The sequence below is a fragment of the Burkholderia sp. AU16741 genome, from assembly GCF_002223345.1.
Taxonomy (GTDB): domain Bacteria; phylum Pseudomonadota; class Gammaproteobacteria; order Burkholderiales; family Burkholderiaceae; genus Burkholderia; species Burkholderia sola.
In genome coordinates, this window is record NZ_NKEZ01000005.1 from 622512 (window position 1) to 680182 (window position 57671).

General features: G+C 66.3%; 44 protein-coding genes. 23 read left to right on the forward strand and 21 right to left on the reverse strand.

The window, feature by feature from the left end; genetic code table 11:
- Positions 1 to 226: 226 nt before the first annotated feature.
- Positions 227 to 1114, forward strand: a complete 888-nt coding sequence (locus tag CFB89_RS16145; RefSeq protein ID WP_089468807.1) for a DMT family transporter — start codon at positions 227 to 229, stop codon at positions 1112 to 1114.
- Between the two features lie 351 nt (positions 1115 to 1465).
- A complete protein-coding gene (locus CFB89_RS16150; protein ID WP_006482800.1) occupies positions 1466 to 1651 on the forward strand; it encodes a hypothetical protein in 186 nt (61 codons plus the stop codon).
- Between the two features lie 106 nt (positions 1652 to 1757).
- Here CFB89_RS16150 and mgrA read toward each other — a convergent pair whose 3' ends face one another.
- A complete protein-coding gene (gene mgrA / locus CFB89_RS16155) occupies positions 1758 to 2801 on the reverse strand; it encodes an L-glyceraldehyde 3-phosphate reductase (protein ID WP_089468714.1) in 1044 nt (347 codons plus the stop codon).
- Positions 2802 to 2994: 193 nt separating this feature from the next.
- Between mgrA and CFB89_RS16160 the strand changes: the two genes are divergently transcribed.
- The gene (locus CFB89_RS16160) at positions 2995 to 3201 is read left to right on the forward strand and encodes a DUF3185 family protein (protein ID WP_006477510.1); all 207 of its coding nucleotides are present in this window, start codon (positions 2995 to 2997) and stop codon (positions 3199 to 3201) included.
- A gap of 198 nt (positions 3202 to 3399) precedes the next feature.
- On the opposite strand, the gene CFB89_RS16165 is transcribed toward CFB89_RS16160, so the two are convergent.
- Complete coding sequence (locus CFB89_RS16165) at positions 3400 to 4173, reverse strand: phytanoyl-CoA dioxygenase family protein (RefSeq protein WP_089468715.1); 774 nt, start codon at positions 4171 to 4173, stop codon at positions 3400 to 3402.
- Positions 4174 to 4525: 352 nt separating this feature from the next.
- On the opposite strand from CFB89_RS16165, the gene CFB89_RS16170 reads away from it, so the two are divergent.
- On the forward strand, positions 4526 to 4867 hold the full coding sequence (locus CFB89_RS16170) for a hypothetical protein (protein WP_089468716.1): 342 nt from the start codon (positions 4526 to 4528) through the stop codon (positions 4865 to 4867).
- Between the two features lie 111 nt (positions 4868 to 4978).
- Here CFB89_RS16170 and metK read toward each other — a convergent pair whose 3' ends face one another.
- Positions 4979 to 6166 carry a methionine adenosyltransferase gene (metK, locus tag CFB89_RS16175; RefSeq protein ID WP_089468717.1) on the reverse strand — a complete coding sequence of 396 codons (1188 nt, stop codon included), beginning with the start codon at positions 6164 to 6166 and terminating at the stop codon, positions 4979 to 4981.
- Positions 6167 to 6431: 265 nt separating this feature from the next.
- On the opposite strand from metK, the gene lpxL reads away from it, so the two are divergent.
- Positions 6432 to 7316: a lauroyl acyltransferase LpxL gene (gene lpxL, locus CFB89_RS16180; RefSeq protein WP_089468718.1), complete on the forward strand. Its 885-nt coding sequence runs from the start codon at positions 6432 to 6434 to the stop codon at positions 7314 to 7316.
- 28 nt (positions 7317 to 7344) lie between these two features.
- Here the strand turns inward: lpxL and CFB89_RS16185 are convergent, their stop codons facing one another.
- Both CFB89_RS16185 and CFB89_RS16190 read right to left on the reverse strand, forming a co-directional pair.
- A complete protein-coding gene (locus CFB89_RS16185) occupies positions 7345 to 7647 on the reverse strand; it encodes a HigA family addiction module antitoxin (RefSeq protein ID WP_077178126.1) in 303 nt (100 codons plus the stop codon).
- 13 nt (positions 7648 to 7660) lie between these two features.
- Positions 7661 to 7939 (reverse strand): type II toxin-antitoxin system RelE/ParE family toxin, encoded by a 279-nt coding sequence (locus tag CFB89_RS16190; RefSeq protein ID WP_089468719.1) that lies wholly within the window; start codon positions 7937 to 7939, stop codon positions 7661 to 7663.
- A gap of 351 nt (positions 7940 to 8290) precedes the next feature.
- Here CFB89_RS16190 and dapF point away from each other — a divergent pair, with 351 nt between their 5' ends.
- From dapF to hslU, 8 genes are all read left to right on the forward strand, one after another.
- Positions 8291 to 9235 (forward strand): diaminopimelate epimerase, encoded by a 945-nt coding sequence (dapF, locus tag CFB89_RS16195; RefSeq protein ID WP_089468720.1) that lies wholly within the window; start codon positions 8291 to 8293, stop codon positions 9233 to 9235.
- A gap of 37 nt (positions 9236 to 9272) precedes the next feature.
- Complete coding sequence (locus CFB89_RS16200; protein WP_089468721.1) at positions 9273 to 9998, forward strand: DUF484 family protein; 726 nt, start codon at positions 9273 to 9275, stop codon at positions 9996 to 9998.
- Between the two features lie 13 nt (positions 9999 to 10011).
- Positions 10012 to 10932: a tyrosine recombinase XerC gene (gene xerC / locus CFB89_RS16205; RefSeq protein ID WP_089468722.1), complete on the forward strand. Its 921-nt coding sequence runs from the start codon at positions 10012 to 10014 to the stop codon at positions 10930 to 10932.
- Between the two features lie 50 nt (positions 10933 to 10982).
- Complete coding sequence (locus tag CFB89_RS16210; RefSeq protein ID WP_089468723.1) at positions 10983 to 12197, forward strand: class I SAM-dependent rRNA methyltransferase; 1215 nt, start codon at positions 10983 to 10985, stop codon at positions 12195 to 12197.
- A 103-nt stretch (positions 12198 to 12300) separates the two neighbouring features.
- Positions 12301 to 13476: a GTP-binding protein gene (locus tag CFB89_RS16215; RefSeq protein WP_179233453.1), complete on the forward strand. Its 1176-nt coding sequence runs from the start codon at positions 12301 to 12303 to the stop codon at positions 13474 to 13476.
- 495 nt (positions 13477 to 13971) lie between these two features.
- Positions 13972 to 14388, forward strand: a complete 417-nt coding sequence (gene dksA / locus CFB89_RS16225; protein ID WP_089468724.1) for an RNA polymerase-binding protein DksA — start codon at positions 13972 to 13974, stop codon at positions 14386 to 14388.
- Between the two features lie 237 nt (positions 14389 to 14625).
- A complete protein-coding gene (gene hslV, locus CFB89_RS16230) occupies positions 14626 to 15162 on the forward strand; it encodes an ATP-dependent protease subunit HslV (protein WP_047899301.1) in 537 nt (178 codons plus the stop codon).
- Positions 15163 to 15172: 10 nt separating this feature from the next.
- A complete protein-coding gene (gene hslU, locus CFB89_RS16235; RefSeq protein WP_089468725.1) occupies positions 15173 to 16516 on the forward strand; it encodes an ATP-dependent protease ATPase subunit HslU in 1344 nt (447 codons plus the stop codon).
- Positions 16517 to 16592: 76 nt separating this feature from the next.
- Here hslU and CFB89_RS16240 read toward each other — a convergent pair whose 3' ends face one another.
- The 3 genes from CFB89_RS16240 to CFB89_RS16250 all read right to left on the reverse strand — a co-directional run bounded on the left by CFB89_RS16240 (position 16593) and on the right by CFB89_RS16250 (position 18895).
- A complete protein-coding gene (locus CFB89_RS16240; RefSeq protein WP_021156278.1) occupies positions 16593 to 17135 on the reverse strand; it encodes a response regulator transcription factor in 543 nt (180 codons plus the stop codon).
- A gap of 13 nt (positions 17136 to 17148) precedes the next feature.
- Positions 17149 to 18579 carry an ATP-binding protein gene (locus CFB89_RS16245; protein WP_256979681.1) on the reverse strand — a complete coding sequence of 477 codons (1431 nt, stop codon included), beginning with the start codon at positions 18577 to 18579 and terminating at the stop codon, positions 17149 to 17151.
- Between the two features lie 91 nt (positions 18580 to 18670).
- Positions 18671 to 18895, reverse strand: coding sequence for a cysteine-rich CWC family protein (locus tag CFB89_RS16250; protein WP_011546466.1), 225 nt, complete (start codon positions 18893 to 18895; stop codon positions 18671 to 18673).
- Positions 18896 to 19189: 294 nt separating this feature from the next.
- Here CFB89_RS16250 and argB point away from each other — a divergent pair, with 294 nt between their 5' ends.
- Genes argB through slmA form a run of 3 tightly spaced genes read left to right on the forward strand, consistent with a single transcriptional unit; the run spans position 19190 to position 21509 of the window.
- Positions 19190 to 20089, forward strand: coding sequence for an acetylglutamate kinase (gene argB, locus CFB89_RS16255; RefSeq protein WP_027785735.1), 900 nt, complete (start codon positions 19190 to 19192; stop codon positions 20087 to 20089).
- Positions 20086 to 20877, forward strand: coding sequence for a pyrimidine 5'-nucleotidase (locus CFB89_RS16260; protein ID WP_089468726.1), 792 nt, complete (start codon positions 20086 to 20088; stop codon positions 20875 to 20877). Before argB ends, CFB89_RS16260 begins: the two co-directional genes overlap by 4 nt.
- Positions 20844 to 21509: a nucleoid occlusion factor SlmA gene (gene slmA, locus CFB89_RS16265; RefSeq protein ID WP_089468727.1), complete on the forward strand. Its 666-nt coding sequence runs from the start codon at positions 20844 to 20846 to the stop codon at positions 21507 to 21509. The genes CFB89_RS16260 and slmA overlap by 34 nt, the downstream gene beginning before the upstream one ends.
- Before the next feature lie 65 nt (positions 21510 to 21574).
- Here the strand turns inward: slmA and CFB89_RS34275 are convergent, their stop codons facing one another.
- Positions 21575 to 22483 (reverse strand): hypothetical protein, encoded by a 909-nt coding sequence (locus tag CFB89_RS34275; protein WP_144030115.1) that lies wholly within the window; start codon positions 22481 to 22483, stop codon positions 21575 to 21577.
- A 45-nt stretch (positions 22484 to 22528) separates the two neighbouring features.
- Positions 22529 to 23791, reverse strand: a complete 1263-nt coding sequence (locus CFB89_RS16270; RefSeq protein ID WP_089468809.1) for a TolC family protein — start codon at positions 23789 to 23791, stop codon at positions 22529 to 22531.
- Positions 23792 to 23837: 46 nt separating this feature from the next.
- Here CFB89_RS16270 and CFB89_RS34280 point away from each other — a divergent pair, with 46 nt between their 5' ends.
- A complete protein-coding gene (locus tag CFB89_RS34280; RefSeq protein ID WP_144030116.1) occupies positions 23838 to 24146 on the forward strand; it encodes a hypothetical protein in 309 nt (102 codons plus the stop codon).
- On the opposite strand, the gene CFB89_RS16275 is transcribed toward CFB89_RS34280, so the two are convergent.
- The 5 genes from CFB89_RS16275 to CFB89_RS16295 form a co-directional block, all read right to left on the reverse strand.
- Positions 24133 to 25383, reverse strand: coding sequence for an HlyD family type I secretion periplasmic adaptor subunit (locus CFB89_RS16275; protein WP_218828345.1), 1251 nt, complete (start codon positions 25381 to 25383; stop codon positions 24133 to 24135). The genes CFB89_RS34280 and CFB89_RS16275 overlap by 14 nt on opposite strands.
- Complete coding sequence (locus CFB89_RS16280; protein WP_089468729.1) at positions 25380 to 27722, reverse strand: type I secretion system permease/ATPase; 2343 nt, start codon at positions 27720 to 27722, stop codon at positions 25380 to 25382. The genes CFB89_RS16275 and CFB89_RS16280 overlap by 4 nt, the downstream gene beginning before the upstream one ends.
- A 402-nt stretch (positions 27723 to 28124) precedes the next feature.
- A complete protein-coding gene (locus CFB89_RS34285) occupies positions 28125 to 30317 on the reverse strand; it encodes an Ig-like domain-containing protein (protein ID WP_144030117.1) in 2193 nt (730 codons plus the stop codon).
- A gap of 110 nt (positions 30318 to 30427) precedes the next feature.
- Positions 30428 to 31159 (reverse strand): OmpA family protein, encoded by a 732-nt coding sequence (locus tag CFB89_RS16290; RefSeq protein WP_089468730.1) that lies wholly within the window; start codon positions 31157 to 31159, stop codon positions 30428 to 30430.
- A gap of 151 nt (positions 31160 to 31310) precedes the next feature.
- Positions 31311 to 43727 carry a YadA-like family protein gene (locus CFB89_RS16295; RefSeq protein WP_089468731.1) on the reverse strand — a complete coding sequence of 4139 codons (12417 nt, stop codon included), beginning with the start codon at positions 43725 to 43727 and terminating at the stop codon, positions 31311 to 31313.
- 716 nt (positions 43728 to 44443) lie between these two features.
- Between CFB89_RS16295 and CFB89_RS16305 the strand changes: the two genes are divergently transcribed.
- The 4 genes from CFB89_RS16305 (at position 44444) to CFB89_RS16320 (ending at position 48774) form a co-directional block, all read left to right on the forward strand.
- The gene (locus CFB89_RS16305; RefSeq protein ID WP_089468732.1) at positions 44444 to 45589 is read left to right on the forward strand and encodes a homoserine O-acetyltransferase; all 1146 of its coding nucleotides are present in this window, start codon (positions 44444 to 44446) and stop codon (positions 45587 to 45589) included.
- Entirely contained in the window at positions 45586 to 46194 is a 609-nt protein-coding gene (gene metW / locus CFB89_RS16310; RefSeq protein WP_006755281.1) for a methionine biosynthesis protein MetW, read from the forward strand. The genes CFB89_RS16305 and metW overlap by 4 nt, the downstream gene beginning before the upstream one ends.
- A 116-nt stretch (positions 46195 to 46310) precedes the next feature.
- Positions 46311 to 47732, forward strand: a complete 1422-nt coding sequence (locus tag CFB89_RS16315; RefSeq protein WP_089468733.1) for an AmpG family muropeptide MFS transporter — start codon at positions 46311 to 46313, stop codon at positions 47730 to 47732.
- Positions 47722 to 48774 carry a M48 family metallopeptidase gene (locus CFB89_RS16320; protein WP_089468734.1) on the forward strand — a complete coding sequence of 351 codons (1053 nt, stop codon included), beginning with the start codon at positions 47722 to 47724 and terminating at the stop codon, positions 48772 to 48774. Before CFB89_RS16315 ends, CFB89_RS16320 begins: the two co-directional genes overlap by 11 nt.
- Before the next feature lie 21 nt (positions 48775 to 48795).
- On the opposite strand, the gene CFB89_RS16325 is transcribed toward CFB89_RS16320, so the two are convergent.
- Complete coding sequence (locus CFB89_RS16325; RefSeq protein WP_089468735.1) at positions 48796 to 49740, reverse strand: AraC family transcriptional regulator; 945 nt, start codon at positions 49738 to 49740, stop codon at positions 48796 to 48798.
- A gap of 227 nt (positions 49741 to 49967) precedes the next feature.
- Between CFB89_RS16325 and CFB89_RS16330 the strand changes: the two genes are divergently transcribed.
- Positions 49968 to 51020: an NAD(P)-dependent alcohol dehydrogenase gene (locus CFB89_RS16330; protein WP_089468736.1), complete on the forward strand. Its 1053-nt coding sequence runs from the start codon at positions 49968 to 49970 to the stop codon at positions 51018 to 51020.
- An 86-nt stretch (positions 51021 to 51106) separates the two neighbouring features.
- On the opposite strand, the gene CFB89_RS16335 is transcribed toward CFB89_RS16330, so the two are convergent.
- From CFB89_RS16335 to gatC, 5 genes are all read right to left on the reverse strand, one after another.
- A complete protein-coding gene (locus CFB89_RS16335) occupies positions 51107 to 51880 on the reverse strand; it encodes an exodeoxyribonuclease III (protein ID WP_089468737.1) in 774 nt (257 codons plus the stop codon).
- 41 nt (positions 51881 to 51921) lie between these two features.
- Positions 51922 to 52761 carry a polyphosphate kinase 2 family protein gene (locus CFB89_RS16340; RefSeq protein ID WP_089468738.1) on the reverse strand — a complete coding sequence of 280 codons (840 nt, stop codon included), beginning with the start codon at positions 52759 to 52761 and terminating at the stop codon, positions 51922 to 51924.
- 117 nt (positions 52762 to 52878) lie between these two features.
- Complete coding sequence (gene gatB / locus CFB89_RS16345; protein ID WP_089468739.1) at positions 52879 to 54351, reverse strand: Asp-tRNA(Asn)/Glu-tRNA(Gln) amidotransferase subunit GatB; 1473 nt, start codon at positions 54349 to 54351, stop codon at positions 52879 to 52881.
- A 2-nt stretch (positions 54352 to 54353) separates the two neighbouring features.
- Positions 54354 to 55844 (reverse strand): Asp-tRNA(Asn)/Glu-tRNA(Gln) amidotransferase subunit GatA, encoded by a 1491-nt coding sequence (gatA, locus tag CFB89_RS16350; protein ID WP_089468740.1) that lies wholly within the window; start codon positions 55842 to 55844, stop codon positions 54354 to 54356.
- A gap of 69 nt (positions 55845 to 55913) precedes the next feature.
- Entirely contained in the window at positions 55914 to 56213 is a 300-nt protein-coding gene (gene gatC / locus CFB89_RS16355) for an Asp-tRNA(Asn)/Glu-tRNA(Gln) amidotransferase subunit GatC (RefSeq protein ID WP_006485929.1), read from the reverse strand.
- A 367-nt stretch (positions 56214 to 56580) separates the two neighbouring features.
- Here gatC and CFB89_RS16360 point away from each other — a divergent pair, with 367 nt between their 5' ends.
- The gene (locus CFB89_RS16360) at positions 56581 to 57624 is read left to right on the forward strand and encodes a rod shape-determining protein (RefSeq protein ID WP_004189550.1); all 1044 of its coding nucleotides are present in this window, start codon (positions 56581 to 56583) and stop codon (positions 57622 to 57624) included.
- Positions 57625 to 57671: the final 47 nt, after the last annotated feature.

The following is a 57671-nucleotide window of genomic DNA, read 5'->3' on the forward strand; positions in this document are numbered from 1 at the left end:
CGCGGCCGCGGGCGTGCGCGCATCCGTCGGTCCTTCCTCCTCCTGTCGCACCGCCGCTCGGCCGCGCTGCGCCGCCCCCGCCGGCGGCACGCGCCGGCTGACTCGCCGGCTTTTCGTTTTCGTCTTCCATTCGCCCCCGTTGGCCGCAGGTACGTGCGTCATGACGCACGGCGTGTCGCCGCGCGCGCGGATGGAACGTTTCGATCCGTTCGACAGGTGGATTCACATGGTTTCGTTCAAACGCGCGCTCGCCGCGCATGGCGCGACGTCGCTCTTCGTGCTGCTGTGGAGCAGCGGCGCGATCTTCGCTGAACTCGGTCTGCGTCACGCATCCGCGTTCGTCTTTCTCACTGCCCGTTTCGCGCTCGCGTCGTTCGTGCTGCTCGCGCTGGCCTTCGTGCGCAAACGCTGGCTGCCGCCGCGCGGCGAGCGGCGCATGGCCGCGCTGACCGGCTTGCTGATGATGGGCGGCTATTCGATCTTCTATCTGCTCGCGCTCGAACGCGGCATCGCGCCCGGCGTGCTTGCGACGATCCTCGGCGTGCAGCCGATCCTCACGCTCGCGATCGTCGAGCGTCGCTGGCAACCGGTGCGCATCGCGGGGCTCGCGCTGTCGCTCGCCGGCCTCGCGCTCGTCGTGGGCCGCGGCGTGAGCGGCGGGACGGGCGGCCTGTCGGCTGCCGGCATCGCGTGCGCGCTCACGGCGCTCGTCGCGCTCACCGTCGGCTCGCTGCTGCAAAAGCGCGTACGCGCGGCGCCCGCCGACGTGCTGCCGCTGCAGAATGCGATCGGCCTCGCGCTGTGCGTCGCGATCGTGCCGTTCCGGCCGGTGTCGTTCGACCTGGGCTGGGCGTTCGTCGTGCCGCTGCTGTGGCTCGGCATCGTGATTTCGGTGATTGCGCAACTGCTGTTCTACCGGTTGATGCAGCGCGGCGATCTCGTCAACGTGACGAGCCTGTTCTATCTCGTGCCCGTCGTCACCACGCTGATGGACGCCGTGTGGCTCGGCAACCGGCCCGAGCCGCTCGCGCTCGCCGGCATGGGCGCGATCATCGCCGGGCTTGCGCTCGTGTTCCGCGCGCCGGCCGCCCGTCCGCAACCCGACCGCGCGTGAGCGGGCGGGCCGCCGCGCCCGCGGGTGCGGCGGCCCGCATCGGACACATACGACGATTCCGCGAAAACCGAAAGCAACGGGAAAGATGCGTGCAAGGCGTTCGTCTTGTTTGCCCGAAAAACGCGGGGTTCCCGGGGCTTTCCGCTGATTTTTAATGGTTCGGATAGCGAAAAACGCCGCCGGTTGCCTATACTCGAATTGACCGGCCTGCGTACGACGGGCCGGCCCAACTAGAAACACCCGGCATGGGGCCGGGGTGAGCGCATGCGTGCCGACTTCGGCCGATATCCCGAAAGGATGACGCCCAGGCAAGCGCTGAAGCGCCCACTTCGGTCGACACTGGAGACACGCATGACGACCTATTTCACGATCGGCGACTTCATCCTGTTGATTCCGATGGCGCTGGCCGGAGCGCTATTTCTCGGCGCGGTGCCGTGCGCCACGCAATTCCGTCACAACCTGCTGCGCGTACTCGGCGTCATTCTCGGCGTCGGCGTCGCGGTGTTGCTCGTTGAAGGCCTGCCTGCACTGATCTAGCGCCCACTCGCGCGTGACGCACCTCGCTGCACCGCAGCGAGGCGACGTACCGCATGCGCGTGGCCGACACGGCACGCGATGTTTCGCATGCCGTATCGACTTCCGGTCAGATCGCCTGATCCGTGGACGGCTTTTCCCACAGATTGATGCCGCCTTCCGTCGCGTAACGATCGATCTCCGCGAGTTCCTCCGCGGAGAATTCGAGGTTGCTCAACGCACCGACGTTCTCGCGCACCTGCTCCGCCCGGCTCGCGCCGATCAGCGCGGACGTCACGCGGCCATTACGCAACACCCACGCCAGCGCCATCTGCGCGAGGCTCTGCCCGCGCCGCTCGGCGATCGCGTTGAGCTTGCGCACATGCTCGAGGTTGTCCGCGCTCAGGTGGTCCTGCTTCAGCGAGCCGCCGCCCGGCTTGTTCACGCGCGCGTCGGCCGGCACGCCGTTCAGGTACTTCGACGTGAGCAGGCCCTGAGCGAGCGGCGTGAACGCGATGCTCCCCGCGCCGACGTCGTCGAGCGTGCCGAGCAGATCCTCTTCGATCCAGCGGTTCAGCATGTTGTACGACGGCTGGTGAATCAGCAGCGGCACCTTGTATTGCGCGAGCAGCGCGGCCATCTCGCGCGTCTTCGCGGCCGAGTACGACGAAATGCCGATGTAGAGCGCCTTGCCCTGCTGCACGGCCGATGCGAGCGCGCCCGCCGTTTCCTCGAGCGGCGTATGCGCGTCGAAACGGTGCGAGTAGAAGATGTCGACGTAGTCGAGCCCCATCCGCTGCAGGCTCTGGTCGAGGCTCGCGAGCACGTACTTGCGCGATCCGCCGCCGCTGCCGTACGGCCCCGGCCACATGTCCCAGCCGGCCTTCGTCGAGATCAGCAACTCGTCGCGATACGGCCGGAAATCCTCCTTCAGCAGCCGGCCGAAGTTGATTTCGGCGCTGCCGTACGGCGGCCCGTAGTTGTTCGCGAGGTCGAAGTGGTTGATGCCGAGGTCGAACGCGGTGCGCAGGATCTCGCGCTGCGTCGTGATCGGCGTCGAATCGCCGAAGTTGTGCCACAGGCCGAGCGACAGGGCGGGCAGTTTGAGCCCGGATTTGCCGCACGTGCGGTATTGCATGCCGGCATAACGTTCGGAAGCTGCTTCGTAGGCCATGAGTCTGTTCCGTCAGGACATCGGGGGAAGGGACGCGCGCCGGCCGCACCGATGGCGCGACGGCGGCGAAGGAGTCATACGACGACTATGGTAGCGAAACCGGCCGGATCGCGCACGGCGGCACGGCGATGGACGCGACCGCGGCGCTCGCCTACACTGCGGCGTCTCGAATCACCGTTTTAGCGAGGTTGGTATGTCCCGGGTCATCTCGGTTGCACTGCTCGTCGGCGGCGTCGTGCTGCTGTATTTCGGCGGCCAGTCGTTCCATTCGATCAACGACAACGTGTCGCGCTTCTTCACCGGCTCGCCCGCGACGAAGACGATCCTGCTGATCGTCGGCGGCGCCGTTGCGTCGTTCGTCGGCCTGATCGGCCTCGCGATGCCGGGCGGCAAACGCTGATCGCGCCGCACGCACCGCTCGCGATTGCATCGAGAGCGGCGCGGTCGACGATCCGGCCTACGGTGGCCGGATCGTCGTGCCGACATCACGCGCACGAGCCGCGTTAAACGAAACGGGCGGCCAGGCCGCCCGTCGTTTCATTCGCCCGCGACGCGCCGCATCGCGCGATCGCGGCGGCTTCGCCGGCCGCCGATCGGCCTAGAACTGCACTTCCGGCTTCGACGCCGAGCGCGTGCCGGGCACTGGCCGGTTGCTCGCGCCGTGATACGTATATACGAGCGAGAACTTCACCTGATCGGAACGGTTCTGCCCGGCCGAATGCAGCGTGTTGCTGTGGAAGAACACGACGTCGCCCGTCTGCAGCGACGGGCACGTGGCCGCGTCGATCATCTTGCGGTTTTCCGGCAGATCGCTGCGGAAGAATTTCGCGTCGTCGAACGCTTCCGGCCCGAATTCGGCCGTATGCGAACCCGGCACGAGCCACAGCGCGCCGTTCTCGTTGGTCTCCGGCCCGAGCGCGAGCCACACCGACACCATGTCCGGGCGCTCGAACGCCCAGTAGCGGAAATCGCGATGCCAGCCGGTCAGGCTGCCGTACGCCGGGTGCTTCGTCATCATGCAGTTGTGATGCGCGCGCGACAGCACCGGCTCTTCACCGAAATACTCGCGCATCCATGCGCCGATTTCGGGCGCGATCGCGCGCTCGGCGAACGCCGGATCGCGCGAGTACGCATCGAGCAGCCGTCGCACCGTATGCCCGCCCGGCGCGTGCTTCGACTCGGGCGCGCCCGGATAACGCAAGTCGGCCTCGAACTCGATCGGCTCGGCGGCCTCCCGCAACTGGCGCGCCGCGATCTGCCTGAGCGCCGCGCACTGCGCTTCGCCGACGAGGCCGCGCGCGACGACGAAGCCGCGCTCGCGCAATTCCGCGACTTGCGCGCGGATCGATTCCGACTGCAATGGAGACGACATGGGATGCCAGACGTTTATCGTGTGAATGTGACGATTGTAAATCGGCGCCGGATACCGCGAACAGCGCCATTGTCGTGCGCAGGGGCATGCCAATCGCGGATTTGATCCAGCGCAAGGGAACTGTGCGACGCGGCACCTGCCTCAGCGTCAGGCGGTGTGCGGCACACGCCTTGCGGCACAAGGGTTTGTCGCGACTTTTGCCCGTCACGAATCCCCTGTAGCCTGACGCGGCCTGTCAATTCTGGCGGGCGCGGCACGCAACGGGGTTCGGTAAGATTCGTTGCGTCATCCGAGGCCGTTCATACCAGTGCGCTCTGCAGGGCGCCACCCATACAAGCGAAGCATCGTTCACATGCCATTCCGTCTGACTTCCCGTTTCAACCGCGCTGCGAAGCGTGTCGTGCCGTCCGCTCCCGCCCGCTCGCTGCGCCACCACCGCGCACGCACGCAGGCGCTGGGCGAACGTACGCACACGCACAGCCGGCTGGACGGCATCCGTGCGTGGTTCCACGCGTTTTTCTCGATGATGAGCGCGCAGGCGTTCACTCGCCGCGCCGGCCTGCGCTCGCTGCTGCAAAAGCCGTCGTCGCTGCGCGCGCTCGCGCTGCGCCGCAAGCTCGGCCCGCAGCGCCGTATCAACCGCCCGCGCCGCCTCGCGGCCAGCAACGGCTGGTTCGGGTTCGGCGCGCGTTGAGCGGGTACCCGGCGGGCACGGCCCGCTTCGATCGCCGCCGTTACGCCGGCGACCGAAGCGCATAAAAAAACCCCGGCTTGGCCGGGGTTTTTCATTTCGGGCGAACGACGCTTACGCGACGCGTGCCGTCGTCTCCACGCCGGCCGCTTCGGCCAGTGCAAGCGCCTTGTCGGTCGCTTCCCACGAGAATTCCGGCTCTTCGCGGCCGAAGTGGCCGTAAGCTGCCGTCTTCTCGTAGATCGGGCGCAGCAGGTCGAGCATCTTGATGATGCCCTTCGGACGCAGGTCGAAATGCTCGCGCACGAGCTTCGTGATCACCGCATCCGACACGCGGCCCGTGCCGAACGTGTTGACCATCACCGAGGTCGGCTCGGCCACGCCGATCGCGTACGACACCTGGATCAGCGCGCGCGACGCGAGGCCGGCCGCGACGATGTTCTTCGCGACGTAACGGCCGGCATACGCAGCCGAACGGTCGACCTTCGACGGATCCTTGCCCGAGAACGCGCCGCCGCCGTGCGGTGCGGCACCGCCGTAGGTATCGACGATGATCTTGCGGCCGGTCAGGCCGCAATCGCCCTGCGGGCCGCCGATCACGAACCGGCCGGTCGGGTTCACGAGGAACTTGATGTCGCCCTTGATCAGGTCGGCCGGCAGCGTCGGCTTGATGATTTCCTCGATCACCGCTTCGCGCAGCGCGGGCAGCTCGATGTCCGGAGCATGCTGCGTCGACAGCACGACGGTGTCGATCGAATCGGGCTTGCCGTCGACGTAGCGGACGGTGACCTGCGACTTCGCGTCCGGACGCAGCCATTGCAGGCGACCGTCGCGGCGCAGGCTGGCCTGACGCTCGACGAGGCGGTGCGACAGGTAGATCGGCAGCGGCATCAGCTCCGGCGTTTCGTCGCACGCATAGCCGAACATCAGGCCCTGGTCGCCCGCGCCTTGATCGAGGTTGTCGTCGTGTGCGCGATCGACGCCCTGCGCGATGTCCGGCGACTGCTTGTCGTACGCGACGAGCACCGCGCACCCCTTGTAGTCGATGCCGTAGTCGGTGTTGTCGTAGCCGATGCGCTTGATCGTATCGCGCGCGATCTGGATGTAGTCGATGTTGGCCGTCGTGGTGATTTCACCGGCCAACACGACGAGACCCGTGTTGCACAGCGTTTCGGCCGCAACGCGGGAGTATTTGTCCTGCTCGAGGATGGCGTCGAGAATCGCGTCCGAGATCTGGTCCGCGACCTTGTCCGGATGGCCTTCGGAGACGGATTCGGACGTGAAGAGATAATCGTTTGCCACTTTTTCAGGCTCCTGTGTGGTTACGGTGGATTTCACGTAGCCAGCTTCGTTGGGCCTGAAGCGGCGACGCTTTAGCGGATTACCAGGACCGGGCAGCGTGTGTCGCGCCAGCCGGCTTCGCCCCGCAAGTTGTCAGTTAACTCGGCGAAGCCCGTATTATAGCGGCTTTCCTGAATTGTCACAGAGCGCCGCCCGTGCTGCATCTTCCGCTGTCTTACCACCCTGTTCGCAACGTGCCGGCCAGCCGGCCTTACGGAGATTCCGCATGCTAGGCCGCCTCGGCACGCACCTCGCCATCGGCTTGCTGAAGCTGCTCGCCGTGCTGCCGTACGGTCTGACCGCACGGTTCGGCGATGGCCTCGGCTGGCTGCTGTATCAGATCCCCAGCCGGCGAAAACGCATCGTACATACGAATCTGAAACTCTGCTTCCCCGACTGGAGCGACGAGCGGCGCGAGGAAGTGGCCGGCCAGCATTTCCGTCATGCGATCCGCAGCTACGTCGAGCGCAGCGTCCAGTGGTTCGGCTCGGAGAAGAAGCTCGCGAAGCTGATCCAGGTCGACAGCGCGGTCGATCTCACCGATCCCGACCTGCCGCCGACGCTGTTCCTCGGCCTGCACTTCGTCGGCATCGAGGCCGGTTCGATCTGGCTGAACCGGTCGTTGCAGCGTCGCTGCGGATCGCTTTACCAGCCGTTCTCGAACGCGGTGCTCGAGGAAGAGGCGAAGAAGGCGCGCGGGCGCTTCGACGCCGAGATGGTCGGCCGCGCGGACAGCGCGCGCGTCGTGCTGCGCTGGCTGCGCGACCGCAAGCCGGTGATGCTCGGCGCGGACATGGACTACGGGCTGCGCAACTCGACGTTCGTCCCGTTCTTCGGCGTGCCGGCCTGCACGCTGACGGCCGTCGGCCGGCTCGCGAAGACGGGCCGCGCGCAGGTCGTGCCGTTCATCGGCGAGGTGCTGCCGAACTACAAGGGCTACCGTCTGAAGGTATTCAAGCCGTGGGATCACTACCCGACCGGCGACGACGATCTCGACGCGCGGCGGATGAACGCATTCCTCGAGGAGCAGATTCCGCTGATGCCCGAGCAGTATTACTGGGTGCACAAGCGCTTCAAGACGCGCCCGCCGGGCGAGCCGAGCCTGTACTGACCCTGCCGCGACGTTCGCGGGTGCGCCGTCATGCGCGCGCCCGCGCCCTCGCCACCTTTGGCGCACCCTTCGCGCGCGCCTGCCCGAGATCGTAGGCCGACTGCTGCGCGAGCCACAGATCGGCCTTTCCCCCGTTTTCCTCGCCGAGCCACGCTTCGAGCCGCAACGCCATTTCCGGCGAGATGCCGGCATGGCCGTGCAGGATTCGCGACAGCGCGGCACGTGTCACGCCGAGCTGCGACGCGGCCTCGGTGACGGTCAGGCCGAGCGCCGGCAGCACGTCGTCGCGCAGCGTTTCGCCCGGATGGGGCGGATTGAAGATGCGGGTCATCGCTTGAATCACCTTAGTGGTAGTCCTGGTAATCGACCAGAACGACGTCGGGGCCCTCGAATCGGAATGTCAGCCGCCAGTTGCCATTGACGCCGACTGCGTAATATCCGTCCAGCCCGCCGACGAGGCCGTGAAAACGCCAGCCGGGCACATTCATGTCGTGCGGTTTGCCCGCGACGTCGAGACGCGCCAGCATGCGCCGCAGCCTGGGCGCATGATCGGGCCGAATGCCCGCCTTGCTCCCGGTGACGAAAAACGCTTCCAGGCCCTTGTGTACCCGTGACTTGATCATGGACCTCCCACACTCGAGCGCGACGTCGACAGCATGGCCCGACTGTGTATAGCCAAACTATACGAATCACTTGATTTCCTCGTCAATCTGACCCGTACGAAAACGTTCGTCCGGGTCACCTCATACCTTCGTCCTATGTTCGGGCACGCATCGCCGGTCCCACCTCCGTTGCGCACGCTACACCACGCCAATTTGTCCGCTCGCCACGTGCCCGACCAGTCGACCCATCGACATATGCCGCACACCCGGCCCGCAGCCGGGACCCGAAGCACCGTCCCCGCGCAGGACGCCCCTGTCGGCTGCATGTATCATTTGCGGTTGAGATCAGCACGACGAACGAGGCCGCCCGGCATGGCCGCCGGCCGTTCGTGTCGTGCCGACCGCCTTGTTCGCCATGGAATTCCGGACCCAGTGAAACTCTCGTTCACCAAGATGCACGGCGCGGGCAACGACTTCGTCGTGCTCGACGGCTACTCGCGCGCGCTGCCGCCGCTCACCGAAGCGCAGGTGCGCGCACTCGCCAACCGCCACTTCGGCATCGGCGCCGACCAGTTGCTGCTGGTCGAGAAGCCGACCGTCGACGGCGCGGATTTCAAGTACCGGATCTTCAATTGCGACGGCGGCGAGGTCGAACACTGCGGCAACGGTGCGCGCTGTTTCGTGAAGTTCGTCAGCGACCGCGGCCTGACCGACAAGCGCAGCGTGCGCGTGCAGGTCATGAAGGGCCTGATCACGCTGACGCTGCAGGACAACGGCGAAGTCGTCGTCGACATGGGCGCGCCCGTGTTCGCGCCGGCGCAGGTGCCATTTGATACGGCCGGTCCAGGCACGACGAGCCTCGGCGGCCGCAACGAAGGCAACGACACGCTGTGGCCGCTCGACGTCGGCGGCGCGACGCGCTGGATCTCGACGGTATCGATGGGCAACCCGCACGCGGTGCAGGTCGTCGACGATGTCGAAGCGTATCCGGTGCTGGAAGAAGGCCCGCTGATCGAGCGCCACGCGCGCTTCCCGCAGCGCGTGAACGCCGGCTTCATGCAGATCGTGTCGCGCCACGAGGTGAAGCTGCGCGTGTACGAACGCGGCGCGGGCGAGACGCTCGCGTGCGGCACCGGCGCGTGCGCGGCGGTCGCGGCCGGCATCCGGCGCGGCCTGCTCGATTCGCCCGTGACCGTGCACACCCACGGCGGCACGCTGACGATCGGCTGGGACGGCGCGCGCGACGAAGCCGCCGCGCTGATGATGGCCGGCCCCGCCACGACCGTGTTCGAAGGCGAGATCGACCTGAACGCCTGACCCTGCAACGCCCTTGATAACTGAACGCTCCAGCCACATGAACGATCGCGAAGTCGCCGACTATCTGCTCGCCAATCCCGAATTCTTCGCGCAGCACGCCGAGTTGCTCGCGACGATCCGTCTCGCGAATCCGCACGGCAAGGCCGCGATCTCGCTGCAGGAGCGGCAGATGGAGATGCTGCGCGACAAGAACAAGCATCTCGAGCGCCGGCTCGCCGAACTCGTGCGCTACGGCCACGAGAACGACAGCCTGTCCGCGAAGTTCAGCCGCTGGACCGCGCGCGTGATCGCGGAGCGCGATCCGTACGCGCTGCCGCGCACGATCGCCGACGGCATCGCCGACGTGTTCGACGTGCCGCAGACGGCGCTGCGCGTGTGGGACGTGGCCGACACCTACGCGCAGGCCGATTTCGCCCGCCAGGTCGGCGAGGAAGTGCGCCTGTTCACGAACGGCCTGTCGACGCCGTACTGCGGCGCGAACACGGGCTTCGAGGCCGCCCAGTGGCTCGCCCCCGCGCTCGCCGCCCCGGCCGCGAGCGCGGCGGAAGGCGCCGAAGCCGCGCCGGCCGGCGACGCTGCGGCCGCATCGGTCGCGCTGCTCGCGCTGCGCGCGCCGCCCGCCGGCAACGACGCGCCCGCGTTCGGCCTGCTCGTGCTCGGCTCGCCCGATCCGCGCCGCTTCCACGACGGGATGGCCACCGACTTCCTCGCGCGGATCGCGACGCTCGCGAGCGCCGCGCTCACGCGCCTGCTGCCGCACTGATCCGCCGCACGCGATGACCGACGATCCGATCGCCGCCTACCTGTCGAACCTGAAGCACGTCAGGCAACTGTCGGAACACACGCTGCGCGCGTACACGCACGAACTCGACGAACTGAAGAAGCTCGCGGCCGGCCGGCCGCTCGACGCATTGACCGCCGCCGACATGCGCGGCGCGGTCGTGCGCGGGCACGCGGCCGGGCTGTCCGCGCGCTCGATCTCGCACCGGCTTTCCGCATGGCGCGCGTTCTATCGCTGGTTCGCGCAGCGCGTCGAGATGCCCGCGAACCCCGTCGCCGGGGTACGCGCGCCCAAGCGCGAGAAATCGCTGCCCAAGGCGCTGTCGGTCGACGATGCGGTCACGCTCATGGACACGCCGCTGCCCGACACGACCGAAGGTATCCGCGACCACGCGATCCTCGAGCTGTTCTATTCGTCGGGGCTGCGCCTCGCCGAACTGGTCGGGCTCGACGTCCGGTACACGCAGGCCGACGGCTATCGCTCGGCCGGCTGGCTCGATCTCGCCGAAGCCGAGGTCACCGTGCGCGGCAAGGGCAACAAGGAGCGCAAGGTGCCGGTCGGCCGCAAGGCGATCGACGCGCTGAACGCGTGGCTCGCGGTGCGCGATCAATTCGTGAAGCACGATCCGCATCCGCTGTTCGTGTCGGTGCGCGGCAACCGGATGTCGCCGGGCGTCGTGCGCGAGCGCGTGAAGCGCGCGGCGCTCGCCGCCGGCATCCCCGCCAACGTCCACCCGCACGTGTTGCGCCACTCGTTCGCGACGCACGTGCTGCAGTCGAGCGGCGACCTGCGCGCGGTGCAGGAACTGCTCGGCCACGCGAGCGTCGCCGCGACGCAGATCTACACGTCGCTCGACTTCCAGCATCTCGCGAAGATTTACGACAGCGCGCATCCGCGCGCGAAGAAGCGCGACTGACGCGCGTCCCGTGTTATCCGCCGCGCGCGGCTTCCCCTTTCGATCTCATCATGCAAACCGTCACCCTCAAGCCGTCCAAGGAAAAATCGCTGCTGCGCCGCCATCCGTGGATCTACGCCAATGCGATCGACCGCGTCGACGGCAAGCCCGCGCCCGGCGCGACCGTGCTCGTGCGCGCGCACGACGGCCGCTTCCTCGCGCGCGGCGCGTACAGCCCGCAGTCGCAGATCCGCGTGCGGGTGTGGAGCTTCGACGAGCACGAGCCGATCGACCATGCGTTCTTCAAGCGCCGCGTGCAGCGCTCGGTCGCGCACCGCACGACGATGGTGTCGGGCACGGGCGCGGTGCGGCTCGTGTTCGGCGAAGCCGACGGGCTGCCGGGGCTGATCGTCGACTACTACGTCGCGGACACCGCCGAAGCCGGCGCGGCGCCGCGCGGCCAGCTCGTCTGCCAGTTCATGGCCGCGGGCGTCGAAGCGTGGAAGGACGCGATCGTCGCGGCGCTCACCGGCGCGACCGGCTGTCCGAACGTGTACGAGCGCTCGGACGTGTCGATCCGCGACAAGGAAGGGCTCGAACAGACGACCGGCGTGCTGGCCGGCGACGCGCCGCCCGCGACGCTGATCGCGAACGAAAACGGCGTGCGCTATCACGTCGACGTGCCGAACGGCCACAAGACGGGCTTCTACGTCGACCAGCGCGACAACCGCGCGCTCGTCGCGCAGTACGCGGCCGACCGCGACGTGCTGAACTGCTTCTGCTACACGGGCGGCTTCTCGCTCGCGGCGCTCAAGGGCGGCGCGAAACGCGTGGTGTCGATCGATTCGTCGGGCGATGCGCTCGCGCTTGCGCAGCAGAACGTCGCGGCCAACGGCTTCGACGCCGAACGCGCGACCTGGCTCGACGCCGATGCGTTCAAGACGCTGCGCCGCCTCGTCGACGAAGGCGAGCGTTTCGACCTGATCGTGCTCGATCCGCCGAAGTTCGCGCCGACCCGCGACAGCGTCGATCGCGCGGCGCGCGCGTACAAGGACATCAACCTGAGCGGCTTCAAGCTGCTGCGCCCGGGCGGCCTGCTGTTCACGTACTCGTGCTCGGGCGCGATCGACATGGACCTGTTCCAGAAGATCGTCGCGGGCGCCGCCGCCGACGCGAAGGTCGACGCGCGCATCCTGAAACGGCTCGGCGCGGGCGTCGATCATCCGCTGCTCGCCGCGTTCCCGGAAGGCGAATATCTGAAGGGCCTGCTGTTGCAAATCGTCTGACCGCCCCGATCTTGGCGCGTGACCGTCCGTCGGCCGCGGCCTGGCGCCCGGCGGATCCGCGCTTCCGCCTGTCGTTCGGACGACGGGCGAGGGCTTGACAGGTATGTTTCAATGGATGGTTGTGCGCCCCGGCTCGCAGTGCGAGGGCGCGACGCACATCCTCGTTTTGACCCCGATTCACGAACCACAGGCGACCGACATGGCCACTCCCGTCACCATCCTTACCGGCTTCCTCGGCAGCGGCAAGACGACGCTGCTCAAGCGCATCCTGAACGAACAGCACGGCATGAAGATCGCCGTGATCGAGAACGAGTTCGGCGAAGAGAACATCGACAACGAAATCCTCGTGCAGGATTCGAACGAGCAGATCATCCAGATGAGCAACGGCTGCATCTGCTGCACGATCCGCGGCGACCTCGCCCGCGCGCTCGGCGATCTGGCCGCGAAGAAGCGCGAAGGCAAGCTCGATTTCGACCGCATCGTGATCGAGACGACCGGCCTCGCGAACCCCGGCCCCGTCGCGCAAACTTTCTTCATCGACAGCGAGATCGCCGACGATTTCCTGCTCGACGCGGTCATCACGCTGGTCGACGCGAAGCACGCGAATGCGCAACTCGACGAACACGAAGTGGTGCAGCGCCAGGTGGGCTTCGCCGATCGCCTGTTCATCACGAAGTCGGACCTCGTCGACGACCAGACCGTCGCGGGCCTCAAGCACCGCCTGATGCACATGAACCCGAAGGCCGTGATCAAGCTCGTGAATTTCGGCGAAGCGGACATCAAGGAAATCTTCGACCTGCGCGGCTTCAACCTGAACGCGAAGCTCGAGATCGATCCCGATTTCCTCGCCGAGGACGATCACGCGCACGACCACCACGATCATGACCATGACCACGATCACGCGAATTGCGACCACGATCACGGCCAATGCGCGCACGATCACGACCACGGCCACCACAACCACCACCACGCGCACCACGACGACAAGATCAAGTCGTTCGTGTACCGCAACGACCGCCCGTTCGACCCGAACAAGCTGGAAGACTTCCTCGGCGGCATCCTGCAGATCTACGGCGAGCGGATGCTGCGCTACAAGGGCGTGCTGTACATGAAGGGCGTCGACCGCAAGGTCGTGTTCCAGGGCGTGCACCAGATGATGGGCAGCGACCTCGCGGCGAAGTGGCTGCCGGTCGAGAAGAAGACCAACAAGATGGTGTTCATCGGCGTCGACCTGCCGCAGGACCTGATCACCGACGGCCTCGACGCCTGCCTCGCCTGACCCGCGCGGGCGCCCGCCGCGCCCCGCTGCCCGGCCGCCAGCGCAGGCGGCCGCGGCCGCCGCGCGGCGCCTTTTTCGGGCAGGGTTTCGCCGTCATCGCTTTTTCGCGATTTGCGCGTTATATTTTCTAGATATTGGCGCAGCCGACGGGGATCGACCCGATACGGCGCCCGCTTGCGATTCAGTTACAATACGTGCCCGCTGGAGTACGGTAACAAACAGGCCCGGTTCTTGCTGAACCAGTTTTCCGGGCATCGCAACCGCGCCGGATCGCCCATCCGCCTCCCGGCCGCGGCCGATGCGATGTGCCGCGCAGCACCCCGGTTCGCAGCGCGCGCAACTCCGCGCCAGGCCTATCCTGGTATTTGAGAACCGGTTTTCCAGAGGCTTTCGGCCCCGCGGCGGCAAATCGCAAATGATTGCAAGGGCGGTTGCGGGTAATCCCAAAGTGCAGGCAATATCTCTCGATTTGCCGCACATTGAAGAAGCAAGCAGATGACGAAGAAACTCTTGACCGAAGCCGAAATCCTGAAGATGAGCGACAAGGATTACATGAATGAGGATCAGCTCGCCTTCTTCAAAAATCGGCTCGAACAGTTGCAGGCGGACATCCTCAAGAATGCAGGCCAGACGACCGAGAACCTGCGCGAGACGGTGATCGTCCCCGATCCCGCCGACCGCGCGACGATCGAGGAAGAGCACGCGCTCGAGCTGCGTACGCGCGATCGCGAACGCAAGCTCCTCAAGAAGGTTCAGCAGTCGCTCGCCCGCATCGATTCCGGCGATTACGGCTGGTGCGAGGAAACCGGCGAACCGATCGGCATTCCGCGCCTGCTCGCGCGCCCGACCGCCACGCTGTCGCTCGAAGCGCGGGAGCGCCGCGAGCTGCGCCAGAAGCTGTTCGGCGACTGATCGAGCGGCGTTCCGCTCAAGCACGCTGCTTCCCGAAAGCGCGCGGCCTGCCGCGCGCTTTTTGTTTTCCCGGCACCGGTTCCCGGCCGCCGGCCGATTTGCCTTCCCCTCTTGATATCCCGGCGCCCGCCCTAAAATGAAACGGACGCGCGCCGGGCCGCTCCCCGGCGCACTGCGGATTCACGCGGCGGCGCATCGCGCCGCCCGACTCTTCCCCGTTTTTCTCAAGGAACGCAGATGGAGCAATTTCACGGCACGACCATCGTTTCGGTCCGGCGCGGCGACCAGGTCGCGCTCGGCGGCGACGGCCAGGTAACCCTCGGCAACATCGTCATGAAGGGTGGCGCGCGGAAAGTGCGGCGGATCTACAACAACCAGGTTCTGGTCGGATTCGCGGGCGGCACCGCCGATGCGTTCTCGCTGCTCGACCGCTTCGAGGCGAAGCTCGAGAAGCACCAGGGCAACCTGACCCGCGCGGCCGTCGAGCTCGCGAAGGACTGGCGCACCGACCGGATGCTGCGCCGCCTCGAGGCGATGCTGATCACGGCCGATGCAACCACCACGCTCGTGATCACCGGCAACGGCGACGTGCTCGACCCGGAAGGCGGCATCTGCGCGATCGGCTCGGGCGGTGCGTACGCGCAGGCCGCGGCCCGCGCGCTGGTCGAGAACACCGAGCTGTCCCCGCGCGAGATCGTCGAGAAGTCGCTCGGGATCGCCGGCGACATGTGCATCTACACGAACCACAACCGCATCATCGAAACGATCGAGTAAGGACAGCCCCATGAGCACCATGACCCCTGCCGAGATCGTCTCGGAACTCGACAAGCACATCATCGGCCAGGCAAAGGCGAAGAAGGCCGTCGCCGTCGCGCTGCGCAACCGCTGGCGCCGCCAGCAGGTCGCCGAGCCGCTGCGCCAGGAAATCACGCCGAAGAACATCCTGATGATTGGGCCGACGGGCGTCGGCAAGACGGAAATCGCGCGCCGCCTCGCGAAGCTCGCCGACGCGCCGTTCATCAAGATCGAAGCGACCAAGTTCACCGAAGTCGGCTACGTCGGCCGCGACGTCGACAGCATCGTGCGCGACCTGATCGAGATCTCGGTCAAGCAGACGCGCGAATCCGAAATGCGCAAGGTGCGCAGCAAGGCGACCGACCAGGCGGAAGACCGCATCCTCGACATCCTGCTGCCGCAGCCGCGCGCGGTGGGCTTCGGCGGCAATGCCGAGCACGCGAACGACGACAACAACGCGACGCGCCAGACGTTTCGCAAGCGTCTGCGCGAAGGCCAGCTCGACGACAAGGAAGTCGAGCTCGACCTCGAGCAGCCGTCGGTCGGCATGGACATCATGGCGCCGCCCGGAATGGAAGAGATGACCGAGCAGATCCGCTCGATGTTCTCGAACCTCGGCAGCGGCAAGAAGCAGCGCCGCAAGGTGAAGATCAAGGAAGCGCTGAAGCTGCTGACCGACGAGGAAGCGGCGAAGATGCTCAACGAAGAGGAAGTGAAGACGAAGGCCGTGCAGAACGTCGAGCAGAACGGCATCGTGTTCCTCGACGAGATCGACAAGATCACGTCGCGCAACAACGAAGGCAGCGGCGGCGAAGTGTCGCGCCAGGGCGTGCAGCGCGACCTGCTGCCGCTCGTCGAAGGCACGACGGTCAACACGAAGTACGGGATGGTGAAGACCGATCACATCCTGTTCATCGCGAGCGGCGCATTCCACCTCGCGAAGCCGAGCGACCTGATTCCGGAGTTGCAAGGCCGCTTCCCGATCCGCGTCGAACTCGATTCGCTGTCGGTCGAAGATTTCGAGGCGATCCTCGATGCCACCGACGCGAGCCTCGTCAAGCAATACCAGGCGCTGCTCGCCACCGAGGACGTGCAGCTCGAATTCGCCGACGACGGCATCCGGCGCCTCGCCGAGATCGCGTTCGCGGTCAACGAGAAAACCGAGAACATCGGCGCGCGCCGGCTGTACACGGTGATCGAGAAGCTCCTCGAGGAAGTGTCGTTCTCGGCCGGCAACCACGCCGGCGAACGCGTGACGATCGACGCGCAGTATGTCGACCGCGCGCTCGGCGAAGTGTCGCAGGACGAGGACCTGTCGCGCTACGTGCTGTAACGCGCGCGTCGCCGGATGAAAAACGGGCGGCCCCTTTCGTCGGGGGCCGCCCGTTTTCGTTGGTGCGCAGCTTACCTTACTGCCGCACCGGCTTCTTCGCGAGCTTGCGCTGCAGCGTGCGGCGGTGCATGTTCAGCGCCCGCGCGGTCGCCGAAATGTTGTTGTTGTTCTCCGCCAGCACGCGCTGGATGTGCTCCCATTCGAGCCGGTCCACCGACAGCACGACCGGATTCTCGAGCGCCTCGTCGGCCTGCACTTCGGTCGCGTTGGTCTGCAGCGCGGCGAGGATCGACTCGACGTTCGCCGGCTTCGCGAGGTAGTTGTCGGCGCCTTCCTTCACGGCCTGCACGGCGGTCGCGATGCTCGCATAGCCGGTCAGCACCAGAATCCGCGCATCGGGCTGCAGGTCGCACAACGGCGCGATCAGGCTCAACCCCGAATCCTCGCCGAGATGCAGGTCGACGGTGATGAACTGGAACTTGCCGCCCGCGGCGAGCCGCAGCGCCGCCTCCTTGTCGTGCGCCTGCTGGACCGCGTAACCACGGCGCTCGAGGCCGCGCGCGAGCGTGCCCGCGAACACCTCGTTGTCGTCGATCACCAGGAAATTGTTCTCGCTCATGTGGTTTCTCCGTCTACGTGTTGGTTGAGACAGCCGGCAGCGCGACGCGCACGACCGGCAGGCGCAGCACGGCCCGCGTGCCGCGCCCGGTCGCGGTGCCGGCCGCGCGGCTGTCCGGCGTGCCGGCTGGCCGTTCGGCTGGACGTGCACCCTTGCGCGAGCCCGCGCGTTGTCCCGATGCGGTCGCTGCGTGGCCATTCGCCGCACCGCCGGCCCGCCCGTTACCGCCCGCCGCGCGCGGCGTCACATCGGACAGTTCGATCTCGCCGCCGAGCCGCGCGGCCGCGCTGAACGCCAGATACAGGCCGACGCCGTGCCCGCCCTGCGTGCTGTCGACCGGCATCGCGCCGAGCGATTCGCGCAGCGCGGCCGGAATGCCGGGCCCGTCGTCGCATACCTCGAATTCGATTTCGTCGGCCGTGCCGCCATGCGCGACCTTCGCGGCGAGCGTCACCCGCTGCGGGCTCGCGCGCGCGGCGTTGTCGAGCAGGATCGTCAGGATCTGGCCGGCCGCGACCGTATCGTCGAGCGCGACGCCCGCCGGGCGCGCGCCGAGCAACTCGAACTGCACGTGCGGATGCCGCAGGCGCCAGTGCTCGACGAACGTGTCGAGCCAATCGCCCACCGGCTGGCGGCTGGCCGGCGCGCTCGCGCGGCTGCGCAGGCGCGCGAGCGCCGACGTGCACAGCGACATCTGCTCCTCGAGCACCTTCAGGTCGGCCTCGTAGCGCGCGAGCCCCGGATCGGCGCGCGCCGCGTCGCGCAACTCCTCGGCCAGCATCGCGATCGTCGACAGCGGCGTGCCCATTTCATGCGCGACGGTGGCGGCCTGCACGCCGAGCGCGACGGCCCGCTCGTCGCGCAGCAGATGCTGCTGCGCCTCGCCGAGCGCCGCATCGCGCTGGCGCAGCGCGTTCGACATGCGCGCGACGAACCACGCGATCAGCCCGACGCTGACCATGAAGTTCGCCCACATGCCGGTACGGTAGTAATCGAACAGATTCGCCGGGTTGTCCATGTTGAGCGGCACCGAATCGAAGCCGAGCGCCGCGTAGCAGGCGACCGCGAACGCCGCGAGCCAGATCATCAGGTGCCACGGCAGCACGGCCGCCGCGATCGCGAGCGACGGCAGATACAGCGACACGAACGGGTTGGTCGTGCCGCCCGACAGGAACAGCAGCGCGGACAGCGCGCCGAGGTCGACCCACAGCTGGCCGAGCAGCTCGAAATTGGTCTCGGGCCGCGCACGCAGCACGCGCACCCAGGTCAGCGCGTTGAAAACGATTTCGAGCGCGATGACCATCAGCATCGCCGGCAACGGCAGATGCACGCCGAAATAGGTCTGCACGACGCCGATCGTCACGAGCTGGCCGATGATCGCGAGATTGCGGAGCCAGAACAGGTGACTGAGGTTGACGCGCCCGGTGGTGGTGATTCGTTGCATCCGGGCAGTTTACCCGTTTAGCGGGCGGCGCCTCTAGCGGGGCCGGATCCGCTCGCAGGAACGGGCGACGCGCGTGCGTGGCGCAGCCTCGTCAACCGGCCGCGCCGGCCATGCGCTGCGCGATCTCGTCGGCCAGGCATTCGGGGCATCGGCACCGCGCACCGGCCGCGGGCGGCGTGCCGCCGGGCGGCACCGGCATCGCCGCGCACCAGCAGTCGAACGGCTGCGTATGCGCGCCGCAGTCGAAGCCGCGCCCGCAGTGCGGGCAGCGCGCGCGGCGCGGAGCGGAACGGGCGTCGGCGGCGGAATCGGTCATGGCGCAATCGCGGAAACGGGCGGGACATCGCCCCACGCGACAAGCATAGCGCGGCGGAAGGATTTTGCACGCCGGCCGCCTGGCCGGGATCCGTCGCAAATGCGCGCGTGGCGGCCGGCCGAAGCCACCCGCGCGGTGCCGCCCGAATCGCGCCGCGCCATAGCCGGCGGGCCGCCGCGTGCGATGCCGCGTCGCGCCGCGGGGGGTTCCGCCCCGCCCAAAAACCCGATGCTGCGCTGCGCCACTCCTGTACAATTCGCCCTGTTTCAACCGTTCCCAGCCAGAGCCGCCGCCATGTCCGAGCCCATCGACCTCTCGCAGATCGCCCCCACGCTGAAAGCAGAAATCCTCGCGGAGGCGCTGCCGTACATCCGCCGTTACCACGGCAAGACCGTGGTGATCAAATACGGCGGCAACGCGATGACGGAAGAGCGGCTCAAGCAGGGCTTCGCACGCGACGTGATCCTGCTGAAACTGGTCGGCATCAACCCGGTGATCGTCCACGGCGGCGGTCCGCAGATCGATCACGCGCTGAAGAAGATCGGCAAGGCCGGCACCTTCATCCAGGGCATGCGCGTCACCGACGAAGAGACGATGGAAGTCGTCGAATGGGTGCTGGGCGGCGAAGTGCAGCAGGACATCGTGATGCTGATCAACCACTTCGGCGGCCACGCGGTGGGCCTGACGGGCAAGGACGGCGGCCTGATCCATGCACGCAAGCTGCTGATGCCGGACCGCGACAACCCGGGCCAGTACATCGACATCGGCCAGGTCGGCGAAGTCGAGGCGATCAACCCGGCGGTCGTGAAGGCGCTGCAGGACGATGCGTTCATCCCGGTGATCTCGCCGATCGGCCTCGGCCAGGACGGCCTGTCGTACAACATCAACGCGGATCTGGTCGCGGGCAAGCTCGCCACGGTGCTGAACGCCGAGAAGCTGCTGATGATGACCAACATCCCGGGCGTGATGGACAAGGACGGCAACCTGCTGACCGACCTGTCCGCCCGCGAGATCGACGCGCTGTTCGAGGACGGCACGATCTCCGGCGGCATGCTGCCGAAGATCTCGTCGGCGCTCGACGCCGCGAAGAGCGGCGTGAAGTCGGTGCACATCGTCGACGGCCGGATCGAGCACTCGGTGCTGCTGGAAATCCTGACCGAGCAGCCGTTCGGCACGATGATCCGCTCGCATTGAGCGCGCGCCGCCCACCCTCCCGCACCGACCTGCCGGCGTCATTGCGACGCCGGCGCATCTCCCGCAGCCGGCCGCGTGCTGGCGCGCCCGTCTGGCTGTTCGATCTCGACAATACGCTTCACCACGCATCGCATGCGATCTTTCCCGAGATCAACCGTGCGATGACGCAATACATCGTCGACGCGCTGCAGGTCGAGCGCACCGAAGCCGATCGCCTGCGCAACGGCTACACCGAGCGCTACGGCGCCGCGCTGCTCGGCCTCACGCGCCATCATCCGATCGACCCGCACGACTTCCTGCGCGTGGTCCACACGTTTTCCGACCTGCCCGCGATGGTGCGCGCCGAGCGCGGCTTGGCGCGCATCGTCGCCGCGCTGCCGGGCCGCAAGCTGATCCTGACCAACGCGCCGGAAAACTATGCGCGCGCGGTGCTGCACGAGCTGGGCATCGAGCGGCTGTTCGAGCGCGTGATCGCGATCGAGCACATGCGCGACCGTCGCATGTGGCGCGCAAAGCCCGACCATGCGATGCTGCGCCGGACGCTGCGCGCCGCGCATGCGCGGTTCGCCGACGCGATCCTCGTCGAGGATACGCGTAGCCACCTGAAGCGCTACAAGCGTCTGGGCATCCGCACGGTATGGATCACGGGCCACCTGCCCGGCCATTTGCCGGCAACCGGACGGCCGCATTATGTCGATCAGCGCATTCGTTCGTTAAAATCGCTGCGACTGGGCACACGATCGGGGCGACAAAAATGCAGCCGACTTACCCGCAGGACCAAGCCGTAACGGAAGACAAGGCCACGCCGTCCCGCCCACGCCCGAAGCCGGGCGAGCGCCGCGTGATGATCCTGCAGATGCTCGCGGCGATGCTCGAGGCCCCGAAGCCGGAAAAAATCACGACAGCCGCGCTCGCGGCCCGGCTCGACGTGTCGGAAGCGGCGCTGTACCGGCACTTCACCAGCAAGGCGAAGATGTACGAAGGGCTGATCGAGTTCATCGAGCAGGCGCTGTTCGGCCTCGTCAACCAGATCGTCGCGAAGGAGCCGAACGGCGTGCTGCAGGCCCGCACGATCGCGCTGACGATGCTTAATTTCGCCGCGAAAAACCCGGGAATGACACGCGTGCTGACCGGCGAGGCGCTGGTCGGCGAGGATGAGCGGCTCACCGAACGCGTGAACCAGTTGCTCGATCGGATCGAGGCGACCGTCAAGCAATGCCTGCGGGTCGCGCGCACCGAGGCGAATGCGCCGCAGGACGGCGCGGCGCCGTTCGTGCTGCCGGCCGATTACGATCCGGCCGCGCGGGCGAGCCTGCTCGTCAGCTACGTGATCGGCCGGTGGCACCGGTTTGCCAAAGGCGGGTTTCAGAAGCCGCCCGGCGAGCAGGCCGATGTACATTTGCGGTTGATCCTGCAGTGAGCGCATGAGACGAGCCATGGCCTGGCGACCGCGCGCCCTGGCTTCCGCCGGCGGCTCTGCCTGAATCACCACTCCGTCACACGCGGGTGATCGGTCAGACGAACCGGCATCTGCTCCGCTCGGCTATCGGCCGGCGCCGACGACTGTCGGGCAACTTCCCATTGTTTCAACTCGGCCTGCAACGATCGCAATGCGTCGCCGCACGGCCAGTCGGCACCGCATGGGGCGGGCGCACCCGATGAGGTCGTATCGGACGTATCGACGGGCGCCGTCGAGCGAAGCTTCGCCGGCATGCGAGGCAATACGGTTCGCACGGGTACCGGGCGCATCCTCTGCCGCTCGCGAACCGACATGCCCGCCATGTCGGACGTCCTTGGCGGCGGCAAGCGCAACGCCGGCACCGCGTGGGCACCCTTCCGGCGCGGCGGATCGGGCGGCATCCCGGATTGACCGGCGCTCGGCATAGAAATCGATGCGGGTGCCGAAGCGGCCGGGAAAGCCGATGCCAGGCTCGACGCCGACGCAGGATCCGAGGCCGATGCCGGGCGCAGCGTCGCAGCCGACTCGGCAGCCGCCGCCACGATCGATGCGGATCCCGCGCTCCCTTCGGGCAGCCTTCCTCGCGCCATTCGACCGAATTCCGCCCAGCGGTCCGCCAGCATCCCGCCGAAAAGCACCGTCAACGCTGTACCGAGCAATGCGCCCCCGATCGCAGCCAACATGACGCGGCCACGGCCGCGCGGCGGCGGTGTGCGACTCCATGCAAGATTGTCGTGCCCGAAATCGGCAGCCCCTGCGGCCGCGGCGACGGCCACACCGCGGCGCGACCGTGGCGCCGGCAGATAGACGCCCCCCGGCGACAGATGCGCGAACTGACCCGGGACGCCGCGCCGGACGCCATAAGGCGCAGGCAGATAGGAAGCCGCCCGCGGCGGCGGCAATGCAAACCAGTTATCGATCGATCCAGGATTCATGATTTCCCTCGTTGCCCGGCGCGACGCCAGGCACCGCGCGATGCGTCATCCTTCACGCAGCCATTGCACGAGCATGCCGGCCGATGCGTAGCCGCGCAGCGTCGCGGCATAGCCGTCGAAGCGGTACGCCACCTCGTTGACGCGATTGTTGTAGTCGTCGCTTTCGGCGATCAGCACGTCGAGCAGCGAGCGGCGCCCGAGGTGATACCACTGATCGAAAAATGCGCTGCGCACGCGCGCCGATTCCACCGACAGGTCGCGATACTGGTCCGCGCGCTCGCCGAATGCATGCGCATCCTCCTCGGCGCTGCGCACCTGGTACTCCAGATCCAGGCGCATCTGCTCGACCCCGCGCCAGCTTGCCGACGCACGATACGTCGCCGCATCGGTCGCCGCGGTTGCAGCACCGCCCGTGAACGCGTTCCACGTCAGCGTGAGCATCGTCTGCCAGGGCATCCGGCGTCCGATCGAGTCGCGTCCGGTATTCGTGCTGACGACCCAGTTCAGTTGCGGCTTCGACGCCGCCCGCACCGCATCGCGGTTCAGCTCCGCCGCGCTGGCCTCGGCACGTGCCTGCCGCAGTCGCGGATTCTCGTCGAGCGCCGACATCAGCCGGTCGAGGTTGCCCGGATGCAGCGGCCAGCTCGATTCCGCCGGAATCGGCACCGGCCGTTCCCCCACCAGCTTGCGAAGATTCAGCTCGGCCGTTCGGCATTTCGCCAGTGCCGCATCTCGGCTCGCTTCGGCCTGCAGCAAGCGGGCCTTCGCCTGCGTCAGCTCGCTGCCGCGGCCGCGGTCGACCGCGACGATTTCGTCGAGCATTCGCACGAGGCGTGACATCCGGTCGACGAAGCGCTGGCTCAGCGCGGCAATGTTGCGTTGCTTCGAAAGCTCGACGAGCGTGGCGGCGACCTGATAGGCGGAATCCTCCATCTGCGCGACGTAGCGTTCCTGGCCGGCGCTCGCCAGATCCTGCCGGCTGCCGATCGTTTTATCGGTGCGTCCCCAGTCGAACAGCGTCGTCGTCAGGTTCACGCTCAGTGCGTTGCCCGGATCGTACGCGCTGCCAGCGTTCGAGCCGAACTGCGCGGCACGCGTCTGGCCGCTCAACTGCAATTGCGGCCAGCGCGCCCCCTTCGCCTGATCGACGTCCGATTGCGCAGCCTGGTACTCCGCGTACAAGCGCCGCACCTGCGGGCTGACGTCGACCGCCGCTTCAGCCGCCGTGTACAGCATCCGCCGCAGGTCACGCTCCGTCATCGCGGAGGCAGGGGCCGAGCCCGATGCGGCATCCTCGGGCGCTGACACGAGAACACCTGCGCGCGAATCCGCGGCGCCGGATGCGCGTGATACGGTGCGCGAATCGCTCGCCGTCGACCGCGACGCAGCCTCGACCGACTCACTCTCCATCGAAGTCGACGCCGGAGCCGACGTCAAAGGCGCCGATGCCGATGCAGAAGACACCCATGTCGATACCGGAACCGATGTCGAAACCACCATATGCGGCTCCCTGACACTGGCGGCATGCACCACCCCGACCACCTGCCACACCGACAGCGCGAGCAGCACCGCCGATACGGCGCCCCGGCACACCCAGCCCCGTTCGCGCACACCGACGCGTGCGCGGATAACTCGAAAGCCGCTCATGATCACCGCTCCCTGAAGGCCTCGCGGGCCTTGAAAATCGGCTTGAGCAGGTAATCGAGCACCGTCTTCTCGCCGGTGCGGATATCGACCGTCGCCTGCATGCCCGGCAAGACGGGCAGATGCTTGCCGGCCGCGACCAGCGCGTCCGCATCCGTCTCGACCATGAGCCGGTAGTAATTCGCATCGGGACGCCCCATCGCCGCCTTCTGATCGTCCTTCAACGTGTCCGGACCGACGCTGACGACGTGCCCGGACAGCCCGCCGTAGATCGCGAAGTCGTACGCGCTCAGCTTCACGAGCACCGGCAATCCCGGCCGCAGGAACGCAACGTCGGACGGCTTGATCCGTGCCTCGATCAGCACGCGGCCGTCGAGCGGCGCGATCTCCATGATGTGCTCGCCCGACTGCACGACGCCGCCTGCCGTGCGGATGCGGATGTTCTTCACCACGCCGCGCATCGGCGCGACGACGTCGGTGCGCGCCAGCACGTCCGCGCGGCCGGCCAGTACCTCGTTGGTTTGCGCGAGCTCCTGCTCGAGCCGCGACAGCTCGGTGCTGGCATCCGCGGTAAACCGGCTCCGGCGTTCCGCGATCTGGGCATCGATGTCCGTCGCCTGACGCCGCATGCGCAGCATCTCGACTTCGGAAACCAGCCCCTTCGCCGCGAGCGGCTCCGACATCGCGATCTCGCGCCGCACCAGCGCCTGGCTCCGCCGCAACGCGGCGACCTGCTCGTCGAGCGCCTGGCGGCGCGCACGGTAGGTCGCGGTTGCCTGCGCGACGAGGCCCGGTTCACGCTTCACCTCTTCCGCAAAGGTCAGCTGCGCCCCATACGCCTCGGCGCGCGCGCGCGACACGTTCGCCTGCAACTCCAGCGCCTTGGTCGACACTTCGCGATAGCTCGCCTGCGCGCGCGCCGGATCGATCTTCGCGAGCAGTTGCCCCTTCTCGACCACCTCGCCCTCGTGCACCGCCACCGACTGGACGATGCCGCCCTCGAGGCTCTGAATCCATTGCTCGCGGCTCGGCGACACCACCGTCGCATCGCTGCGCGTGACCTCCTCGACGCGAGCGAAGTGCGCCCAGACGAGCCCCGCGACCAGCACCACGGCAACCACGTAGAGCGTCAACTGCGCGCCGGCGGACGAGCGCACCAGCAGCGCCTCGCGGATGTCGCTCATGTACGCGACATCGGCCGCTCTCAGGCGCGGCGCCCGCTTGCGGCCCAGCATCGATCGAATCCGATGCATCACGATGCCTCCGCTGTCATGGCCGCCGGTGCCGACGCCGCTGTTTGATCCGTGGCCACCGCTCCCGCGCCGCGCTCGACCACGCGCACTTTCGGCGCCCGGCTTCGCTGCGGCTCGTCGTGCGACGCGTGATGCCCGGTCGGCCCAACCGGCTCGGGCTGCCCCGACAACGCCGCCAGCACGCGCGCCTTGTCCCCATCCATCACGACCTTGCCCTGATCGACGATCACGATCCGGTCGACCAGCGTCAGCAACGACGTGCGATGCGTCACCACGACCAGCGTCTGGCCCGCGCTCGCCTGCTTCAGATGCTCGATGAAGAGCGATTCCGTCTGGGTGTCCATCGCGCTCGTCGGCTCGTCCAGCAGCAACGTGCGCGGCCGCGCGATCAGGCTGCGCGCCAGCGCGACGAGCTGACGCTGGCCACCCGACAGGTCGCGCCCGTTCTCGCCGACCTGCAGGTTCACGCCCATCGGATGCCGGGCGACCAGCGCATCGAGCCCCGTCAGTTGCAGCACACGCAGCAATTCCGCGGCCGGCACGTCGGGACGACCGATCGTGATGTTCTCGCGCAGCGACCCGTAAAACAGCCGGCTGTCCTGACCGACGTAGCCGAACGCACGGCGCCAGTCGGCCGGCGCGATCTGTGCAGCGTCGAGCCCGTCGGCGAGCAGCTTGCCCTCTGTCGGTTGATAAAGCCGCGCGATCAGACGCAGCAGCGTCGATTTCCCGCTGCCGACCCGTCCGAGTATCGCGACGCGCTCACCCGGCCGAATCTCCACCGACACCTTGTCCAGCGCGAGTGCGTTTTCCTGCAGCCCGGCCGACGGATACGCGAACGACACGCCGTCGAGCTTCACGTGACCGCTGAGCGGCGGCTTCGCCAGATAGTCCTGCCCCGGCTCGTGCTCGACCGGCATCGCCATCAGTTCGTTGAGCGAATGCAGGGCCGTCTTCGCCTGCTGAAAGCGCAGCGCGAGCCCCATCACCTGGCTGAGCGGCGCCGTCACGCGGCCCGCGAGCATCACCGAGCCGATCAGCGCGCCCTGGGTCAGCTTGCCTTCGCCGATCAAGTACACGCCCGCGATCACGATCACCACGGTCTGCATTTGCTGCAGGAACGCAACGCAACTGGTCGCCATGCTGGACAGCTGCCGCGACTGCATCGACGAGGCCGCCGTCTTCGCGCTGAACGCGTCCCAGCGGTGGCGCATCGCGCCTTCTCCGCCGACCGCCTTGAGCGTCTCGAGCCCGTCGATCGACTCGATCAACACGCCTTGCTTGAGCGACGCCTCGCGCAGGTTCTCGCGCATCGCTCGCGCGAGCGGCCACTGCACGATCGCACCGAGGCCGACGATCAGCGGAATCATCAGCAGCGGAATCCAGCCGAGCGGACCGCCAACCGCGAACACCACCGCGACGAACAGGAACACGAACGGCAGATCGGAGATCGCCGACAGCGTCGCCGACGTCGCGAAGTCCCGAACCGACTCGAACTCGCGCAGCCGGTGCGCGAACGATCCGGCCGACGCCGGCCGGCGCTCCAGCCGGATCGCCAGCGCCTGCCGGAACAGCAGGCTGCCGAGCACCAGATCGGCCTTCTTGCCGGCGGTGTCGAGCACGTGCGCGCGTACATGCCGCGATACGGCTTCCATTAGCATCGCGAACGCCACCCCGATCGCGAGCGACCAGAGCGTCACGTATGCCTGGTTCGGGACGACGCGGTCGTACACGTTCATCGTAAAGAACACGCTGGCGAGGCCGAGCACGTTGATCAGAAACGCGCCGAGGGCCGCGCTCGCGTAGTAGCTGCGATAGCGCCACAGCGTGCGCAGCAACCAGTGGCCGGCCGATTCGGTCGGCAGGTCGTCCGGACGCGCGTCGACCTTCGCCGCGGGCTTCACGAGCAGCGCGTGACCGGAGTAGGCGTCGTTCAGCTCGGCTTCCGTGCATTCGACCGGCGCGTCGCCGAGTTCAGGCATCACGACGCGAAACAGGACCTGCGGCTCGGGCGCCGCCGCATCGTCGATGCGCCAGCCGAGCAGCACGCAGGCACTGCCGTTGCGGCGCAACAGCACGGCCGGCAACAGATGCTCGGGCAATTGCGCGAGCGGACGCGCCACCAGCTTCGCGGCTAGCCCAGCATGCGTGAGCGCCTCGATCGCGAGCGACGGCGTCAGCGCACCGTACTTGGCGAGACCGGCAGTCAGGACCGCATGACTTCTACCGAACCCGTAATGTGCGCAAAGCCAGGCGATCGAATCGAGCAGGCTGTCGCAGGTGAGGGAATCAGGCAGGACCGGTTCGCTATCGCTACCGGCATCGGAAGGTTGAGCATTCATATCGAAACGGACGACGCGGCCACTGCGTGGCCGAGAGAATTGACGGAAGACTGAGGCGAAGTACCGAGATTCAGGGGCAGCGCCCATCCGGCGAACCGCGAGACGATGGTGCCGAAACACACCTGCTCCGCCAGCTTGACCATGGCGGCTTCGGCCGACGGAACATGCGATGGCCATCGGCAGGATCGCACTCGAGAGGAAACAACTTTACGGAATGTTTCCGCGGCCTCAAATGGGACACGACCGAAAGAAAATACCGGTCGAATAGGACAAGTTTGAATTCCGAATTTTCTGGGTAGAGGCAACACCGGACGCCCTCGGGAAGAAAGCCGGGGTGACGCGGTAACACCAATGGAAGTAAAACCCCGAAATGCACCGACGCGCATTTCAGGGCCCTACACATCAACCCAATTGAGTCGTGACGATAGCCTGCACCAGCAGTTCGACGTTCATCGCGGCGTTCTCGTAAAGCATGAAAGCCAGTCCATCGACCGCGACCAGCCCGTGCTTCGTCCACTGCCCGGCATCCAGCCCCTTCATGCCGGACAATTCGACCCGGTCGCCGGCATCGCCCTTGACCATCAATTGCGTATGGCCGTCGCTCCGGAACACGTTTTCATGGCCGAGTTCCAGCACGTCGCGCATCGAAAGTTTCAGCGCGTTGTTGCCGGTGCCGGTAATGTCGACAATCTCGATGGACGAGATCTTGCAGTGGCCGCCTACGTCCATCAGCGTTGCAAGATCCAGTGCCTGACCGCTTCCGGTCAGCTTCAACGTATCGACTCCAGCACCACCGTGGACACCGCTCGAGTTGCGCGTGAAGTACGAAACGTCGCCGACGGTGAATACGGTATCGCCACTCCCGCCGTAGTAGGCGGTATCGCCGGCAAGCTCGAGGAACACAGGCGGATCGATCAATTGATCAGGAACAGGCCTCGAGAACTGGAAGTTGTCGATCCATGTCAGCGCTCCGTTCGGCACGGTTCGCCATTGTTGATCGAATTCGATCGAGGTGAATGCCAGTCCTTTTGGCATATCGATCTCGACGTGCTGAAGGAAGCCCTCCCGCGTCGTAATCGGCTTACTCGTATAAATTACTTTGCCAGTGCCATCACGAAAGGTCAGGACCAGGTATTCACCTCCCGTGACGTCCCCCACGTCGAAAGCGAAGTGCGTCGCGCCGGCGCCGTCCTTCAGGTCGAGCCTGACTTTGCCGGTAATGCCGAGTGCCATCGTCGACGGAGGCGACGAAAGGCCGTAGGTCGGATCGATCTTGAAGCCGTTTCCGCTATAAATTCCCTGACTCCAATATGTATGTCCGAGGTCTTCGATACCAGTCAGCGTGAAATGCGCAAAAGAAATGGATTCCCCTTTGAACAAAGATGCCGACCTCGCCGCGTTGAAGTTCTCGCCAAACTCGATCGTCACAGGTTGCCGATACTGAGAGATGTTGCCTGCCGTGTCGACGATAGCCGCGGCCGGCATGCCCGACGCGTCGTTCGGCAAAACGAACTTCGCTGTGCCGGTCGCGATTTCTGCCGCAGTCAGCGTATGCATGAAAAACCGATCGCCAACCATCACGGACAGCCTTGAGCCTGCCTCGAGCTGCGCCCCCACGAACTTCACTATGACGGCGCCGTCGACAAACTCGACGAACGTCGGCGGATACACGAACATCTTCAGCGCAACATCCGTCGACTCAATCTCACCGGCGTTTCCGACCGCATTGACCACCCGCGTCTGGATCGTCCAGTTGCTGGTGTGCGTGTTCGGATCGATCGCGACCCACGTACCGTCCGACTTCATCAACGCGTCAATCCACGTCCGGCCCCCGTCCGTCGATACCTGCACCTTGTCGCCCGCCGCGAGCGCACCCACCAGATGGCCGCTCAGCAAACGACCTGCCGTGCCGTCGTTCGTCAATCGGTCGAAGTTGAAGTTGCCGCTGTCGCGCCCCATGTCGTCCAGCAGTGCCTTCGCCAACGGCGTCGGCGGCGCAACCGGCCCGATGGTCACGTCGAAGCCGGCCGACCGGACACTCGTATTGCCCGCCGGATCCTGGGCCGTCACCGTCAACGCGTGGCTGCCGTTCGACAGGCCGGACGGCAACTGGAACGTCCACGTGCCGTCGATGCCAGTCTTCACCGTGCCCAGCACCGTCGCGCCGTCGTAGATCGTCACCGTCGAATACGCTTCGGCCTGCCCCGACAGCATCGGTTGCGTGCCTTCCGTCGCCGCGTCGATCTTCGGCTGCGACGGCGGCGTCGTGTCGAGCTGGATGCCGTACGACGCCGACGGCACGCTCATGCCGATCTCGTTGCTCGCGCGCGCCGTCAGGCGATACTCGCCGTCGCTCAGCCGCTGCGTGAGCGCGAAGCTCCACGTGCCGTTCCCGCCGACTACCGCGGTGCCGACCTGCACGCCGTCCACCAGAATGTGAATCGTCGCACCAGGGTCGCCGCGGCCGCTCACCGTCGGGCGCGGGTCGTTGGTCAGTCCGCCTTTTTCGATCACGCCGGTGTGCGGCGGTACGTTGTCGGTCACTGTATCGATCGTCGGACGCGATGGACGCATCGTTGCTTTCTGCTCTGCCATGGTTACTTTCTCGTGTCAGTCCTGGATGTCCCGGAGCCATCCGGACAGTTCAATCATTTGGCTCCGCGGCAACCACCACCGCTTGCCGCGGAGCCATCGTTCGCCGCTCGTTACCCGGCCTCGAGTTCGATCTCGACGCGCCGGTTCTGCGCACGTCCTTCCGCCGTCGAATTGGTCGCAACCGGCTCTTCCGCCCCCTTGCCGACGGTCGTGACGTGTTCGGCACGCAATCCGCCCGTACGCAGGTACGTGGCAACCGCGCGAGCCCGCGCCTCGGACAGTCGGACGTTATGGGCGTGCGCGCCCTGCGAATCCGTATAGCCCGTGACCGTCACACGGCGAAACCGGGCGTCGCGATTCATGTCCAGGAAGCGATTGAGCTCCTGGCGGGCACTCGGGGTCAGCACTGCGCTGTCGAACGCGAAGTTCGCACTGCCTTGCAGCAGCACCTGGCGCTGCGCGATCGGCGCGGCGACCGCCTGCGGCTGCTCGACCGGTTGCGGTTGCGCGGCGACAGGCGGCTGGACGGGTGCTTGAGGCGGCACGCCGCACAGGAACGTCAGTTCGCGCGGATCGCCCATCGCGGCGCCGCGACGCACGCGATCGACCGTTTGCAGCGGCGTGACCGGCTTGCCGGCGCAGAACTTCTGCGCGGCTGCCTCGCACGATTTCGTGCTGGAGACGAGCCCCTCGCAGGTCACGCGAAAGACCGGCGCCGGCTGATCGGACGCCTTGATCGCCCGGACGGTATAGGTCGGGCCCGATTGCGTCGTGCATGCGCTCAGCACGACGACGAATGCGCCGAGCAGACCCCGACGGACGAAGTGTTGTGGTTTATTCATGATGATTCGGTCCGCTCGAGGCGGACTCCTGGAAATTGACGGATGGAAATGAAGCTGGTCGTGTGGCGTGGTGCGTGGCGTGGCGGACGACAAGCGCCCGCTCGGCCACGCACGGGGTGACGGCGCGGGCCGAACGGCCCGCGTTGCCGCTTTACCACTGATACGACGCACCTGCACCGAAGGTGTTGCCGCCGCTGCTGAGGCTGACGCCGGCACGCATCTTCAGGTTTTCCGTGATGCGCGCTTCACCGCCCATCGCAACCGCCTGATAGCCCTTGTACGACGCACCGGCCACACCGAACGACAAGGTCTTGCCCGGATCGACACCCGGAATCATCGTCAACGCCGTGGCTGCCGCGATACCCGAGTAGGCATTGCGCGCCATGTCATTGATCTGACCTTGCATCCCGCCGATCGCCCGGTCGAGCTGCCCCTTGTTGACGGCATCGGTTTTCTTGATGCCGTCCGCGACATTGACGAGCCGGCGCTCGTGGCCGTCCGAGCCGATCGACACGGTGTTGGCTTCGGTTGCCTTCGACCCGCTGCCCAGCGCAACCGAGTTGGTCGCGCTGGACGACACGGTCGCACCGTGGCCGAGCGCCGTGCCGTCGTCCGCTTGCACCTTCGAGCCGGCGCCGATTGCCGTGCCGTTGTTCTTGGCATCGGCGATCTGCGACCCGGAGCCGACAGCGATGTTGCCGTTGCCGGTGCCCGGCTTCGCGGCGACGACTTCGCCGCTATCCTTGCCGCTGCCGCCCGTGCCGCTGATCAGGTCGTTGCCGTTCTTGCCGGAACCGCCGTTGTTGTCGTCACCGGGCTTGGTTGCCACGGTCAGACGTTCGTCGATATCGTTGACGCGCCCTTCCAGCTTCGAGAACTGGCCGTAGTTCACGGCGTCGTACTGGGTCTTGCCGTCCGCGACATTCGTCAGCACCACCGGCCCCGTCGACAAGCCGTTGCCAAGCGTCACCTTGCCCCAATTCACGGTGCCGTCGCCGTTCTTGTCGTACGCGACCGCGCCGACCAGCTTCGTGGCTTCACCGAGATTGTTCTGGATCTGCGTGACCCGGGTGTCGATGTTCGTCAGCGCGTCGCCTGCATTGTGGAAAGTTTTGTCATCCACTTTGTAGGTCGGCGCAACGATCTCGCCGGTGGCCTCGTCGATCTTGGCACCGCCGCCGAGTGCATCGGTCACGCCACTCAACTGGCTGACGTTCACCGCATCCGTCTTGGCCGTACCCGCCGCCACGTTATGCAGTGCGACCGGTGCTGCGGCACCCTTGCCGCCGAGCGTCACCGAGCCGTAGTTCGTGGTGCCGTCGTCGTTCTTGTCGTACACGACCGCCGATTGCAGCTTGCCGTCTTCACCGACCAGGCCGGCCGAGCGCAACTGCCGCACGTTGACCGCATCGGTTTCGTCGGTACCGTCCGCGACGTTCTTCAGCTTGACCGGCGCCGCCGCACCCACGCCACCGAGCGTGATGGAGGTGTGGTTGTCGTCGTCGTACTGAACCGCGTTCTTGACGCCCTGAGCCAGCGTCTCGATTTGCTTCGCGCTCTCGTTCATACGCTCGTCGACATGCGTGAACGCATCGCCGACGTTGTCGTACGTGTCCTTGAACCCGTCCGCCCCGGTCAATTCATACGTCGGCGCCGAAATATCGCCGGTCACCGGATCGAACTTGGCGCCACCGCCGAGACTGTCCGCGATGCTGGACAACGCGAAATTCATCTGGCCACCGTTGACTGCCTCGGTGCTGTCCAGCGCCAGCGAGCCGTCCGCGACGTTGCGAATCACCGTGCCCTTCGCGCCCGCCAACGTCACCGATGCCTTGGTGGCGTCGTCATAGGCGACCGCGTTCGGGTCCGTGCCGTTGCCGGAACCGCCGTCACGTTGCTCGAGCGCCTTGATGGCATCGCCGACCGACGCGTAATCCTTGCCGTCGACCGTATACACCGGCGTGGTGATCTTGCCGTCCGCGTCGATGCCCAGGCCGCCACCGATTGCATCGGTCACGCCCTTCAGCTGCGACACGTTGACCGCGTCCGTCGATGCCTTGCCGTTTGCAATGTTATGCAATGCGACAGGGATACCGGCGTTCGTGCCCCCGAACGTCACCGACGCGAAGTTCGTGGTGCCGTCGGCGTGCGTGTCATAAGTCACGGCCGAGAGCGACTTGCCGCTCTCGCCGATCAGGCCCGACGACTTCAGCTGCGCCACGTTCACCGCGTCCATGTCGGCCGTACCGGCCTTCACGTTCGACAGCGTCGTGCCGCTCTGGCCGCCCAGCGTCGCCGTGTCCTTGCTCACGCTGTCGTACGCCATCGCCAGCGGGTTCATGCCGCCTTCCACGTCGCGGATTGCGTCCGTCAGTTGATCGACGTTCACCGCGTCGGTGCCAGCCTTACCCTTGGCCACGTTCGACAATGTCACCGGATCCGCCGACTTCCCGCCGCCCAGCGACACCGAGCCGTAGTTCGTCGTGCCATCCAGGTTACGGTCGTACGTCACCGCGGCAATCGACTTGCCGTCGTCACCGATCAAGCCCGACGACTTCAGCTGCGACACGTTCACCGCGTCCGTGTCGGCCTTGCCCGCCGCCACGTTCGACAGAACCGTGCCGCCTTCGCCCGCCAGCTTCACCGACTTGTAGTTCGGCGTGCCGTCCGCGTTCTTCTCGTACGTCACTGCGGCAACCGACTTGCCGTCCTCGCCGATCAGGCCGGACGACTTGAGCTGCGACACGTTCACCGCGTCCATGTCGGCCTTGCCCGCCGCCACGTTCGACAACGTCGTACCGTTCTGGCCGGCCAGCGTCACCGAGTCCTTCTGCGCACCGTCATAGGCGACCGCATTCGGATCCGTGCCGTTACCGCCATCGCTGCCACTCTTCGCCGCAGCCTGCAGCGCGTCGTTGACGTTGTGGTACTCCTTGCCGTCGATCGTGTACGTCGGCGCGGTCACGTCGCCGTTCGCGTCGAAGCCCGTACCGCCGCCGACCACGTCCGCGAGACCCTTGAGCTGTGCGAGGTTCACCGCGTCGGTGTTCTGCGTGCCCTTCGCCACGTGGATGATCTGACGCTCGGCGCCTGCCGAGCCGATCGACAGCGCATTCGCACGATCCGCGAGCGAGCCGGCACCCAGCGCGATGCTGTTCGACTGAGTCGCCTTCGCGTTCGCGCCGAGCGCGACGGCGTCAGCCACGTTCTTGGCCACGTTCGCGTTCGTGCCGATGGCGATGCCGTTCACACTCCCGCTCAGCGTCGTCGCCTTGTCGCCCAGGGCAATCGAGCTCTTGCCAACGGCCATCACGCCGTTGTTACCGACCGCCACCGCGTTTTCCGCATTGGCCTTCGCGTGGGAACCGATGGCGAGCGCACCGGCGCCGTTCGTCGTGACCATGCTGCCCATCGCGACCGAGAACGGTTGATCGACCCCCGTCTGCGCAAAGCTGCCGAGCGCAACCGAGCTCGCCGAAAGGGCGCCCGCCTGCAGACCGATCGCGACCGCATCGAGCCCGCCCGCGGCGCTCCCTACGCCGATGGCCGCGGCCGTTCCGAGCGTCGGATCCGCACCGCCAATCGATGCCACGTTCGGCATGGTGCCGTCCGCACCCATCCCTTCGATCGCAACGAAGGTGCCTGGCTTCGATTCGACGTCACGCGTCATCCGCAGCATCTTCTGATCGATGTTCGTATTGGCGGTTTTCATCGCATCGGTCAGCTGCTGCATCGTGACGGCATCCGTTGCGTCAATGCCATCGGCGAGGTGGACGATTCGGCGCTGCTGACTCGTGTCGCCGACCGCCACGGTGAAGTCCTCGTCGGCGACCGAGTTCGCACCGATTGCAACCGAATGGTCGCCGGTCGCGCGCGAACCCGAACCCAAAGCCAGCGTAAAAGGCTTGCTTGCAAACGCGCTCGAACCGATCGCGACAGATTCATTGCCGTTCGCAACTGCCTTGAGACCTGCCGACTTGACCTTGATGTACTTGAGATCGATCGCGCCGTTGGTGAGCCTGTCATACATATCGTCCAACTGGTCGACGTTGACGGCATCGGTGCCGGCCACACCGGCCGCCACGTTCGACAGCGTCACCGGGCCCGTCGACTTCCCGCCGCCCAGCGTCACCGAACCATAGTTCGGCGTGCCGTCCGCGTTCTTGTCGTACGTCACCGCGGCGATCGACTTGCCGTCTTCGCCGATCAGGCCCGACGACTTCAACTGCGACACGTTCACTGCGTCCAGGTCGGCCTTGCCTGCGGCAACGTTCGACAGGATCGTGCCCGTCTTGCCACCGGCCAGCGTCACCTTGTCCTTCGACGTGCTGTCGTACACCACCGCCAGCGATTCACCCGTCGTGCCGTCGATGACGCCGCCGTCCTTCAGCGCGTCATTCAGCTTGCCCAGGCTCTCGTTCGTCGCGAACAGTTGCGAGCCGTTCACCGCGTCCGTGCTCGTCGCCGACAGTTCGCCAGCCTTCACGTTCGTCAGCGTCGTGCCGCCTTCGCCGGCCAGCGTGGCCGACTTGTAGTTCGTCGTGCCGTCCGTGTTCTTGTCGTACGTGATCGCGGCCAGCGACTTGCCGTCCTCGCCGATCAGGCCCGACGACTTCAGTTGCGACACGTTCACCGCATCCTTGTCGGCCTTGCCATCCGCCACGTTCGACAGAACCGTGCCGCCTGCACCGGCCAGCTTCACCGACTTGTAGTTCGGCGTGCCGTCCGCGTTCTTGTCATACGTCACCGCGGCGGCCGACTTGCCGTCCTCGCCGATCAAGCCCGCCGACCTCAGTTGCGACACGTTCACCGCATCCGTGTCGGCCTTGCCTGCCTTCACGTTCGACAGCGTCGTGCCGCCTTCGCCCGCCAGCTTCACCGACTTGTAGTTCGGTGTGCCGTCCGCGTTCTTGTCGTACGTGACCGCGGCCAGCGACTTGCCGTCGTCACCGATCAGGCCCGTCGATTTCAGTTGCGATACGTTCACCGCGTCCTTGTCGGCCTTGCCATCCGCCACGTTCGACAGAATCGTGCCGCCTTCGCCCGCCAGCGTGGCCGATTTGTAGTTCGGCGTACCGTCTGCCTTCTTGTCGTATGTCACCGCGGCGACCGACTTGCCGTCGTCGCCGATCAGACCCGACGACTTCAGCTGCGACACGTTCACCGCGTCCTCATCGGCCTTGCCTGCCTTCACGTTCGACAGCGTCGTACCGCCTTCGCCCGCCAGCTTCACGGACTTGTAGTTCGGCGTACCGTCCGCATTCTTCTCGTACGTGACCGCGGCAACCGACTTGCCGTCGTCACCGATCAAGCCCGACGACTTCAACTGCGACACGTTCACCGCGTCCTTGTCGGCCTTGCCGTCCGCCACGTTCGACAGGATCGTGCCGCCTTCGCCCGCCAGCGTCGCCGACTTGTAGTTCGGCGTACCGTCTGCCTTCTTGTCGTACGTCACCGCAGCCAACGACTTGCCGTCGTCGCCAATCAGACCCGACGACTTCAGTTGCGACACGTTCACCGCGTCCGCATCGGCCGTACCGGCCTTCACGTTCGACAGCTTCGTGCCGCCTTCGCCCGCCAGCGTGGCCGACTTGTAGTTCGGCGTGCCGTCCGCGTTCTTGTCGTACGTCACCGCGGCCAGCGTCTTGCCATCCTCGCCGATCAAGCCGGACGACTTCAGTTGCGACACGTTCACTGCGTCCATGTCTGCCGTACCGGCCTTCACGTTCGACAGCTTCGTGCCGCCTTCGCCCGCCAGCGTCGCCGACTTATAGTTCGGCGTGCCATCCGCATTCTTGTCGTACGTCACCGCGGCCAGCGTCTTGCCATCCTCGCCGATCAAGCCGGACGACTTCAGTTGCGACACGTTCACTGCGTCCATGTCTGCCGTACCGGCCTTCACGTTCGACAGCTTCGTGCCGCCTTCGCCCGCCAGCGTGGCAGACTTGTAGTTCGGCGTGCCGTCCGCGTTCTTGTCGTACGTCACCGCAGCACGCGTCTTGCCGTCTTCGCCGATCAGCCCCGACGACTTCAGTTGCGACACATTCACTGCATCCATGTCGGCCGTACCGGCCTTCACGTTCGACAGCTTCGTACCGCCTTCGCCCGCCAGCGTGGCCGACTTGTAGTTCGGCGTGCCGTCCGCATTCTTGTCGTACGTCATCGCAGCCAGCGTCTTGCCGTCTTCGCCGATCAGACCCGACGACTTCAACTGCGACACATTCACTGCGTCCAGGTCGGCCTTGCCCGCCTTCACGTTCGAGAGCGTCGTACCACCTTCGCCGGCCAGTGTCACCTTGTCCTTCGACGCACTGTCGTAGGCTACCGACAGCGGATTCAGGCCGCCTTCCACGTCGCGAATGGCGTCCGTCAGCTGATCGACGTTCACCGCGTCCGTGCCGACCTTACCCTTTGCCACGTTCGACAGCACCGTGCCGCCTTCACCTGCAAGCGTCACCGACTTGTAGTTCGGCGTGCCGTCCGCGTTCTTGCCGTACGTCACCGCTGCAATCGACTTGCCGTCCTCGCCGATCAGCCCCGACGACTTCAACTGCGACACGTTCACCGCGTCCTTGTCGGCCTTGCCTGCCGCAACGTTCGACAGGATCGTGCCCGTCTTGCCGCCGGCCAGCGTCACCTTGTCCTTCGACGTGCTGTCGTACACCACCGCCAGCGATTCGCCCGTCGTGCCGTCGATGACGCCACCGTCCTTCAACGCGTCGTTCAGCTTGCCCAGGCTCTCGTTCGTCGCGAACAGTTGCGAGCCGTTCACCGCGTCCGTGCTCGTCGCCGACAGCGCACCGGCCTTCACGTTCGTCAGCGTCGTGCCGCCTTCGCCTGCCAGCGTCGCCGACTTGTAGTTCGGCGTGCCGTCCGTGTTCTTGTCGTACGTGATCGCGGCAATCGACTTGCCGTCGTCACCGATCAGGCCCGACGACTTCAGTTGCGACACGTTCACCGCGTCCGTGTCGGCCTTGCCGGCCGCAACGTTCGACAGCGTCGTGCCTCCCGCGCCCGCCAGCTTCACCGACTTGTAGTTCGGCGTGCCGTCCGCGTTCTTGTCGTACGTCACCGCGGCACGCGTGTCGCCATCACCATCCACCAGGCCGGTGTTCGTGAACTGGTTGTTGATGTTCGTGATGTCTGCCGTGTTGTTCGCCACACGGTTGTCGAGATTCTCCAGTGCATCACCGACCGTGTGATGCTCGACCTTCTTCGAGCTATCCGAAGGATCGGTCAGGCTGTACGTCGGCGCCTTCACCTTGCCGCTCTCGTCCACCGTCGAGCCACCGCCCAACGCGTCCGCCACGCTCTTCGCCGTGCCGTACAGTTGCGAACCGTTGACCGCGTCCTTGCTGTCCACGCTCACCTTGCCCGCATTCACGTTCGTCAGCGTCGTGCCCTTCTCACCGGCCAGCGTCACCTTGTCCTTCGCCACGGTGTCGTACGACACCGACAGCGGGTTCATGCCGCCTTCCACATCGCTGATCGCCTTCGTCAGCTGATCGACGTTCACCGCGTCCGTGCCGGCCGTACCCGCGGCAACGTTCGACAGCACCGTGCCGCCTTCGCCCGCCAGCGTCACCGACTTGTAGTTCGGCGTGCCGTCCGCGTTCTTGCCGTACGTCACCGCGGCGATCGACTTGCCGTCTTCGCCAATCAGCCCCGACGACTTCAGCTGCGACACGTTCACCGCGTCCAGGTCGGCCGTACCGGCCTTCACGTTCGACAGGATCGTGCCCGTCTTACCGCCGGCCAGCGTCACCTTGTCCTTCGACGTGCTGTCGTACACCACCGCCAGCGATTCACCGGTCGTACCGTCGATGACACCGCCGTCCTTCAACGCGTCGTTCAGCTTGCCCAGGCTTTCGTTCGTCGCGAACAGTTGCGAGCCGTTCACCGCGTCCGTGCTCGTCGCCGACAGTTCGCCAGCCTTCACGTTCGTCAGCGTCGTGCCGCCTTCGCCGGCCAGCGTCGCCGACTTGTAGTTTGTCGCGCCGTCCGTGTTCTTGTCGTACGTGATCGCGGCCAGCGACTTTCCGTCCTCGCCGATCAGGCCCGACGACTTCAGTTGCGACACGTTCACCGCATCCTTGTCGGCCTTGCCATCCGCCACGTTCGACAGAACCGTGCCGCCTGCACCGGCCAGCTTCACCGACTTGTAGTTCGGCGTGCCGTCCGCGTTCTTGTCGTACGTCACCGCGGCAATCGACTTGCCATCGTCACCGATCAGACCCGACGACTTCAGTTGCGACACGTTCACCGCGTCCAGGTCGGCCTTGCCGGCCGCAACGTTCGACAGGATCGTGCCCGTCTTGCCGCCGGCCAGCGTCACCTTGTCCTTCGACGTGCTGTCGTACACCACCGCCAGCGATTCACCCGTCGTGCCGTCGATGACGCCACCATCCTTCAGCGCGTCCTTCAGGCCGCCCAGGCTCTCGTTCGTCGCGAACAGTTGCGAGCCGTTCACTGCGTCCGTGCTCGTCGCCGACAGCGCACCGGCCTTCACGTTCGTCAGCGTCGTGCCACCTTCGCCTGCCAGCGTCGCCGACTTGTAGTTCGGCGTGCCGTCCGTGTTCTTGTCGTACGTAATCGCGGCAATCGACTTGCCGTCCTCGCCGATCAGGCCCGACGACTTCAGCTGCGACACGTTCACTGCATCCAGATCGGCCTTGCCCGCCGCAACGTTCGACAGGGTCGTGCCCGTCTTGCCGGCCAGCGTCACCTTGTCCTTCGCCACGGTGTCGTACGACACCGACAGCGGGTTCATGCCGCCTTCCACGTCGCTGATCGCCTTCGTCAGCTGATCGACGTTCACCGCATCCGTGCCGGCCGTACCCGCGGCAACGTTCGACAGCACCGTGCCGCCTTCGCCCGCCAGCTTCACCGACTTGTAGTTCGGCGTGCCGTCCGCGTTCTTGCCGTACGTCACCGCGGCAATCGACTTGCCGTCCTCGCCGATCAGCCCCGACGACTTCAGCTGCGACACGTTCACTGCATCCATGTCGGCCGTACCGGCCTTCACGTTCGACAGGATCGTGCCCGTCTTGCCGCCGGCCAGCGTCACCTTGTCCTTCGACGTGCTGTCGTACACCACCGCCAGCGATTCACCCGTCGTGCCGTCGATGACGCCACCGTCCTTCAACGCGTCGTCCAGCTTGCCTAGGTTCTCGTTCGTCGCGAACAGTTGCGAGCCGTTCACCGCGTCCGTGCTCGTCGCCGACAGCGCACCGGCCTTCACGTTCGTCAGCGTCGTGCCACCTTCGCCCGCCAGCTTCACCGACTTGTAGTTCGGCGTGCCGTCCGCGTTCTTCTCGTACGTGACCGCTGCGATCGACTTGCCGTCTTCGCCGATCAGCCCCGACGACTTCAACTGCGACACGTTCACCGCGTCCAGGTCGGCCTTGCCGGCCGCAACATTCGACAGGATCGTGCCCGTCTTGCCGCCGGCCAGCGTCACCTTGTCCTTCGACGTGCTGTCGTACACCACCGCCAGCGATTCGCCCGTCGTGCCGTCGATGACGCCACCGTCCTTCAACGCGTCGTTCAGCTTGCCCAGGCTCTCGTTCGTCGCGAACAGTTGCGAGCCGTTCACCGCGTCCGTGCTCGTCGCCGACAGTTCGCCGGCCTTCACGTTCGTCAGCGTCGTGCCAGTCTTGCCCGCGAGCGTCACCTTGTCCTTCGTATCGGTGTCGTACGCGACCGCGTTCGGATCCGAGCCGCCGCTGTTCTTCGCCATGGCGTCCAGCGCATCGCCGACATTGTTGTACGTCGTGTCACCGACCTTGTACGTCGGTGCCTTGATGGTGCCATCCGTATCGACGAGCGCGCCGCCGCCGAGCGCGTTGGTCACGCCCGTCAACTGGCTTACGTTCACCGCGTCGTTGTTTTTCGTGCCCTTCGCGACATTGACGATCTGGCGCTGCATCGAGTTCGACCCGACGGAAAGCGCATTGCCGCGATCGGCGACGGAATTGGCGCCGAGCGCAACGCCGCCGTTATTGCCCGACGCCACGCTTGCGTTGGCACCCAACGCCATGGCGTTGGTTACGTTTTGGGCGATCTTCGCAGACGTGCCGAGCGCCACACTGTTCGTGCTGCCGCCCAGCGTCGTCGCCTTGTCGCCCATGGCAATCGAGCTCTTGCCGATGGCCATCGCGCCGTTGTTACCGACCGCCACCGCGTTTTCCCCGTTGGCCTTCACGTGGGAACCGATGGCCAGCGCACCCGCGCCGTTCGTCGTGACCATGCTGCCGATCGCGACCGAGAACGGTTGTTCGACGCCCGTCTGCGCAATGCTGCCGAGCGCGACCGAACCCTCAGAAAGGGCAGCAGCCTGCAGGCCGATCGCGACCGTATCGAGCCCGCCCGCAGCGCTCCCTACACCGATGGCCGCAGCCGTTCCCAGCGTCGGATCAGCGCCGTTGATCGATGCCACGTTCGGCATGGTGCCGTCCGCACCCATCCCTTCGATTGCCACGAAGGTGCCCGGCTTCGATTCGACGTCACGCGTCATCCGCATCATGCGCGTGTTGGTCGTTTGCATCGCATCGGTCAACTGCTTCATCGTGACGGCATCGGTTTCGTCGACACCATCGCTGACGTTGACGATCCGGCGCGTCGCCGCGGTGTCACCGACCGACACGGTATTGGCGCCGGACGCGACCGAGTTGATCCCGATCGCGACGGAGTTCCTGCCCGACGCCCGGGCACCCGAACCGATCGCCAGCGTATCGGCGTTCGTCGCCATCGCCTGCGAGCCGATCGCCACGCTGTTCTTGCCCAGCGCATTGGCCTGCATGCCCGTGGCATTGACCTTGATGTACTTCATGTCCAGCGTGCCGTCGCCGAGATCCTTCTTGATCTCGTCCCTGACGTCGCTCATGCCGCTTTGAAGCTGAGCGACGTTGACGGCATCGGTCGCGGCCGTGCCCGTCGCGACGTTCTTCAGCGCGACCGGCTTCGTCGCAGTCGTGCCGCCCAGCGTCACGCTCGACTTGTTCGTGCCGTCATAGTGCACGGCGTTCGGATCCTCGCCGCCGGCACCGGCCGACGAGGCTACGGCCTGCAGCGCATCGCCGACGTTGTTGTAGGTCTTGTCGCCGACCTTGTAGGTCGGCTTCGAAAGGGTGCCGTCCGTATTGACGGTCGTCTGGCCACCGAGTGCGGACGCGACGCTCGACGACACGTCGTACAGTTGGCCGCCGTTCACGGCGTCCTTGCTGGCCGACTCGACCTTGCCGGCCTTCACGTTCGTCACGACCGTGCCGCCCGTGCCGCCCAGTGCGACGGCGCTCTTCGTGGCATCTTTGTAGACAACCGCGAGCGACTCACCGGTCGACGGATCGATCAGCCCGCTGTCGTTCAGCGATTGCTCGACCTTGGTCACGCGGTTGTTGGTCGCGAACAGTTGCGCGCCGTTGACGGCGTCCGTGCTGTTCGCCGACAGCGTGGCCGAGCGCACGTTGGTGAGCTTGACCGCGGGCGCGCCCGTATCGCCGAGGGTCACCGAAGCCTTCGCGTCGGTGTCGTACTCGACCGCGTTCGCCGCCCCGCCACCCGACTTGGAGGCGGCCAGCAGCGCATCGCCGACGTTGTCGTAGGTCTTGTTGTCGATCGTGTAGGTCGGCTTCTTGATGTTCCCGGTGGTGTCGACGCCGGCGTTGCCGCCCAGCGCGTCGGTCACGCCCTTGAGCTGCGCGACGTTGACGGCGTCGGTCGCCTGCGTGCCGCGGCCGACGTTGACGATCTGACGCTCGAAGCCGGCCGTACCGACCGATACCGTCTGATCCCGGTCGGCTTCCGAGTACGAGCCGAGTGCGAGGGATTCGGCACCGCGCGCCGCCGCGCTCTGACCGATCGCGATCGCGTTTTCCGCGGCAGCCGCGGCCTGCGAGCCGATCGCCATCGTGCCCTGGCGCGTCGCCATCGACGAATCGCCGATCGCCAGCGCGGACTCCCCGGTCGCCTTTGCCTTCCGGCCGAGTGCGTAGGCGCCCCAACCGGTCGCCTGCGAGTCGTTGCCCAGCGCGATCGACGACTTGCCGCTCGCGTTCGCGCCCGCCCCCAGCGCGATCGCCCCTTCTTCGCCCAGTGCCGCCGCATTCGCGCCGAACGCGACGTTGTTGCCCGACGCCGTCGCCGCATTGCCGATCGCCACCGCGCCGCCGAGGCCCGTCGCCGACGGGCGCGTGCTCGCCTTGGCGCCGATCGCGATCGAATTCTGGCCCATCGCCGATGCGTTGTCCGAGCCGTCGCCCTTCGCGTCGACCTTCACGTATGCGCTGTTGTCGGTCACGACGGCCCGCGTGTTGGGCGCGCCCCGCTTGAGGTTCTCCGGATTCTCGAGCTTCACTTCCGTCAGCGGAACGCGATCGTCGGTCGACGGATCTGCCGCGTCGACCTCGTCCGCGTACGCGGACCCCATGGAAGCAACGACGAGCGCGGCGGCGGCCGCGATCTTCGATTTCGCGGAGCGCGACGATTTCGAGCGCCCTCTGGCAATTTCCGATGCCGCGCACCAGGTGCTGGTCGATGCGTTCCACACGACACGATACGACTTGTTCATACGAACGTTTTCCTTTGGTAAACCTCTCCACGATGCGCATCGGTCCTGTACAGCGATATCGATACGACGACTCGGCGAGAGCGATGACAAATAAGCTCAACGCTTACGGCTTTCCGGAAAGAAATGCGAAACGTGCGTGCGGAGAAATCCCCGCGCGGGGGTGGAGGATCATGCCGACAAGGCCGCCGAATCACGCGTTTCAACCGGATAGTGAAAGCTGGTTGGAACTCTATGGGCGGGCACCCATCTCGAAAACGGGACTGTTACTAAATCAGTCCGCATGAAACTAGAACTCGTACTATTTATTTTTGATGTCCATGAATTTTTACAAGATTTGAAGGATTCAGCGCGTCATGCTGCCGACTGAATAATTTGATATTTTTTGTATTGAAAATCGGAGCATCCGGTCTTGCGGAACGCGAATCAGGCACGACCGCACGCGTCGATACCGGGCACGATCGGGCCCCTCCGATCGCGCACGCGCCCGCCGGGAAAAATCCGCTATACTTTGCCGACTTGCCGCCCGCTTGGCGGCAGGTCGGAAGCGCGCCGATTTGCTGACTCGATTGCGGGCGCGCGAACCGGCCGGGGTCTTTGCGTCATGCGTCGTTCCCCGGCGGTTCACTACAAATGCGGCTAAAGAGGTCGTCAGCCGCGCACCTTCGCCTCCGCGCCTCGCCGACACCGTTTAGCCGCCCAGTCATAAGGCGGAACGAATGGAATCGATCGGCATCGTCGCTCCACAGACCATGCACTTCGCCGAACCGCTGCGCTTGCAAAGCGGCAGCGTGCTCGGCAACTATCAGCTCGTCGTCGAGACGTACGGCGAGCTCAACGCCGCGCGCTCGAACGCGGTGCTCGTGTGCCACGCGCTGAACGCGTCGCACCACGTCGCCGGCGTCTACGCGGACGATCCGCGCAGCACCGGCTGGTGGGACAACATGGTCGGCCCGGGCAAGCCGCTCGACACCAACCGCTTCTTCGTGATCGGCGTGAACAACCTCGGCTCGTGCTTCGGCTCGACCGGCCCGATGAGCATCGATCCGTCGACCGGCAAGCCGTACGGCGCGAAGTTCCCGGTCGTGACCGTCGAGGATTGGGTGCACGCGCAGGCGCGCGTCGCCGACGCGTTCGGCATCGAGCGCTTCGCCGCGGTGATGGGCGGCAGCCTCGGCGGCATGCAGGCGCTCGCATGGAGCCTGATGTATCCGGAACGCGTCGCGCACTGTATCGACATCGCGTCGACGCCGAAGCTGTCCGCGCAGAACATCGCGTTCAACGAGGTCGCGCGCTCGGCGATCCTGTCCGATCCCGATTTCCACGGCGGCGACTACTACGCGCACGGCGTGAAACCCAAGCGCGGCCTGCGCGTCGCGCGGATGATCGGCCACATCACGTACCTGTCCGACGACGACATGGCCGAGAAATTCGGCCGCGCACTGCGCCGCGCGGACGGCGCGCTCGACGCGTACAACTTCAGCTTCGACGTCGAATTCGAGGTCGAGTCGTACCTGCGCTACCAGGGCGACAAGTTCGCCGACTACTTCGACGCGAACACCTACCTGCTGATCACCCGCGCGCTCGACTACTTCGATCCGGCGAAGGCATTCGACGGCAACCTGACGGCCGCGCTCGCGCACACGCAGGCGAAGTACCTGATCGCGAGCTTCTCGACCGACTGGCGTTTCGCGCCGGCGCGTTCGCGCGAGATCGTGAAGGCGCTGCTCGACAACAAGCGCACGGTCAGCTATGCAGAAATCGATGCGCCGCACGGTCACGATGCATTCCTGCTCGACGACGCGCGCTATCACAACCTGATCCGCGCGTATTACGAACGAATCGCCAACGAGGTGGGAGCATGAACCAGCAAGCGCTGAATTCCCTGTCCGCGCGCGCGGACTTCCGTACGATCGCGCGCTGGGTCGAGCCGCGCTCGACCGTGCTCGACCTCGGCTGCGGCGACGGCTCGCTGCTCGCGCTGCTGATGGAGGAGCTGGACGTCACCGGCTACGGGATCGAACTGAACGACGCGGGCGTGCTCGCGAGCGCGAAGAACGGCATCAACGTGATCCAGCAGAACCTCGAGGACGGCCTGCGCCTGTTCGAGGATCACAGCTTCGACATCGCGATCCTGTCGCAAACCCTGCAAACGATCCACCAGACGGCCGCGATCCTGCGCGAAACGGCGCGCGTCGGCCGCGAGTGCATCGTGTCGTTCCCGAACTTCGGCTACTGGCCGCACCGGCTGTCGGTGCTGAACGGCCGGATGCCGGTGTCGAAGTCGCTGCCTTACCAGTGGCACAACACGCCGAACGTGCGGGTGCTGACGATCGAGGATTTCGAGGCACTGGCGCCCGAAGTGGGCGTCACGATTCTCGACCGCGTCGTGCTGCACGAAGGCCAGCCGATTCGATGGGGAGCGAACTGGCGTGGTAGTCTTGCTGTCTATCGCGTCAAGCGCAGCTGAGCCGGGGAGCCGTTGACGGAAGATCCGGCCCGCCCGCGCGCGCCGCCGCCCCTGCAGCGCCGTGCGCGCCGCCTGCGCTGCCGCCGCCATCAGTCAACGCTACCCAGTTCCAGTCCATGTCGAAAACGCCACACGAGGCGCCCGCACTCAACGCTCACGAGGATCACCCCGGCTGGCGCGCCTATCTGAACACGCACATGCTGATCTGCGTGTTCCTGGGCTTCACGTCGGGGCTGCCGCTCTTCACGCTCGTCTACCTCGTGCAGGCATGGCTGCGCTCCGAGGGCGTGAACCTGAAGGAAATCGGCCTGTTCGCGCTGATCCAGTTCCCGTATACGTGGAAGTTCCTGTGGGCGCCGCTGATGGACCGCTACATCCCGCGCCTGCCCGGCTGGCGGCCGGGCCGCCGGCGCGGCTGGCTGCTGCTCACGCAGTTGCTGGTCGCCGGCGCGATCGCCGCGCTCGGCTTCGTGTCGCCGCGCGACTCGATCTGGACGGTCGCCGCGCTCACGACGCTCGTCGCGTTCTTCGGCGCGAGCGCCGACATCGTGATAGACGCATACCGCCGCGAGCTGCTGCGCGACACCGAGCAGGGCCTCGGCAACGCGGTGCACGTGAACGCGTACAAGCTCGCCGCGTTGATCCCCGGTTCGCTCGCGCTGATCCTGTCGGATCACCTGCCGTGGAACGCCGTGTTCGCGATCACCGGCGCGTTCATGCTGCCGGGCATCCTGATGACGCTCGTCGTGCGCGAGCCGGAAGTGGTCGGTGCGCCGCCGCGCAACCTGCGCGACGCGATCGTGCTGCCGTTCCGCGAATTCATCCAGCGCGACGGTTGGGCCGGCGCGCTGCTCGTCATCGCGTTCATCTTCCTGTTCAAGATCGGCGACACGATGGCCACCACGCTGTCGACGTCGTTCTTCCTCGACATCGGCTTCTCGCGCACCGAGATCGGCATCGTCGCGAAAACCACCGCGCTCGTCGCGAGCGTCGCCGGCGGCATCATCGGCGGCATCTGGCTCGTGAAGATTGGGATCGGCCGCGGCCTGTGGATCTTCGGCGCGCTGCAGATGGTGTCGACGCTCGGCTTCGCGTGGCTCGCGCAGCTAGGCCCCGGCTCGCCGGTGCTCGCGATGCTTTACGACTTCACGGTCGCGGCCAGCCACGCGCTCGCGTCGTTCATGTCGGTGTTCGGTATCGAGATCACGCCCAAACTGAGCCCGATGACGGTCGCGCTCGCGATCGTCTACGGCTTCGAAACCTTCACGACCGGCCTGACGATGGCCGCGTTCGTCGCGTATATCGCGAGCACGACCGACCCGCGCTATACGGCCACGCAGTTCGCGCTGTTCACGAGCCTCGCGTCGGTGCCGCGCACGCTCGCGTCGGCCGCGAGCGGCTTCGTCGTCGCGAAGATCGGCTGGTACGACTATTTCATCGTATGTACCGTGCTCGCGATTCCCGGCATGCTGCTGTTGTTCAGGATCGCGCCGTGGAACGGCGCCACGCGCAACGGCGAGGCGAGCCGTGCGCGGTAACCGCCCGCATCGTCTCGCACACGCGGCGGCGGCGTTGGGCGTCGGCGCCGCGGTGCTCGCCGCGACGAGCACGTACGCGGCCGACACCGGCACGACCGCGGCGGGCTCCAACCCGGCCGCCGCGCAGGCCGCGCCGCCCGCCGCTGCAACCTCTGCCGCGCCCGTCCCGCCGTCCGCCGCCGAAGGCGCGCAGCCGACCGGCGCCGCGGTGCCGGCGAAGGCCTATACGCCGACGCCGCAGCAAGTGCGCTACGGCAACGCGATCGCGTTCCGCACGCTGATCCCGTCGCCGCTGCTCGAACAACTGACCGCGAACGAATACGCGCAGATCGTGCAGACGGCCGCCGACAGCAACCGCCTGCTGAGCGCGAACCAGCCGCGCGTGAAGCGCCTGCGCGCGATCGTCGCGAAGCTCGCGCCGTATTCGGTGAAATGGAACGACCGCGTGAAAAGCTGGGCGTGGGACGTGAATGCGATCCGCTCGCGCGACATCCGCCTGACCTGCCTGCCCGGCGGCAAGGTGCTCGTGTACGGCGGCATGCTCGACCGCGTACGCCTGAACGACGACGAGTTCGGCGTGCTGCTCGCGCACGGCATCGCGCATGCGCTGCGCGAACACGCGCGCAGCAACTTCAGCACGGCCTCGCAAACGTCGCTGCGCGCGGCCGCGCTGCCGCCGCTGTTCGGCGTCGGCGATCCGCTGCCGCAGGCGCTGAACCTCGGCGAGCGCCTGCAGTCGCTCCACTACGATCCGACCGACGAGACCGAAGCCGACGTGATCGGCGGCGACATCGCCGCCCGCGCGGGCTTCGACCCGCGCGCGGCGATCACGCTGTGGGACAAACTCGCGGCCGCGACGCGCGCGAACAAGGCGTCGGGCTTCATCTACACGCATCCGTACAGCACCGCGCGCCGCCAGGATCTGCTGAACCGGCTGCCGGACCTGATGCCGCTGTACGCGAAGGCAACGGGCAAGCGCGTCGAATCGCTGCCGGACTACGCGGGCATCAGCGCGCAGCGGCGCAAGATCGTGCGGCGCTGAGCCGCCGCGCAACGCCGCACGCTACGCGTGCGCGTCGGCCATCGCCGGGCGCAGCCCGCTGTCACGCATCGAGCGCACTTCATCGGCGGGGCTGCGGCCGAACAGCCGTTTGAACTCGCGGCTGAACTGCGACGCGCTCGCATAGCCGACCCGTGCGGCCGCCGCGCCGGCCCCCAGCCCGTCGCGCACCATCATCAGCCGCGCCTGGTGCAGCCGCGCGGCCTTCACGTACTGCATCGGCGACGTCGCCGTCACGTGCTTGAACTGCGCGTGGAACACCGCGAGGCTCATCCCGGCTTCGCGGGCGAGCGTCTCGACGTCAAGATCGGCCTTCAGCTCCGCATGGATGCGCCGCAACGCCTTCGCGATGCGGCCGAAATGATGCTGCTGCACGAGCGCCGCGCGCATCGCGTCGCCCTGCTCGCCGGTCAGCACGCGATACGCGATCTCGCGCATGATCGCCGGCCCCAGCACGCGCGTGTCGTACGGCGACGCGAGCGCTTCGAGCAGCCGCACGACCGCATCGGCCAGCGGCGCATCGAGCGGCGTCGAATAGACGCCGAGCGGCTCGCTGACCGCCGCGCCGAGCGTCTCGTCGAGCAGGATCGCGAGCTCGGCGATCACCGCCAGATCGACGCGGATCGAGATCGCGAGAAACGGCTCCTCCATGCTCGCGAACGTCTCGCATTCGAACGGCAGCGGCACCGAGAGCACCAGATACTGCTGCGCGTCGTAGACGAACGAACGGTCGCCGAGATAGCCGAGCTTGCGCCCCTGGCACACGACGATGATGCTCGGCTCGTACAGCACGGGCATGCGCGGCGCGGGACGGCTGACGCGAAAAAAGCGCACGCCGTCGAGCGCCGCGAGCGTGTCGCCCTCGTTCGGCGCGAGGCGCGTGTGCAGCTCGATCATGCGCCGCCGCACGTGGTCGCCCGAGTCGGCAAAAAGGGGCTGGAAGCTCATCTGCGTGGTCCTGTCCGGCAAGAGAATCTGGCTGGCAATTTAGCACCTTGAACGTGTTTTTACGGGCGTTCGCGCGCAATTCGAGAGGAATAGGCAAACCTTCAAGACCTTCATGTATTTCGCCGCGGCGCCGCGCTCCTTACGATGAGGTCCTGTCTCGCCGCATCGCCACATGGTGCGGCGGTAGTCCGTTTCACCGGACGTTTTCCGGACAAGGAGCCCATTGCATGAGCACAACCTATGCCTACGCGGCGACCGATTCGCAGTCGCCGCTCGCCCCGTTCGAATTCCAGCGTCGCGCGCTGCGCGACCTCGACGTCCAGATCGACGTCCTCTACTGCGGCGTCTGCCACTCGGATCTTCACCAGGCGCGCAACGAATGGCGCAACACGGTCTACCCGGTCGTGCCGGGCCATGAAATCGTCGGCCGCGTGACCGCGACCGGCCCGCAGGTGTCGCGCTTCAAGGTCGGCGAGCTGGTCGGCGTCGGCTGCCTCGTCGATTCGTGCCGCACCTGCGCGAGCTGCGCCGAGGGCCTCGAGCAATACTGCGAGAACGGCTTCGTCGGCACCTACAACGGCCAGGATCGCGTGACGGGCGACATCACGTACGGCGGCTATTCGACGCAGCTCGTCGTCGACGAGGCGTTCGTGCTGCGCGTGCCGGACACGCTCGACCCGGCCGGCGCCGCGCCGCTCCTGTGCGCGGGAATCACGACCTACTCGCCGCTGCGGCAGTGGAACGTCGGCCCCGGCAAGAAGGTCGGCATCGTCGGGCTCGGCGGCCTCGGCCACATGGGCGTGAAGCTGGCGCACGCGATGGGCGCGCACGTCGTGCTGTTCACGACGTCGCCGTCGAAGATCGAGGACGGCAAGCGGCTCGGCGCGCATGAAGTCGTGATCTCGAAGGACGAAGCGCAGATGAACGCGCACCTGAACAGCTTCGACTTCATCCTGAACACGGTCGCCGCGCAGCACGACCTGAACCCGTTCCTGAACCTGCTGAAGCGCGACGGCACGATGACGCTCGTCGGCGCGCCGGAGCACGACCACCCGTCGCCGCAGGTGTTCAACCTGATCTTCAAGCGCCGCCGCCTCGCGGGCTCGCTGATCGGCGGGATCGCGGAAACGCAGGAAATGCTCGATTTCTGCGCGGAGCACGGGATCACGTCCGATATCGAAACGATTCCGATGCAGCAGATCAACGCCGCTTACGAACGGATGCTGAAGAGCGACGTGAAGTACCGGTTCGTGGTGGATATGGCGTCGCTGAAGCAGTAAGCGCGGCATCAAACGAAACGGGCCGCATGTTGGACATGCGGCCCGTTTTGCATTCGGCGGCTACGCGCACCGCGTAGCGCCGGCCATCACTTCGCGTAGTCGTAATCGATCGTCAGCGGCGCGTGATCGCTGAACTTGATGTCCTTGAAGATCGACGTGCTTTTCGCGGTGCCGGCCACGCCCGGGGTCGCGATCTGGTAATCGATCCGCCACCCGACGTTCTTCGCGTACGCCTGGCCGCGGTTGCTCCACCACGTGTACTGCTCGGGGCGCTGATCGAGCGTGCGGAACACGTCGACGTAGCCGACGTCGTCGAACAGCTTCGTGAGCCATTCGCGCTCTTCCGGCAGGCAGCCCGAGTTCTTCTGGTTGCTCTTCCAGTTCTTGATGTCGATTTCCTTGTGGACGATGTTCACGTCGCCGCACAGGATCACCTCGCGCTTCTTCTTCAGCGCGGCGAGGTGCGGCATGAATTCGGCCATGAAGCGGTACTTCGCCTGCTGGCGCTCCTCGCCGCTGGAACCGGACGGCACGTACACCGACACGACCGACAGCTTGCCGTAGCGCGCCTCGACGTAGCGCCCTTCGGGATCGAATTCGCTGCTGCCGAAGCCGATGATCACGTCGTCGGGCTCGCGGCGGCTGTACACGCCCGCGCCGCTGTAGCCCTTCTTCTCGGCGTGGTGGAAATAGCTCTTGAAGCCGTGCGGCTCGACGAATTCGGCCGGCAGGTCGTCGGCCGACACCTTGATTTCCTGCACGCACACGCAATCGGCGTTCTGTTCGCCGAGCCAGTCGAAGAAGCCCTTCTTCGCGGCGGAGCGGATGCCGTTCAGGTTGGCGGTAATCACTCGCATCATGTCGGGTTCCGTTCAGTTCGATGTTTTTACAGGGTCGCAGCTTAACGGATCTTCACGCCTTCGAGCTCGGGCTTCGGCGGCGGGAATTCCAGCTTCATGTCGGTCATCGTGCGCAGCAGCAGCTCGGCGATCATCACGTTGCGATGCGTCTTCGAATTCGCGGGGATCACGTACCACGGCGCATGCTCGGCCGACGTCGCGGCGAGCGCGTCGCGGTATGCGGACTGGTAGGCGTCCCAGTGCTTGCGCGCGTCGAGATCGGAGATGTCGAATTTCCAGTGTTTGGTCGGGTCGTCGATACGCGCCTGCAGCCGCGCGCGCTGCTCGTCCTTCGAGATGTGCAGGAAGCACTTGACGATGGTCGTGCCGTTCTCGAACAGCATCGTCTCGAAATCGCGGATCTGCCGGTAGCGGCGCTCGCATTCCTTGTCGTCGATCGCGCCGAGCACGCGCGGCACGAGGACGTCTTCGTAGTGGCTGCGGTTGAAGATCGCGAGTTCGCCGGCCGCCGGCACCTGCGCATGCACGCGCCACAGGAAGTCGTGCGCGGCCTCGATCGGCGTCGGCGCCTTGAACGGCACGATGCGCAGGCCGAGCGGATCGACCTCGCGAAACACCGCGCGCACGGTGCCGTCCTTGCCGCTGGTGTCCATCCCCTGCAGCACGAGCAGCACGCGCTTCTTCTGCTGCGTGTGCAGGCGCTCCTGCTGGACGTCGAGCTCGGTCGACACGGCCGACAGCCGTTCGCGGTCGGCTTCCTTCGAGCCGGACGAAAACGGCTTCGCGGCCGGGTCGAACGCGTCGAGCTTGAATGCGGCGGTTTCCTTCTCGCGCGTGCTGTAGGGCACGCGGAAATCGTCGAGCGACGGTTGTTTCGCCATTCGTTCCTCCGTTGGACGGTGCGATGCATACGATAACGCATCCACCAAACGCGACGGGCCGCCCGAACTGGTTCGGAGCGGCCCGTCGTCAAGCGCGGTTCAGGCGCGCACGCATGCTCAGCCGAGCTTCTTCTTCAGCAGCTCGTTGACCTGCTGCGGATTGGCCTTGCCCTTGGTCGCCTTCATCGCCTGGCCGATCAGCGCGTTGAACGCCTTTTCCTTGCCCGCGCGGAATTCCTCGACCGATTTCGCGTTCGCCGCGAGCACCTCGTCGATGATCGCTTCCAGCGCGCCGGTGTCGGAGATCTGCTTCAGGCCCTTCGCGTCGATGATGCGGTCGGCCGCACCTTCGTCGGTCGCCTTCTCGTCCCAGATCGTCGCGAAGATTTCCTTCGCGATCTTGTTCGAGATCGTGCCGTCGGCGATGCGCTGCAGCAACAGCGCGAGCTGCGCGGCCGACACCGGAATCGCGTCGATCTCGATGCCGTCGCGGTTCAGTTGCGACGACACGTCGCCCATCAGCCAGTTCGCGACGATCTTCGCGTTCGCCGCGCCGGCCTTCGCGACCACCGACTCGAAGTACGCGGCCATCGCCTTGCTCGACGTCAGCACGCCCGCGTCGTACGCGGACACGCCGTACTCGTCGACGAAGCGCTGCTGCATCGCGGCCGGCAGCTCGGGCATGCCCGACTGCACGCGCTCGATCCAGTCCCGGCCGATCACGAGCGGCATCAGGTCGGGATCGGGGAAGTAGCGGTAATCGTGCGCGTCTTCCTTGCTGCGCATCGAGCGCGTCTCGCGCTTGTCCGGGTCGTACAGGCGCGTTTCCTGCACGACCTCGCCACCGTCCTCGATCAGCTCGATCTGACGACGCACTTCGTAGTTGATCGCTTCCTCGAGAAACCGGAACGAGTTCAGGTTCTTGATTTCCGCGCGCGTGCCGAACTTCTCCTGGCCGACCGGTCGCACCGACACGTTCGCGTCGCAGCGGAACGAGCCTTCCTGCATGTTGCCGTCGCAGATGCCGAGCCACACGACGAGCGCGTGCAGCGCCTTCGCATAGGCCACGGCCTCGGCCGCGCTGCGCATTTCCGGCTCGGTGACGATTTCGAGCAGCGGCGTGCCCGCGCGGTTCAGGTCGATCCCGGTCATCCCGGCGAAGTCTTCATGCAGCGACTTGCCCGCGTCTTCCTCGAGGTGCGCGCGGGTCAGGTTGACGGTCTTCTCGTACGCGGCCTTGCCGGCCTTCTCGTTGGCCGGCACCTGGATCGTGATCTGGCCGCCCTGCACGACCGGAATCTCGTACTGGCTGATCTGATAGCCCTTCGGCAGATCGGGGTAGAAATAATTCTTGCGCGCGAAGATGCTGCGCGGCGCGATGGTCGAGCCGATCGCGAGGCCGAAGCGGATCGCCCGCTCGACCGCGCCGCGGTTCAGCACCGGCAGCACGCCCGGCAGCGCCAGGTCGACCGGGCACGCCTGTGTGTTCGGCTCCGCGCCGAACTGCGTCGACGCGCCCGAGAAAATCTTCGAGACGGTCGACAGTTGCGCGTGCGTCTCGAGACCGATGACGACTTCCCATTGAGTCATGCTTATACCCCCGCCGGAACTTGCTTGTGCCAGTCGGTCGCGCGCTGGAACGCGTCGGCGACCTGCAGCATCCGGGCTTCGTTGAAATAGTTGCCGATGATCTGCAGGCCGACCGGGCGCTTCGCGTTCGCGCCCGCGCCGAAGCCGCACGGCACGCTCATGCCGGGCAGGCCCGCGAGGCTCACCGACAGCGTGTAGATATCCGCGAGATACATCTGCACCGGATCGTCGCCCTTCGCGCCGAGATCCCATGCGACCGTCGGCGACGCCGGGCCCATGATCACGTCGCAGGACTTGAACGCTTCCTGGAAATCATTCGCGATGATGCGGCGGATCTTCTGCGCCTGCAGGTAGTACGCGTCGTAGTAGCCGTGCGACAGCACGTAGGTGCCGACGAGAATCCGGCGCTTTACTTCAGGCCCGAAGCCTTCGGCGCGCGACTTCTTGTACATGTCGAGCAGGTCGCCGTACTGCGCGGCGCGGTGGCCGAAGCGCACGCCGTCGAAACGCGACAGGTTCGACGACGCTTCCGCCGGCGCGATCACGTAGTACACGGGGATCGACAGCTCCGTCTTCGGCAGCGACACCGGCACGAGCGTCGCGCCGAGCGCTTCGTATTGCTTGAGCGCCGCGTCGATCGACGCGCGCACGTCGTCGGCGAGGCCCGCGCCGAAATACTCGTTCGGCAAGCCGATGCGCAGGCCCGCGAGCGGCTTGCCCGCATCGTTGCCGGCCGCCCACGGCTGGCCGAGGTGGCGCGTGAAGTCTTCATCGTCGCGCTCCAGGCTCGTCGAATCGCGCTCGTCGAAGCCGGCCATCGCGTTCAGCAGCAGCGCGCAGTCGGACGCGCTCTGCGCCATCGGGCCGCCCTGGTCGAGCGACGACGCGAACGCGATCATCCCGTAGCGCGACACGCGGCCGTAGGTCGGCTTGATGCCCGTCACGCCCGCGAACGACGCGGGCTGGCGGATCGAGCCGCCGGTGTCGGTGCCGGTCGCGGCCGGCGCGAGGCGCGCGGCGACGGCCGCCGAGCTGCCGCCCGAGCTGCCGCCCGGCACCGCGTTCGTGTCCCACGGGTTCTTCACCGCGCCGAACGCCGAATTCTCGTTGGACGAGCCCATCGCGAACTCGTCCATGTTGGTCTTGCCGAGCGTGACCATGCCGGCCGCCTGCAGGCGGGCGACGACGGTCGCGTCGAACGGGCTCTCGTAGTTCGCGAGCATCTTCGAGCCGGCGGTCGAGCGCCAGCCGCGCGTGACGAAGACGTCCTTGTGCGCGATCGGCAGGCCGGTCAGCGCGCCGCCCGCGCCGCGCGCGAGTTCGGCGTCGGCGGCTTTCGCCTGCGCGAGGGTGAGGTCGGCGTCGACTTGAACGAACGCGTTCAGGTCGCGCGCGGCGTCGATCCGTTTCAGGTAGTGCTGCGCGAGCTCGACGGCCGAGCATTCCTTGGCGGCGAGCGCGGCGCGCAGTTCGGTCAGGCTTTTTGCGTGCATTGAGTGGTTTTCCTGGGAATTCTGGGTGGCGCGCGGCGCTGGACGGCCGGCGCGCTTGTCATCGAATGCTTACTCGATCACCTTCGGCACGAGATAGAGGCCGTCCTGGACGGCCGGCGCCGGGCGCTGGTTGTCGTCGCGATCGACGACTTCCGTCACGGCGTCGTCGCGCAGGCGCTGCGCGACTTCCTGGATCTGTTCGATCGGGTGGGCGAGCGGCGCGATGCCGGCGGTGTCGACCGCCTGCATCTGTTCGACGAGGCCGAAGAATTCATTGAGCTGGCCGAGCATGTGCTCGGCGTCGGCGTCGGCCATTTCGAGTCGCGCCAGGTGCGCGATGCGTTTCACATCGGTCAGGGTCAGGGCCATGCGATCACCGGAAAAACAAGGCTGCGCAATGCATCGAAAGCAGCACTGCGGCGGGGGGTTGGAGGGTGCGATCCCACCCTCAAAAATCGGGGCCGAAGCGGCAAAAATACCGCCCGTTTCGATTCAAATACCGTGAAATTATAAGGTATCATTACGCGTTCGACCCAAACCCGGCAGCCTTTTCCCGCACCGTTTCGCCTTGTTTCGGCAAGCCGTGCGTGCTTCGTGCGATCCCCGGTAGACATCACTCGCAGCTTCGTGCGCCGCGGCGGCCGCTTCCGCCACGCTTCCCGAGGCTGTTATTTTTTCCGCTGCCGCCCTCAGCGCTCGCTATGCAGGGCCGGCCCAGAGCGAAACAGGATTCTGAATGTTCGGTTTTTTGCGCAGCTACTTCTCCAACGATCTCGCGATCGACCTCGGCACCGCAAACACCCTGATCTACATGCGCGGCAAGGGCATCGTCCTCGATGAGCCGTCCGTCGTGTCGATCCGCCAGGAAGGCGGCCCCAACGGCAAGAAGACGATCCAGGCGGTCGGCAAGGAAGCCAAGCAGATGCTCGGCAAGGTGCCGGGCAACATCGAGGCGATCCGCCCGATGAAGGACGGCGTGATCGCCGACTTCACCGTCACCGAGCAGATGATCAAGCAGTTCATCAAGACGGCCCACGAGTCGCGCATGTTCTCGCCGTCGCCGCGCATCATCATCTGCGTGCCGTGCGGCTCGACCCAGGTCGAGCGCCGCGCGATCAAGGAAGCGGCGCACGGCGCCGGCGCGTCGCAGGTCTACCTGATCGAGGAGCCGATGGCGGCCGCGATCGGCGCGGGCCTGCCGGTGTCGGAAGCCACCGGCTCGATGGTCGTCGACATCGGCGGCGGCACGACCGAAGTCGGCGTGATCTCGCTCGGCGGCATCGTCTACAAGGGCTCGGTGCGCGTCGGCGGCGACAAGTTCGACGAGGCGATCGTCAACTACATCCGCCGCAACTACGGGATGCTGATCGGCGAGCAGACCGCCGAGGCGATCAAGAAGGAAATCGGCTCCGCATTCCCGGGCTCCGAAGTCAAGGAAATGGAAGTGAAGGGCCGCAACCTGTCGGAAGGCATCCCGCGCAGCTTCACGATCTCCAGCAACGAAATCCTCGAAGCGCTGACCGATCCGCTGAACCAGATCGTGTCGTCGGTGAAGATCGCGCTCGAACAGACGCCGCCGGAACTCGGCGCCGACATCGCCGAACGCGGGATGATGCTGACGGGCGGCGGCGCGCTGCTGCGCGATCTCGATCGCCTGCTCGCGGAAGAAACCGGCCTGCCGGTGCTCGTCGCCGAAGATCCGCTCACCTGCGTCGTACGCGGGTCGGGCATGGCGCTCGAGCGCATGGACAAGCTGGGCAGCATCTTCTCGTACGAGTGATCGCCGAGTGATCGCCTAAGCAGTCCCGTTTGATATGACGCACCCGC

Bases quoted from the DNA above. Each gene is read 5' to 3' on its own strand.
- gatC (WP_006485929.1), bottom strand. From the start codon at position 56,213: ATGGCCCTGACCCTGACCGATGTGAAACGCATCGCGCACCTGGCGCGA.
- CFB89_RS16325 (WP_089468735.1), bottom strand. From the start codon at position 49,740: ATGAGCTTCCAGCCCCTTTTTGCCGACTCGGGCGACCACGTGCGGCGG.
- xerC (WP_089468722.1), top strand. From the start codon at position 10,012: ATGACCGACGATCCGATCGCCGCCTACCTGTCGAACCTGAAGCACGTC.
- CFB89_RS16340 (WP_089468738.1), bottom strand. From the start codon at position 52,761: ATGGCGAAACAACCGTCGCTCGACGATTTCCGCGTGCCCTACAGCACG.
- CFB89_RS16210 (WP_089468723.1), top strand. From the start codon at position 10,983: ATGCAAACCGTCACCCTCAAGCCGTCCAAGGAAAAATCGCTGCTGCGC.
- CFB89_RS16280 (WP_089468729.1), bottom strand. From the start codon at position 27,722: ATGAATGCTCAACCTTCCGATGCCGGTAGCGATAGCGAACCGGTCCTG.
- CFB89_RS16170 (WP_089468716.1), top strand. From the start codon at position 4,526: ATGCCATTCCGTCTGACTTCCCGTTTCAACCGCGCTGCGAAGCGTGTC.
- CFB89_RS16330 (WP_089468736.1), top strand. From the start codon at position 49,968: ATGAGCACAACCTATGCCTACGCGGCGACCGATTCGCAGTCGCCGCTC.
- CFB89_RS16240 (WP_021156278.1), bottom strand. From the start codon at position 17,135: ATGAGCGAGAACAATTTCCTGGTGATCGACGACAACGAGGTGTTCGCG.
- CFB89_RS16335 (WP_089468737.1), bottom strand. From the start codon at position 51,880: ATGATGCGAGTGATTACCGCCAACCTGAACGGCATCCGCTCCGCCGCG.
- CFB89_RS16185 (WP_077178126.1), bottom strand. From the start codon at position 7,647: ATGACCCGCATCTTCAATCCGCCCCATCCGGGCGAAACGCTGCGCGAC.
- CFB89_RS16215 (WP_179233453.1), top strand. From the start codon at position 12,301: ATGTTTCAATGGATGGTTGTGCGCCCCGGCTCGCAGTGCGAGGGCGCG.
- gatA (WP_089468740.1), bottom strand. From the start codon at position 55,844: ATGCACGCAAAAAGCCTGACCGAACTGCGCGCCGCGCTCGCCGCCAAG.
- metW (WP_006755281.1), top strand. From the start codon at position 45,586: ATGAACCAGCAAGCGCTGAATTCCCTGTCCGCGCGCGCGGACTTCCGT.
- CFB89_RS16150 (WP_006482800.1), top strand. From the start codon at position 1,466: ATGACGACCTATTTCACGATCGGCGACTTCATCCTGTTGATTCCGATG.
- lpxL (WP_089468718.1), top strand. From the start codon at position 6,432: ATGCTAGGCCGCCTCGGCACGCACCTCGCCATCGGCTTGCTGAAGCTG.
- hslV (WP_047899301.1), top strand. From the start codon at position 14,626: ATGGAGCAATTTCACGGCACGACCATCGTTTCGGTCCGGCGCGGCGAC.
- CFB89_RS16315 (WP_089468733.1), top strand. From the start codon at position 46,311: ATGTCGAAAACGCCACACGAGGCGCCCGCACTCAACGCTCACGAGGAT.
- CFB89_RS16250 (WP_011546466.1), bottom strand. From the start codon at position 18,895: ATGACCGATTCCGCCGCCGACGCCCGTTCCGCTCCGCGCCGCGCGCGC.
- CFB89_RS16360 (WP_004189550.1), top strand. From the start codon at position 56,581: ATGTTCGGTTTTTTGCGCAGCTACTTCTCCAACGATCTCGCGATCGAC.
- CFB89_RS16245 (WP_256979681.1), bottom strand. From the start codon at position 18,579: ATGCAACGAATCACCACCACCGGGCGCGTCAACCTCAGTCACCTGTTC.
- argB (WP_027785735.1), top strand. From the start codon at position 19,190: ATGTCCGAGCCCATCGACCTCTCGCAGATCGCCCCCACGCTGAAAGCA.
- dksA (WP_089468724.1), top strand. From the start codon at position 13,972: ATGACGAAGAAACTCTTGACCGAAGCCGAAATCCTGAAGATGAGCGAC.
- slmA (WP_089468727.1), top strand. From the start codon at position 20,844: ATGCAGCCGACTTACCCGCAGGACCAAGCCGTAACGGAAGACAAGGCC.
- CFB89_RS34275 (WP_144030115.1), bottom strand. From the start codon at position 22,483: ATGAATCCTGGATCGATCGATAACTGGTTTGCATTGCCGCCGCCGCGG.
- CFB89_RS34285 (WP_144030117.1), bottom strand. From the start codon at position 30,317: ATGGCAGAGCAGAAAGCAACGATGCGTCCATCGCGTCCGACGATCGAT.
- gatB (WP_089468739.1), bottom strand. From the start codon at position 54,351: ATGACTCAATGGGAAGTCGTCATCGGTCTCGAGACGCACGCGCAACTG.
- CFB89_RS16145 (WP_089468807.1), top strand. From the start codon at position 227: ATGGTTTCGTTCAAACGCGCGCTCGCCGCGCATGGCGCGACGTCGCTC.
- CFB89_RS16190 (WP_089468719.1), bottom strand. From the start codon at position 7,939: ATGATCAAGTCACGGGTACACAAGGGCCTGGAAGCGTTTTTCGTCACC.
- CFB89_RS16290 (WP_089468730.1), bottom strand. From the start codon at position 31,159: ATGAATAAACCACAACACTTCGTCCGTCGGGGTCTGCTCGGCGCATTC.
- CFB89_RS16165 (WP_089468715.1), bottom strand. From the start codon at position 4,173: ATGTCGTCTCCATTGCAGTCGGAATCGATCCGCGCGCAAGTCGCGGAA.
- CFB89_RS16295 (WP_089468731.1), bottom strand. From the start codon at position 43,727: ATGAACAAGTCGTATCGTGTCGTGTGGAACGCATCGACCAGCACCTGG.
- CFB89_RS16305 (WP_089468732.1), top strand. From the start codon at position 44,444: ATGGAATCGATCGGCATCGTCGCTCCACAGACCATGCACTTCGCCGAA.
- mgrA (WP_089468714.1), bottom strand. From the start codon at position 2,801: ATGGCCTACGAAGCAGCTTCCGAACGTTATGCCGGCATGCAATACCGC.
- hslU (WP_089468725.1), top strand. From the start codon at position 15,173: ATGAGCACCATGACCCCTGCCGAGATCGTCTCGGAACTCGACAAGCAC.
- CFB89_RS16160 (WP_006477510.1), top strand. From the start codon at position 2,995: ATGTCCCGGGTCATCTCGGTTGCACTGCTCGTCGGCGGCGTCGTGCTG.
- dapF (WP_089468720.1), top strand. From the start codon at position 8,291: ATGGCCGCCGGCCGTTCGTGTCGTGCCGACCGCCTTGTTCGCCATGGA.
- CFB89_RS16200 (WP_089468721.1), top strand. From the start codon at position 9,273: ATGAACGATCGCGAAGTCGCCGACTATCTGCTCGCCAATCCCGAATTC.